The 57,671-nt window shown below is 55.1% G+C and carries 51 protein-coding genes and 1 riboswitch (1 of these 52 running past the window's edge); of the genes, 23 read left to right on the top strand and 28 right to left on the bottom strand.

Annotated elements, in window-relative coordinates:
• On the bottom strand, positions 1-352 hold the beginning of the coding sequence (locus C8R21_RS06035; protein WP_308811381.1) for an alginate export family protein. 1,244 nt of this gene lie to the left of the window's left edge; only the first 352 of its 1,596 coding nucleotides appear in the window; the start codon lies at positions 350-352; its stop codon lies off the left edge, out of view.
• Between the two features lie 344 nt (positions 353-696).
• Here C8R21_RS06035 and chrA point away from each other — a divergent pair, with 344 nt between their 5' ends.
• Positions 697-1,923, top strand: a complete 1,227-nt coding sequence (chrA, locus tag C8R21_RS06030; RefSeq protein ID WP_107761895.1) for a chromate efflux transporter — start codon at positions 697-699, stop codon at positions 1,921-1,923.
• A 98-nt stretch (positions 1,924-2,021) separates the two neighbouring features.
• Here the strand turns inward: chrA and rnk are convergent, their stop codons facing one another.
• Together rnk and C8R21_RS16395 are read right to left on the bottom strand one after the other, a co-directional pair.
• The gene (rnk, locus tag C8R21_RS06025) at positions 2,022-2,435 is read right to left on the bottom strand and encodes a nucleoside diphosphate kinase regulator (protein WP_107761894.1); all 414 of its coding nucleotides are present in this window, start codon (positions 2,433-2,435) and stop codon (positions 2,022-2,024) included.
• Positions 2,436-2,462: 27 nt separating this feature from the next.
• The gene (locus C8R21_RS16395) at positions 2,463-2,591 is read right to left on the bottom strand and encodes a hypothetical protein (protein WP_258192282.1); all 129 of its coding nucleotides are present in this window, start codon (positions 2,589-2,591) and stop codon (positions 2,463-2,465) included.
• 172 nt (positions 2,592-2,763) lie between these two features.
• Here C8R21_RS16395 and C8R21_RS06020 point away from each other — a divergent pair, with 172 nt between their 5' ends.
• The 6 genes from C8R21_RS06020 (at position 2,764) to atzF (ending at position 12,660) form a co-directional block, all read left to right on the top strand.
• Positions 2,764-3,444: an O-methyltransferase gene (locus C8R21_RS06020; protein ID WP_107761893.1), complete on the top strand. Its 681-nt coding sequence runs from the start codon at positions 2,764-2,766 to the stop codon at positions 3,442-3,444.
• A 182-nt stretch (positions 3,445-3,626) separates the two neighbouring features.
• Positions 3,627-3,731, top strand: a riboswitch (guanidine-I (ykkC/yxkD leader).
• Positions 3,732-4,128: 397 nt separating this feature from the next.
• Positions 4,129-5,622, top strand: a complete 1,494-nt coding sequence (locus C8R21_RS06015; RefSeq protein ID WP_107761892.1) for an APC family permease — start codon at positions 4,129-4,131, stop codon at positions 5,620-5,622.
• Between the two features lie 41 nt (positions 5,623-5,663).
• On the top strand, positions 5,664-6,395 hold the full coding sequence (locus C8R21_RS06010; RefSeq protein ID WP_107761891.1) for an urea amidolyase associated protein UAAP1: 732 nt from the start codon (positions 5,664-5,666) through the stop codon (positions 6,393-6,395).
• Positions 6,392-7,087, top strand: coding sequence for an urea amidolyase associated protein UAAP2 (locus tag C8R21_RS06005; RefSeq protein ID WP_107761890.1), 696 nt, complete (start codon positions 6,392-6,394; stop codon positions 7,085-7,087). The genes C8R21_RS06010 and C8R21_RS06005 overlap by 4 nt, the downstream gene beginning before the upstream one ends.
• 45 nt (positions 7,088-7,132) lie before the next feature.
• Positions 7,133-10,771 carry an urea carboxylase gene (gene uca / locus C8R21_RS06000; protein ID WP_107761889.1) on the top strand — a complete coding sequence of 1,213 codons (3,639 nt, stop codon included), beginning with the start codon at positions 7,133-7,135 and terminating at the stop codon, positions 10,769-10,771.
• A 2-nt stretch (positions 10,772-10,773) separates the two neighbouring features.
• A complete protein-coding gene (gene atzF, locus C8R21_RS05995; RefSeq protein ID WP_107761888.1) occupies positions 10,774-12,660 on the top strand; it encodes an allophanate hydrolase in 1,887 nt (628 codons plus the stop codon).
• Positions 12,661-12,721: 61 nt separating this feature from the next.
• On the opposite strand, the gene C8R21_RS05990 is transcribed toward atzF, so the two are convergent.
• Positions 12,722-13,351, bottom strand: a complete 630-nt coding sequence (locus C8R21_RS05990) for a hypothetical protein (RefSeq protein ID WP_107761887.1) — start codon at positions 13,349-13,351, stop codon at positions 12,722-12,724.
• A gap of 184 nt (positions 13,352-13,535) precedes the next feature.
• Positions 13,536-14,240 carry a glutathione S-transferase family protein gene (locus C8R21_RS05985; RefSeq protein WP_107761886.1) on the bottom strand — a complete coding sequence of 235 codons (705 nt, stop codon included), beginning with the start codon at positions 14,238-14,240 and terminating at the stop codon, positions 13,536-13,538.
• A gap of 168 nt (positions 14,241-14,408) precedes the next feature.
• Between C8R21_RS05985 and C8R21_RS05980 the strand changes: the two genes are divergently transcribed.
• From C8R21_RS05980 to C8R21_RS05945, 8 genes are all read left to right on the top strand, one after another.
• A complete protein-coding gene (locus tag C8R21_RS05980) occupies positions 14,409-14,831 on the top strand; it encodes a winged helix-turn-helix transcriptional regulator (RefSeq protein WP_107761946.1) in 423 nt (140 codons plus the stop codon).
• On the top strand, positions 14,832-17,339 hold the full coding sequence (locus tag C8R21_RS05975; RefSeq protein ID WP_107761885.1) for an ABC transporter permease: 2,508 nt from the start codon (positions 14,832-14,834) through the stop codon (positions 17,337-17,339). It abuts the gene before it with no gap.
• A 45-nt stretch (positions 17,340-17,384) separates the two neighbouring features.
• Positions 17,385-18,542 (top strand): DNA polymerase IV, encoded by a 1,158-nt coding sequence (gene dinB / locus C8R21_RS05970; RefSeq protein ID WP_181258864.1) that lies wholly within the window; start codon positions 17,385-17,387, stop codon positions 18,540-18,542.
• A 159-nt stretch (positions 18,543-18,701) separates the two neighbouring features.
• Complete coding sequence (locus C8R21_RS05965) at positions 18,702-19,856, top strand: efflux RND transporter periplasmic adaptor subunit (RefSeq protein ID WP_107761884.1); 1,155 nt, start codon at positions 18,702-18,704, stop codon at positions 19,854-19,856.
• A gap of 40 nt (positions 19,857-19,896) precedes the next feature.
• Positions 19,897-20,601: an ABC transporter ATP-binding protein gene (locus C8R21_RS05960; RefSeq protein WP_107761883.1), complete on the top strand. Its 705-nt coding sequence runs from the start codon at positions 19,897-19,899 to the stop codon at positions 20,599-20,601.
• Positions 20,602-20,784: 183 nt separating this feature from the next.
• Positions 20,785-21,258: a thermonuclease family protein gene (locus C8R21_RS05955; protein ID WP_107761882.1), complete on the top strand. Its 474-nt coding sequence runs from the start codon at positions 20,785-20,787 to the stop codon at positions 21,256-21,258.
• A gap of 9 nt (positions 21,259-21,267) precedes the next feature.
• The gene (locus tag C8R21_RS05950) at positions 21,268-22,476 is read left to right on the top strand and encodes an ABC transporter permease (RefSeq protein ID WP_107761881.1); all 1,209 of its coding nucleotides are present in this window, start codon (positions 21,268-21,270) and stop codon (positions 22,474-22,476) included.
• 55 nt (positions 22,477-22,531) lie between these two features.
• Positions 22,532-23,731: an ABC transporter permease gene (locus tag C8R21_RS05945; protein ID WP_107761880.1), complete on the top strand. Its 1,200-nt coding sequence runs from the start codon at positions 22,532-22,534 to the stop codon at positions 23,729-23,731.
• Between the two features lie 96 nt (positions 23,732-23,827).
• Here the strand turns inward: C8R21_RS05945 and C8R21_RS05940 are convergent, their stop codons facing one another.
• The 4 genes from C8R21_RS05940 to C8R21_RS05925 form a co-directional block, all read right to left on the bottom strand.
• Positions 23,828-24,139, bottom strand: coding sequence for a hypothetical protein (locus C8R21_RS05940; RefSeq protein WP_258192281.1), 312 nt, complete (start codon positions 24,137-24,139; stop codon positions 23,828-23,830).
• A 189-nt stretch (positions 24,140-24,328) separates the two neighbouring features.
• Positions 24,329-25,960 carry a hypothetical protein gene (locus tag C8R21_RS05935; RefSeq protein ID WP_107761878.1) on the bottom strand — a complete coding sequence of 544 codons (1,632 nt, stop codon included), beginning with the start codon at positions 25,958-25,960 and terminating at the stop codon, positions 24,329-24,331.
• Between the two features lie 177 nt (positions 25,961-26,137).
• Positions 26,138-27,193 (bottom strand): phytoene/squalene synthase family protein, encoded by a 1,056-nt coding sequence (locus C8R21_RS05930; RefSeq protein ID WP_258192280.1) that lies wholly within the window; start codon positions 27,191-27,193, stop codon positions 26,138-26,140.
• Between the two features lie 252 nt (positions 27,194-27,445).
• Positions 27,446-28,705 carry a PQQ-dependent sugar dehydrogenase gene (locus C8R21_RS05925; protein WP_107761876.1) on the bottom strand — a complete coding sequence of 420 codons (1,260 nt, stop codon included), beginning with the start codon at positions 28,703-28,705 and terminating at the stop codon, positions 27,446-27,448.
• 315 nt (positions 28,706-29,020) lie between these two features.
• Here C8R21_RS05925 and C8R21_RS05920 point away from each other — a divergent pair, with 315 nt between their 5' ends.
• A complete protein-coding gene (locus tag C8R21_RS05920) occupies positions 29,021-29,560 on the top strand; it encodes a macro domain-containing protein (protein WP_107761875.1) in 540 nt (179 codons plus the stop codon).
• 44 nt (positions 29,561-29,604) lie between these two features.
• On the opposite strand, the gene C8R21_RS05915 is transcribed toward C8R21_RS05920, so the two are convergent.
• The 6 genes from C8R21_RS05915 to C8R21_RS16380 form a co-directional block, all read right to left on the bottom strand.
• Positions 29,605-32,019, bottom strand: coding sequence for a penicillin acylase family protein (locus tag C8R21_RS05915; RefSeq protein ID WP_107761874.1), 2,415 nt, complete (start codon positions 32,017-32,019; stop codon positions 29,605-29,607).
• A gap of 63 nt (positions 32,020-32,082) precedes the next feature.
• A complete protein-coding gene (locus C8R21_RS15850; protein WP_181258863.1) occupies positions 32,083-32,226 on the bottom strand; it encodes a hypothetical protein in 144 nt (47 codons plus the stop codon).
• A 26-nt stretch (positions 32,227-32,252) separates the two neighbouring features.
• Complete coding sequence (locus tag C8R21_RS05910) at positions 32,253-32,558, bottom strand: c-type cytochrome (RefSeq protein WP_074973464.1); 306 nt, start codon at positions 32,556-32,558, stop codon at positions 32,253-32,255.
• A 143-nt stretch (positions 32,559-32,701) separates the two neighbouring features.
• The gene (locus tag C8R21_RS16390) at positions 32,702-32,956 is read right to left on the bottom strand and encodes an amidohydrolase family protein (RefSeq protein WP_258192279.1); all 255 of its coding nucleotides are present in this window, start codon (positions 32,954-32,956) and stop codon (positions 32,702-32,704) included.
• Entirely contained in the window at positions 32,953-34,539 is a 1,587-nt protein-coding gene (locus tag C8R21_RS16385; RefSeq protein ID WP_258192278.1) for a TonB-dependent receptor, read from the bottom strand. Before C8R21_RS16385 ends, C8R21_RS16390 begins: the two co-directional genes overlap by 4 nt.
• The gene (locus C8R21_RS16380) at positions 34,529-34,678 is read right to left on the bottom strand and encodes a hypothetical protein (protein WP_258192277.1); all 150 of its coding nucleotides are present in this window, start codon (positions 34,676-34,678) and stop codon (positions 34,529-34,531) included. The genes C8R21_RS16385 and C8R21_RS16380 overlap by 11 nt, the downstream gene beginning before the upstream one ends.
• A 536-nt stretch (positions 34,679-35,214) precedes the next feature.
• Between C8R21_RS16380 and C8R21_RS05895 the strand changes: the two genes are divergently transcribed.
• Positions 35,215-38,319 (top strand): transglycosylase domain-containing protein, encoded by a 3,105-nt coding sequence (locus C8R21_RS05895; protein WP_107761872.1) that lies wholly within the window; start codon positions 35,215-35,217, stop codon positions 38,317-38,319.
• A gap of 336 nt (positions 38,320-38,655) precedes the next feature.
• Here the strand turns inward: C8R21_RS05895 and C8R21_RS05890 are convergent, their stop codons facing one another.
• On the bottom strand, positions 38,656-38,859 hold the full coding sequence (locus tag C8R21_RS05890; protein ID WP_107761871.1) for a DUF2905 domain-containing protein: 204 nt from the start codon (positions 38,857-38,859) through the stop codon (positions 38,656-38,658).
• 389 nt (positions 38,860-39,248) lie between these two features.
• Here C8R21_RS05890 and C8R21_RS05885 point away from each other — a divergent pair, with 389 nt between their 5' ends.
• Positions 39,249-39,767: a beta/gamma crystallin domain-containing protein gene (locus C8R21_RS05885; RefSeq protein ID WP_107761870.1), complete on the top strand. Its 519-nt coding sequence runs from the start codon at positions 39,249-39,251 to the stop codon at positions 39,765-39,767.
• Positions 39,768-39,900: 133 nt separating this feature from the next.
• On the opposite strand, the gene C8R21_RS05880 is transcribed toward C8R21_RS05885, so the two are convergent.
• The 6 genes from C8R21_RS05880 to C8R21_RS05855 are packed head-to-tail and all read right to left on the bottom strand — an operon-like array spanning position 39,901 to position 44,882.
• On the bottom strand, positions 39,901-40,563 hold the full coding sequence (locus C8R21_RS05880) for an alpha/beta hydrolase (RefSeq protein WP_258192276.1): 663 nt from the start codon (positions 40,561-40,563) through the stop codon (positions 39,901-39,903).
• A 54-nt stretch (positions 40,564-40,617) separates the two neighbouring features.
• Positions 40,618-40,929 (bottom strand): (2Fe-2S) ferredoxin domain-containing protein, encoded by a 312-nt coding sequence (locus C8R21_RS05875; RefSeq protein WP_107761868.1) that lies wholly within the window; start codon positions 40,927-40,929, stop codon positions 40,618-40,620.
• Between the two features lie 39 nt (positions 40,930-40,968).
• Positions 40,969-42,069 carry an ABC transporter substrate-binding protein gene (locus tag C8R21_RS05870; RefSeq protein WP_107761867.1) on the bottom strand — a complete coding sequence of 367 codons (1,101 nt, stop codon included), beginning with the start codon at positions 42,067-42,069 and terminating at the stop codon, positions 40,969-40,971.
• 11 nt (positions 42,070-42,080) lie between these two features.
• The gene (locus C8R21_RS05865) at positions 42,081-42,881 is read right to left on the bottom strand and encodes an ABC transporter permease (RefSeq protein ID WP_074973438.1); all 801 of its coding nucleotides are present in this window, start codon (positions 42,879-42,881) and stop codon (positions 42,081-42,083) included.
• 1 nt (position 42,882) lies between these two features.
• The gene (locus C8R21_RS05860; protein WP_107761944.1) at positions 42,883-43,779 is read right to left on the bottom strand and encodes an ABC transporter permease; all 897 of its coding nucleotides are present in this window, start codon (positions 43,777-43,779) and stop codon (positions 42,883-42,885) included.
• Between the two features lie 11 nt (positions 43,780-43,790).
• A complete protein-coding gene (locus C8R21_RS05855; protein ID WP_107761866.1) occupies positions 43,791-44,882 on the bottom strand; it encodes an ABC transporter ATP-binding protein in 1,092 nt (363 codons plus the stop codon).
• Positions 44,883-45,097: 215 nt separating this feature from the next.
• Here C8R21_RS05855 and C8R21_RS05850 point away from each other — a divergent pair, with 215 nt between their 5' ends.
• The gene (locus C8R21_RS05850) at positions 45,098-45,415 is read left to right on the top strand and encodes a DMT family transporter (RefSeq protein WP_107761865.1); all 318 of its coding nucleotides are present in this window, start codon (positions 45,098-45,100) and stop codon (positions 45,413-45,415) included.
• A gap of 123 nt (positions 45,416-45,538) precedes the next feature.
• Here the strand turns inward: C8R21_RS05850 and C8R21_RS05845 are convergent, their stop codons facing one another.
• The 4 genes from C8R21_RS05845 to C8R21_RS05830 all read right to left on the bottom strand — a co-directional run bounded on the left by C8R21_RS05845 (position 45,539) and on the right by C8R21_RS05830 (position 50,144).
• Positions 45,539-46,360, bottom strand: coding sequence for a methane monooxygenase/ammonia monooxygenase subunit C (locus C8R21_RS05845; protein WP_107761864.1), 822 nt, complete (start codon positions 46,358-46,360; stop codon positions 45,539-45,541).
• 722 nt (positions 46,361-47,082) lie between these two features.
• The gene (ubiB, locus tag C8R21_RS05840; RefSeq protein ID WP_074973431.1) at positions 47,083-48,597 is read right to left on the bottom strand and encodes a ubiquinone biosynthesis regulatory protein kinase UbiB; all 1,515 of its coding nucleotides are present in this window, start codon (positions 48,595-48,597) and stop codon (positions 47,083-47,085) included.
• A gap of 68 nt (positions 48,598-48,665) precedes the next feature.
• A complete protein-coding gene (locus C8R21_RS05835) occupies positions 48,666-49,247 on the bottom strand; it encodes a ubiquinone biosynthesis accessory factor UbiJ (protein WP_107761863.1) in 582 nt (193 codons plus the stop codon).
• Positions 49,248-49,259: 12 nt separating this feature from the next.
• Complete coding sequence (locus C8R21_RS05830) at positions 49,260-50,144, bottom strand: Tim44 domain-containing protein (protein WP_107761862.1); 885 nt, start codon at positions 50,142-50,144, stop codon at positions 49,260-49,262.
• Positions 50,145-50,647: 503 nt separating this feature from the next.
• On the opposite strand from C8R21_RS05830, the gene C8R21_RS05825 reads away from it, so the two are divergent.
• The 4 genes from C8R21_RS05825 to C8R21_RS05810 all read left to right on the top strand — a co-directional run bounded on the left by C8R21_RS05825 (position 50,648) and on the right by C8R21_RS05810 (position 56,062).
• Complete coding sequence (locus C8R21_RS05825) at positions 50,648-51,529, top strand: universal stress protein (RefSeq protein WP_107761861.1); 882 nt, start codon at positions 50,648-50,650, stop codon at positions 51,527-51,529.
• 82 nt (positions 51,530-51,611) lie between these two features.
• Positions 51,612-52,718, top strand: a complete 1,107-nt coding sequence (locus tag C8R21_RS05820; protein ID WP_258192275.1) for an acetate/propionate family kinase — start codon at positions 51,612-51,614, stop codon at positions 52,716-52,718.
• A 58-nt stretch (positions 52,719-52,776) separates the two neighbouring features.
• A complete protein-coding gene (locus C8R21_RS05815; protein WP_107761859.1) occupies positions 52,777-55,200 on the top strand; it encodes a phosphoketolase family protein in 2,424 nt (807 codons plus the stop codon).
• A gap of 238 nt (positions 55,201-55,438) precedes the next feature.
• Entirely contained in the window at positions 55,439-56,062 is a 624-nt protein-coding gene (locus C8R21_RS05810) for a hypothetical protein (RefSeq protein ID WP_107761858.1), read from the top strand.
• Between the two features lie 164 nt (positions 56,063-56,226).
• On the opposite strand, the gene C8R21_RS05805 is transcribed toward C8R21_RS05810, so the two are convergent.
• Together C8R21_RS05805 and C8R21_RS05800 are read right to left on the bottom strand one after the other, a co-directional pair.
• Complete coding sequence (locus tag C8R21_RS05805) at positions 56,227-56,646, bottom strand: cupin domain-containing protein (RefSeq protein WP_258192274.1); 420 nt, start codon at positions 56,644-56,646, stop codon at positions 56,227-56,229.
• Positions 56,647-56,692: 46 nt separating this feature from the next.
• A complete protein-coding gene (locus C8R21_RS05800) occupies positions 56,693-57,145 on the bottom strand; it encodes a carboxymuconolactone decarboxylase family protein (RefSeq protein ID WP_107761856.1) in 453 nt (150 codons plus the stop codon).
• Positions 57,146-57,671 lie beyond the last annotated feature (526 nt).

The following is a 57,671-nucleotide window of genomic DNA, read 5'->3' as shown; positions in this document are numbered from 1 at the left end:
TCTCATGTTCGGGCTTTTCGAGATAGCGGAAATCGATATCGAAAGCCGGCGTGGTCATGAGGGCATAGGGAGCATAGGGAGAAACGGGCGGGTTCTCACGCTTGTTGCCGGTTATATGATCCCAAAGCGAGTAGTATCCCGGCCCGGAGGGAGCGATGGTGAACATGCCGGGGCGGGAAGGGGCGGTTACAGGAGGTACCTTCGACCAGTCGAACCGGTTGCTCCGGTCACTGCTTGTAGGTGTGGGCGCTTGCGATGTTGTCGGGGCTACGGTGGTGCTGCCGGCAGGAGCAGGGTCTGCCGCAGAAACCTGTAGCGTGAGGCTGAGCACGCCTGCCAGGCTGAATTTCACAAGCCATTCCAATATGCGGTGTGGAGAGGTTGAAAAGCAGTTGGGCTTTTTGGCAGACGGGAATAAAGCAGGCAGGCAATCAGGCAGACGCATAGCGGGATTTCAGGGACTTCGGATAAAAATGCCCGCAACTATAACAAAGTCAGCGTCTATTTTGAACTGATAGCAAAGCGATATGTAATCCGCCTATCAAAAGCTGCTATGTCATCGAGGGCTGCAACTATAATGAGCAGCTTCCAAAATAGGATATTGATACTCATCTTCCGGGACTGCTTCGGTTTTCATAATCTTAAGTCATCATCATATGCCGGGTTTTGTTGAATTGGGGTAAAAGGATTTCCAGCATGCAGGAAACTTTTGGCGGGCAGCCTCGCCCAAACCAGAATCGGGGCGAAGTTCTGCGCGCCTTTCTAAAGCTGGGTTTTACCTCTTTTGGTGGACCGATAGCCCACTTGGGATATTTTCGTGATGAATTGGTTATCCGTCGACAGTGGATGAGCGAGTCGGCGTATGCCGATCTCGTCGCGTTGTGTCAGTTTTTGCCAGGTCCCGCCAGCAGCCAGGTAGGTTTTGCGCTGGGATTGTCAAAGGGGGGATTCATGGGCGGCCTCATCGCCTGGAGCGCGTTTACGCTGCCTTCCGCGCTGTTCCTGCTGATCTTTGCCTATAGCGCCTTTGCCTTTGGCGCGTCGCTCGGTCAAGGCTTTATTCATGGCCTGAAGCTTGTTGCCGTGGCCGTTGTCGCGCAAGCGGTCTGGGGGATGGCGCGCAATCTTTGCCCTGATCGGGAACGCATCGGCATCGCCGTCGTCGCGGTACTGGTCGTGGTTTTCCTGCCTGGCACACCGGGGCAACTAAGTGCAATCCTCTCCGGCGCAATCGGCGGCCTTTGGCTTTGTAAAAACCTGCCGCCTGCCAATGATCGTCGAGATGACGGGCGTATAAGCATACAACTATCCAAGACGCTGTCATTGCTCGCATTGTTGGGTTTTTTCATCCTGCTTTTCGGCCTGCCACTAATTGTGATGATATCTTCCTCGCAGGGGGTGGCACTGTTCGAGGTGTTCTACCGCGCGGGCGCGCTGGTATTTGGGGGTGGGCATGTGGTTCTGCCATTGCTTGAAGCAAGCGTGGTCGAAACCGGCTGGGTCAGTGCAGACACTTTTCTTGCAGGGTATGGTGCAGCGCAGGCAGTGCCCGGGCCTTTGTTTACCTTCGCTGCATATCTGGGCGCTGTTGTTGCGCCCGAGCCCAACGGAATCTACGGGGCAGCCATATGTTTGATCGCAATATTTTTGCCCGGAATGTTGTTGCTGGTGGGTATTCTGCCGTTCTGGGATGACTTGCGCAAAAAAGATGAGGCGCGGGCGGTAATGGCGGGCACTAATGCAGCTGTGGTAGGCGTGCTTGCCTCCGCACTCTACCACCCCGTATGGACCAGTGCGGTGTTTACGCCGCCGGATTTTGCAGTGGCACTCGTGGCCTTCGTCCTGCTGACTGTCTGGAAAGTTGCACCATGGAAGGTCGTTGTGTTGACCGCGTTCGCCGGCGGGGGGCTGTCCCTGGCCTGAGGAAAGAGAATGCCAGATTTTTCCTCCAGGATTTTTTCCTGATGCCACATTCCCGTTGATCAGTCTGCGAACATCCGCGAGAAGCCGTGGGCCGAACTCTACCGATAGAATTTCCCCTCGCGCTCCGGCTGGTAGATGATTTCCTCTATCCGTACCTTGATGGTGCCTCCGCCCGGACGCGGCCACTCTATCTCGTCGCCGGTGGAAAGCCCCAGCAGGGCACTGCCAACCGGCGCAAGCACGGAAATTTTATCTCCGGACCCGTCGACATCTTTTGGATAGACCAGCGTCAGGCGGAAGTCCTGGCCTGAGGAATCGATGCTGAACCGTACTGTGGAGTTCATGGTTACCACCGTGGGCGGTATTTGCTCGGGCTCGACGATTTCGGCGCGTTCGAGCTCGGCTTGCAGTTCCGCATTGCCAGGAACCGCGTTAGCCGGAAGCGACTCGAGCAAGGCCTCCAGCCTGTCCAGGTCCTGGGATGTCAATATGATGTGCGGTCTGCTATTCATTTCATTTCAACCTCGTTTCAAGTTCTGTTATCGCCCTTTGCTACGCCGCCAGGCGCTTGCTGCTGCTGTCTTCCTGACCTCCAGTGCCGGTTTCTCGTCGGAAGTTTTGATCGGGCCGATCGGATAGGATGCACTGATTCTATCATCAAATGTCATGATATTACCGGAGCAGCAGAGGGAGTTCACATGCTGCTTTTATGGGTATCCTGCTTCACCAGAATTAACGAATCAAGTGCCGTTCGCCTTTGACCCATCATCGTATTGAGCGTAGAGTCGAAATAACGAGCGATATGACCCCTTTTCCGTAATTTTTTGAGGAGCGGTGGCTATGCAATCTCCAACTATTGTAAATCCCTCCCAATTAGACCCGGTCAATCCGGCAATCGAAAAGTATATGCGCAGCTTGGTGGGACGAACTGATCATCCCGTGCTGACCGAAATGGAAGCCGTGGCTGCCAAAAACAATTTCCCGATCGTTGGCCGCCTGGTCGGCATTTTTCTGGAAACACTGGCGAAAACGATCGATGCCAAACGTATTTTCGAGTTCGGCAGCGGCTACGGCTATTCGGCTTACTGGTTCGCAAAAGCAGCCGGGGTGGACGGAAAGGTGATCTGTACCGATGGCGATCCTCAGAACAAGGAAAAGGCCGAGCAGTATCTCAAGTCTGCCGATCTGCTGGAGAGGATCGATTTTCGCACCGGCATCGCACAGGAGATATTCGGGCAGACCGAAGGATTATTCGATATCTGCTACAACGATGCAGACAAGGGAGATTATCCGGAAATCTGGCGTATGGCAAAAGAAAGGATTCGCCCAGGCGGTCTGTATGTTGCGGACAATGTGCTTTGGCACGGGCGGGTGGCGGTGGAACGTTATGTTGATATTGTTCCGGGATGGACAGAGGCCATTCTCGAGCACAACCGGCTGATCTTCAACGATCCAGAATTTGACGCCTTCATAAATCCAACGCGGGATGGCGTTGTCGTGGCGCGGAGAAAGGCACCATGACAGCTATTTGTAATCCATCTCCAATGCCAAGGCCCTGAATCTCTGGAGAGAGCAGGGGTGCTGAAAAATATCGAAATAAAATATCGAAGGCTCAGATCCGGCGACTCAAATCGAAAGAAAATTTTTATAATTTTTTGTTGTATTCCTGAATGGGATGTGCAAAACTGTTTTCCAGTAAAGTTGTAGCGCGAAACTAGGGTTCCGGCTTCTTTTCTCGAAGTGTCTGGTCCGAGAGTTTCCGGCTTCGTCATGGCGAGGCTCCACGGAGGGATAAAAGCCCGGGAGATCATGTAGTTATTACATTGATTCCCGGAGTTTAACCGCCGAAAAAGGAGACCTGGTCGTGCATCTCCCTCCTGTATTTTTCCCCGCTTTTTCAGTTGTCAGCCCAGTTACGATAGAACTGGGTGGCAAGCAGTATATAAAGTATATAAGTCATGCCCACGGAAGCCAGTATCCAATGGCGTGCGAAGCACACCATTGTGGGTTCAGACTGGATTCCGGGTCGTGGCCTGGAATGACGAAGTTCGTAGTATTTTTTCGCCGCCTAAATAGCCGCGATACAAAAAGCTGCAACAGTCCACTACGTCCGGGTGTCTCCTTGCTCATTGCTTCCGGCAGCATGAAGAGACCGACAAATGGTCAGCCAGGTGGAATCATTCCGTGTGTCTCGAAAGGGATATCATGTCCATAGAAGAAACCCCGAATACATTTTCCCGTCCTGCCGCCACTCCGGTCACTGGCGACAAGCTTCACCGCAGCATGAGCGTATGGAACAGCTTTACGCTCGGATTCGCCGTTGTTTCCCCCGTGGTAGGGCTTTACGCCATCATCAGCGTCCAGACCACTGTGACAGGAGGCGGATGGTTCGGCGCGCTGGTCACCTGTCTCGTCATGCAGTTGCTCGTAGCCACGGTCTACGCCGAACTGTCTTCACAATTCCCGATTGCGGGCGGTGCATACAAATGGTCGCGTCAACTCGGGGGCGTGGTCACCGGGCAATTTGCCGGCGTCATCTACGTCAGTTCCACTATTGCCATGCTCACCACCACCGCCTATACGGGTGGCGTCTGGCTTGCTCTGTTTTTTGGAGCCGAGAGCGAAACGGGCTCTGCATTCGTGATCTGGGGCGCTGTATTCCTTCTCCTGTGCACCATTATCAACGTGGTCCACGTCAATATCTTCAAGCTGGTCATCACAATGGGAGTTTATGCGGAAGTTGTCGGCTCCCTTGGCGTGGCGCTGCTGCTGTTCCTGTTTTTCCGGCAGCATTCCTTTTCCGAACTGTTCCAGCATCTCGGCACAGGCACGGCGCCAGACCAGGCTTCCGCGTTTTTGGCAGCGCTGGCGATCGCCGGCTGGGCATTCATCGGTTTTGATGCCTGCTCCACTATCGCAGAGGAAACGCACGAACCCAAGCGGATGGTGCCGCGTGCCGTCTTCTTCTCTTTATGCATGGTGGGATCGGTGGTGCTCTTCAATTCCGCCGCCCTGACACTCGCGTTCGATCGCGAGGCATTGATTACTGCGAGCGCCACTTCCGATCCGATTACGCCTGTAATTACTGGCAGTTTTGGCGAGTGGGCGGAAAAGCCGTTTTTAGCGATCGTCATGGTCGCATTCCTGGCCTGCGGCGCCTCGGTGGTGAAATATACCTCGCGCATCGTGTATTCCATGGCGCGCGAAGGCAATATGCCGGCTGTTCTCAGCCGCTTGGCGCCAGACAAGACGCCACGCAATGCCGTTATCTGTACTGTATCCCTGGCAGGACTGGGATTGCTGTTCGGGTTGAACGACGGCGCGGTCGCAACCGTGATTGCCTTCGGCACGGGTGGGCTTTACGCCATGTTTTCCATGACGACCGGCGTGGGTTTATTCACCCGGCTCACCGGGCGCTGGAATCCGGCATTGGGTGAGTTGAAGCTTGGCGTCTGGGGGTTGCTGATCAACACGGTCGCTTTTATCTGGTCTGTATTCGAACTTGTCAATATTGCCTGGCCGCGCCCCTATGCCACGGCTCCCGACGCGCCGTGGTGGCAGCTTTGGGCGGTACCGCTGGTGCTGGGCAGCATTCTCGGCATTACGGCGCTATATATCCTGATAAATAAGCTGCGTAAAAAATCCACTTCGCCCAGCACGCAGAGGGATGCGAAAACACCGCATCGATCTACAAATTGAACTGGATACACCTGAAAAACTATCGTGATGAGGAGAAAGACATGAACCAACCGGATGCACATTTGTGGGAACAACATATTCCCGGCGGTTGCCACTGGTCCGGCATTCTGCGGCGCGGCACCACGCTGCGCATGACGGATATCAACGGCGGCGCCAATGCCTCGGTATTGTTCTTCAATCAGGAAGAAAAACTGGAGCGCTACAACATGGCCGATACGCTTAAATCCCAGCACACCTTCCGCCTGACCAGGGGACATGCCTGCCATTCGGACATGGGAAGGATATTCTGTTGCATTACCGGCGATAGCGTAGGTTGGCACGATACTGTCTGCGGCCTGAGCGACGCCGAACTGATACGCCGGAAATACGGTATCGCGCGGTATCAGGAGCACCGCAACCAGATGTTCCGCAATGGACTGGACGGCATGCTGATCGAGCTTGGCAAATGGGGCTTGGGCATGCGGGACGTAGTATCCAATATCAATTTCTTCAGCAAGGTAACCGCCAATTCAGCCGGCGAACTTACCTTCCAGCCCGGTAACAGCAAAGCTGGGGATCATGTGGATTTGAGCTTCGAAATGGATACGCTGGTCGTGTTATCCGCTGCGCCGCATCCTCTCGACCCCTCTACCACGTACCAGCCCGGTGCAGTCAATCTCACTGCTTTTGCAACTCCATCTTCGGTGATTGCCGAATGCGCGCACATTTCCGAAAACCAGCGTGCCCGGCAAAACACTGAATGTTTATATGCTTGTCATGGAGGTGCGGCATGAACGCGAATTCAAAGAGCAAGAATTTTGTTGAAAGCAGGCTGGATCCGGATGCGGCGGTAGTGGATGAAATCTGCCCGGCAGGCGAGCCGTGGGTCAAGATCGTCAGGGAAGGACAGATTTTCCGGATCGTGGACCTGGAAGGCAATCAGGCCGTCGATACCCTGTTTTACAACGCCTCACACGCGGTGGAGCGCTATAGCGCAACCGATACCGTACGCCGGCAGAAGAAGGTCTATCTGACTACCGGCAGCAAGCTGTACTCGAATTATGGCAACGTAATGCTCACCATCGTTGCGGATACATGCGGGCGGCATGACACCCTGGGAGGGGCATGCGCGGCGGAGAGCAATACCGTGCGGTATGCGCTGGAAAAATTCCCCATGCACAGTTGCCGCGATAACTTTCTGCACGCGCTGGCGCATGAGCCGGAGTGCCAGCAGCTCGGCATCAGCAAGCGCGATATTCCCAGCAATATCAATTTCTTCATGAACGTGCCGGTGACGGAAGAGGGTGGCCTGGAATTCGTGGATGGCGTCTCCGCGCCTGGCAAATACGTGGAAATGAAGGCCGAAATGGACGTGGTGGTGCTGATTTCGAACTGCCCGCAACTTAACAACCCATGCAACGCCTACAATCCTACGCCCATTCGATTGCTGGTCTGGGACGATCCCAGTGAGATGAGCTTTACATAATCCAGTTTCTATCCCGGCTGTTTTTCACTCAACCGAGAATAAATCATGTTTGAAAAAGTATTGATAGCCAACCGCGGGGCCATTGCCTGCCGGATTATCCGTACCTTGCGGCGCATGGGGGTGAAGAGCGTTGCAGTCTATACCGAGGCAGATGCGCTATCGCGGCATGTGATCGAAGCTGATGAAGCCTACTGCATAGGCAGCGGAGTCGCCGCGGAAAGTTATCTGCGCGCCGAAAAGATCCTGGAGGTCGCGACCCACGCGGGAGCAAATGCCATTCATCCAGGATATGGCTTCCTCAGTGAAAAAGCTGAATTTGCGGAGCAATGCGCTGACCATGGCATTTCCTTCATTGGCCCCACCCCCCACCAGATGCGTGCATTCGGCTTGAAGCACACGGCGCGCGAACTGGCGCAGCAGAACCAGGTACCGCTACTGCCGGGCACAGGATTGCTCGAAGACCTGGATGATGCCTTGCGCCAGGCCGCCCATATCGGCTACCCGGTCATGCTGAAAAGCACGGCAGGGGGTGGTGGCATCGGCATGCGTTTGTGCTGGAACAAGGAAGAGTTGAGTGGAAACTACGAATCGGTGAAATACCTGGCGCAGAACAATTTCAAGGACGCCGGCCTGTTTCTCGAAAAATATGTCGAGAAGGCACGCCATATCGAGGTGCAGATATTCGGCGACGGCAAGGGCGGGGTGATCGCACTGGGTGAGCGGGACTGCTCGATGCAGCGGCGCAACCAGAAGGTGATCGAAGAAACGCCAGCGGCTAATCTGCCGCCGCGCGTGCGCCAGGCGTTGCTGGAGGCGGCGGTCCGCTTGGGCCAGTCAGTCAACTACCAGTCTGCGGGTACAGTGGAGTACATTTTCGATGCCTCCACCGCGGAATTTTATTTCCTGGAGGTGAATACGCGGCTGCAGGTCGAGCATGGGATAACCGAGGAAGTGACCGGCATTGACCTTGTGGAATGGATGGTTCGGCAAGCCGCTGGAGACTTGCCACCTCTGGATTCATTCGATATCCAGCCGCATGGGGCCTCTATCCAGGTACGTGTGTACGCAGAGAATGCGGTCAAGGATTTTCAACCTTCCTGCGGTATCCTCACGGCGGCGGAGTTTCCGTCTCCGTCTGCTGCGCGCGTGGAAACCTGGGTGGAACGCGGGGTCGATGTCACGCCATTTTATGATCCCATGCTGGCAAAAGTCATCGTGCACGCGCCGGACCGGGAGCAGGCCATTGCGCGGCTGCTGGAAGCCCTGGACGTAATGGCATTGCACGGGGTGGAAACCAACGTTGGCTACCTGAGGCAGATCCTGCGCAGCGAGGCTTTTCGCAGCGGGCGACACACGACGAGCTTTCTGAACAGTTTTCGTTATACCGCCCATACGATCGATGTCCTCAGTCCGGGAGTGCAGACCACGGTGCAGGATTATCCCGGGCGGACAGGATACTGGAGCATCGGCGTGCCGCCATCGGGACCGATGGATGGTCTGGCGTTCCGTCTGGCCAATCGGCTCGTCAATAACAGCGAGGATAAGGCAGGGCTGGAGATTACGCTTTCCGGCCCGGCGTTGCGTTTCAACTGTGACAGCGTTATTGCTGTATGTGGCGCGCCGATGGAGGTGCGCCTGGATGGTGAACCGCTTGCCTATTGGCGGGCGCATCGCGTCAAGGCCGGTTCGTTGTTGCAGTTCGGCAAACTCGTAAATCATGGGTGCCGCGCTTATCTGGCAGTGCAGGGAGGAATCCGGGTCCCCGATTACCTGGACAGTAAATCTACCTTCACCCTCGGCCACTTCGGCGGGCATGCAGGCCGCACCCTCCTCACCGGCGACGTGCTGCATATCTTTGAAGCCAGAAAAGACAGTGATGGTGGATTTGAGCAGGGGCTGCCGGAGGAATTGGTACCGCCCTACACCGACAGCTGGGAAATAGGGGTGCTGTACGGGCCGCACGGTGCACCGGATTTTTTCACTGAGGAGGATATCGAAACCCTCTTCGCCACTGACTGGGAAGTGCATTACAATTCCAATCGCACGGGAGTGCGATTGATCGGCCCCAAGCCCCATTGGGCGCGCAGCGATGGCGGTGAAGCAGGGCTGCATCCCTCCAATATTCACGACAACGCCTATGCTGTAGGTACCGTGGATTTTACCGGAGACATGCCCGTGATACTCGGTCCCGATGGCCCCAGCCTTGGCGGCTTCGTCTGCCCGGTTACCATTATCCAGGCCGAATTGTGGAAGATGGGGCAGCTCAAGCCGGGCGATCGCGTGCGCTTCCACAGAATGTCGATGGAGCAGGCGCTGGCGCTGGAGTTGCAACAGGATGCAAGGATAAAAGACCTCCAGGTTCCACAATACGCTTCATCGGAGGCGGAGCAGGGCGCAACCACCGAACCCACCCCTGTGCTCCACTTCATCCCGCAAAGCGACGGCCAGGTGCAGGTCGTATATCGCCAGGCAGGCGACAAGAATCTGCTGGTCGAGTATGGTCCGCTCGAGCTCGATCTCAATTTGCGCTTCCGCGCGCACGCGCTGATGGATAGGGTGCAGACAGCGTGCAATGACGGGGAACTGGAAGGCATTCTGGATCTGACACCCGGCATCCGTTCGCTGCAAGTGCATTTCGATTCCCGCGTACTACCGCGCGATAAGCTGCTGGAGATGCTGGTCGGTGCGGAAAAGAAATTGCCCGATATCGATGATATGGAGGTCCCGGCACGCATCGTCCATCTTCCACTGTCGTGGGACGATGCTGCCACCCGGCTGGCGATAGAAAAGTATATGCAGTCAGTGCGCAGTGATGCGCCCTGGTGCCCGAGCAACATCGAGTTCATCCGCCGGATCAATGGTCTCGACAGTATCGAGGAAGTGCAGCACATCGTATTTTCCGCGAACTATCTTGTCATGGGGCTGGGTGATGTCTATCTGGGCGCGCCGGTTGCTACACCTGTGGACCCGCGTCATCGCCTGGTGACCACGAAGTACAACCCTGCGCGCACCTGGACGCCCGAGAATGCGGTTGGCATAGGCGGGGCCTATTTGTGCATATACGGGATGGAAGGTCCCGGAGGCTATCAGTTTGTGGGCCGCACGGTGCAGATGTGGAACCGTTACCGCCAGACAGCCGATTTCAAGGAAGGAAAACCCTGGCTGCTGCGTTTCTTTGACCAGATCCGTTTCTATCCGGTTAGCGAAAGCGAACTGCTTGAGCTGCGCAAGGATTTCATTACCGGACACTTCAAGCTGAAGATCGAGGAGACAACATTCAGTTTGAAACAGTACAACGCTTTCCTGAAAGAAAATGCCGCATCCATCGGCGCTTTCAAAGCAAAGCAGCAGGCTGCGTTTGAAGCCGAGCGTGAACGCTGGAAGGCCGAAGGCAAGGCTGAGTACGTGAGCGAGGTTACACTCGAGGAAGCGGATGCGCAGGGCGAACTGGATTTGCCCTCTGGTTCCCAGGTTGTCAGTGCGCATGTAACCGGCACGGTATGGAAACTGCTCGTCAAGGAAGGGCAGCGTGTCGAAATGGGAAGTCCAGTGGTAGTGGTGGAATCCATGAAAATGGAATTCTCCGTGGAGGCGCCGGTCAGCGGTACGGTGCGACAGCTATTCTGCAAGGAGGGGAGCCATATATCCGCTGGGCAGATGTTGCTTGTCGTTCAGGAGGAGTGAATATGACCAAGCTTGGCCCCCTGGGCGATATCCCCTCCCTGCTGCGACGCTATGCCACTGGCGAGCTGAATCCTACCGGGGTGATGGAGGCGGTGCATGCGCTGATCCAGGACGATTCCGACAATGTTTGGATACACAAGCTGCCGCTGGAATCACTGCGGCAATATGCCCGGAAGGTGGAAGAAAAAGGGATGGCTGCACTGCCTTTATACGGCATTCCCTTCGCTATCAAGGATAATATCGACCTTGCCGGTGTTCCAACTACAGCGGCTTGCCCGGCGTTTGCTTATACACCGCAACGCAGCGCAACCGTGGTACAGAGACTGATCGACGCGGGTGCGATTCCCATCGGCAAGGCCAATCTCGATCAGTTCGCCACCGGGTTGAACGGTACCCGCTCTCCCTATGGTGTCTGCCGCAACGCCTTCAATCCCGAATACATCTCCGGTGGATCAAGCTCGGGTTCAGCAGTGGCTCTAGCGAAGGGCTGGGTATGTTTCAGCCTGGGAACCGATACTGCGGGCTCCGGCAGGGTGCCCGCCGCCTTCAATAATCTCATCGGGTATAAACCCACCAGGGGCTGGCTTTCCACACGCGGTGTCGTACCCGCCTGCCGCTCGCTGGATTGCGTGTCCATCTTTGCCTTTACCGCTGCCGATGCGGAGCGAGTCCTCGAAGCAGCTGCCAGCTATGATGATGAAGACATTTATTCCCGCCGGAGAGGGAACAGGGATGATCTTGCCTCGCAAAACCTTCGACAGCGTTTCCGTTTTGGCATACCGCACCGGCAGCAACTGCAATTCTTCGGCAATTCGGAGAGTGCGAGGTTATTCGAGGAAGCGATAACGCAACTGCAAGCATTGAGCGGTGAGGTCATCGAGATCGATTTTTCGCCCTTTCTGGAAGTAGCGCACCTGCTTTATGGGGGGCCATGGGTAGCTGAGCGTTATGCCGCCATTCAGCAATTTTTTGATTTGCATAGCGATGAGGTGGTTTCCCCGGTACGGGAGATCATTGCCGGCGCACACCGATTCTCGGCGGCAGATGCCTACAACGGCTTGTATCGCTTGCATACGCTTAAGCGCCAGGCTGACCGTACCTGGTCTGAAGTGGGCTATCTGCTGACGCCCACCGCCGGGACCATTTATCGCATCGAGGAAATGCTGGCAGATCCAATTCGCCTGAACACGAATCTGGGCTACTACACCAACTACATGAACCTGCTCGACTATTCGGCAGTGGCGGTGCCTGCCGGATTTCAGAATGACGGATTGCCGTTTGGCGTAACCCTGGTGACTCCAGCCCATCAGGATGTCTCGTTGTTGCATCTTGCCGCACGTCTGCAACAGGCCTATTCGCTGCCCCTGGGGGCTACCGGTATTCCACTGCAAGAAGAAGTTTCGCCAGAAATGGCTTCTTTTCAGAGGCCAGCACAGCCGGAGCAACCAGTCCTCGTGCGTGTAGCGGTGTGCGGCGCGCATCTGTCCGGTCTGCCGTTGAATCCTCAATTGACCAGCCGCAACGGACGCCTGGTGGCAAATACCACAACTTCCCCCGACTACAAACTCTATGCGCTTCCGGGAACACCGCCGCTTCGTCCGGGATTGGTGCGAGTAGATAAGAACGAGCGAGGGTTTGCAATCGAAGTGGAGGTGTGGGAGCTGCCAGCAAGCGAATTTGGCAGTTTTGTGGCAGGCATACCTGCTCCCTTGGGGATCGGCACCATTACCCTTGCGGGCGGCGAATCCGTGCAGAGTTTCCTATGCGAGGGCTACGCGGTAGCGGATGCAAAGGATATCAGCCAGTTCGGGGGATGGCGCCGCTATATGCAATCAACGGCTGATCCCAGTGAACGCAAAGAGGACGTGCGCGGGACGGGTCCTGGATAAGGTCGCTCAATTTCCTTTGTTATTAGCGGACTAACGATCTTAAAAGCCGTTCTCCATGCTATCACCCAAATATCCTCTTCCAGTTTGAGAGAACAATCACGATAAAAAGGAACACCAGTGCCTGAGGCCAGTACCTGGCTGCATAATCTTTCCAGTCCGTCCCGACTTTGATCGGTATCTGTAGCTTGAACTCGGTACCAGTGGGACGTTTACCATCGAGATAGAGCGCGTACTGTCCAACCGAATCAAACTTGAATGCCTGAGTGAGAGTGCCGGATGCATACGCCTGCGGTGGTGTTGACAACAATTCCTGCTCCCCATTTTTGTCCGACAGTTTGACCAACCGAAGCGCCAGGGGAACATGACGGGCAGATTCAGGATAAAGCAGATCCAGCGTTACATTGAGTGTGCCCGGGCTTGGCACTTTGCCGCAGAGGACGGGAACGGCCTTGGCGCTGGTGGGGTCATCCGGTATTTCGTAGTCACTGGGGATGAAGTAGGCAGAATAGCCCACAAGCAGGGTCTCGGTTTCAATGGTGCAGGTCCCGCCGCGATAGCCTTTTGGATATGTTGAAGACTGGTCTCCCTGAGAGCTCACATGAAACTGTGCTCCCACCGCCACCATCAGTGCCACAAATCCTGTTACAACCAGAAGCCGCATCCCTGGCGGCAATCTACGCCAAAAATTCATGCCGTTCTTTCCTGTTCGATGCTGTGAATGTTCCGGTGCTGGTCCCGGTTGTTTAAGTCACACTGGAGTTAGGCGGCGTCTACTTTGAGCTAACCTGCATAGTATTCTGCTTTGATCCGGTTCAACAATAGGCAATTGACAGTTCCAACTGACTACAAGCGCCAAGGCCTCTCCCAGTTAGTGCCTACTGCAAGTCTGAATAATATTGCGTTTTGATGCGGTCAATATAGTTTCTGAGATTTTCCTTCAATAAGCCATATTCCTTCAGAGGGGATTCGATAGGACAACCAAAGGTATTGATCAGGAAACCGAAGGCGCTCGCATCCAGCGTGGTGGGCTTATCCCCCAGAAAATATTTCTTGTCGCCCAGGCATGCGGAAAGTGCGTCTATATCCTGCATCCCGAGTTCAAAAATCTCTTCGGGTTTATGCCGCCCCATGCCGTGCCCATGAATTTGACGCCGAATCCTGTAGCGGTAGATAACTGCTGCGACATCCCGGATTGCTGGGGGCAAGACGTCAAAAATGGCTTTCTTGTTGACCTGCCAGTTCGCATCCGTATACTGCCAGCGGGTATACATGGTCGCCCAGAAAAGATGCTCTTCGATCAAGCGTTGCATTGCCAGGGATAGCGCGGCTTCTGCGGAATTCAACCCTTCGTCGAGGTCTTTATAATTGTCTTTGAGATGCCGGATGATAAAGCGGGAATCCGCTAATTTGATGTTTCCATCTTTTATATAAGGCAATTTACCTTTTGGCGCAAACAGTGGAAGCGTTGTCCTGATTGCATATTCAATCCCTGCCATACGCAAATACGTTTCTGTTTTGCAACAGAAATGACTTAAATTCGGATTACCCCAGGTACGCTCAAACTGGTACAGTATCAACACCGCTGTTCTCCATCTTGTCAATCAGCTTTCCACTCGTCAGCTTGCGTGGCAAGGGACAGCAGCCTAGCCTACTATGTTGCGAATTGCAAGTGACTATATTAAAGTTCACCCGCAAATGTTATAACCCCCGCAAGTGTTATAAGTTATGGGTGGATGAAGGAGGAAGCTGTGACAGGTAGTGCGGAAGCGCGTGATGACGCAATATTCAATCGCTCCTCATGTCCCATTACCAATGGATTGAATATCTTTGGCGACAAATGGACGCTTCTGGTCATTCGCGACCTGGTGCTTGGTAAACGCCGTTATGCCGATTTTATCTCGTCGCCGGAAAATATCGCTTCGAACATCCTTTCCGATCGACTGAAAAGATTGGAAGCGGCAGGCCTTGTCTCACGGCGCGTATATCAACAGAAACCCGTTCGCTACGAATACGTTCTTACAGAGAAGGGCAACGACCTCAAGCCCATTCTGGAAGCAATAAGCAGATGGGGCAAGAAGCACTGTCCTGGTACCGACGTGTTTCGCCCTGTCGATCAGCCCGCATTACGAGTTTCAAAAACAGGAAGTACAAACAGCGATTTTAATAATTGAATGAACATTCTAAAGCTATCTCTTCGCATGCTTGGACGCGACTGGCGCGCGGGCGAGTTGCGCGTGCTGGTATTTGCGCTGGTCGTCGCAGTGGGTGGGATGACCACTGTCGGTTTTTTTGCCGACCGGGTGCAGGTGGCGCTTTCGCGCCAGGGCAACCAGTTGCTGGGAGCGGATCTGATCATTTTTTCGGATCATCCTTTGGCGCCGCATTATGCCGAGGAGGCAAAACGCCGGAACCTGTCGATTTCCTCTGCCGTCAAGTTCCCGAGCATGACCGCGAAAGGGGAGGAAAGCCTGCTGACGGAAATCAAGGCCGTGGCGGAAGACTATCCGCTGCGTGGCGAATTGCGCATCAGCGAGGATTTCGGCAACGGAGCACCGCCTGCTGAGCGTGTGACCCATATTGCCAACAGGATTCCTTCCCCGGGCACGGTCTGGGTGGACGAGAAGCTCATGATCGGCTTGTCTCTCAAACGGGGAGACAGGATCGAGGTGGGCGCATCCCGCTTTGCTGTGGATGCGCTGATCACGCAGGAACCGGATTATTCGATCGGTTTTCTCAACCTGAGGCCGCGCGTACTGATCAACGAAGTTGATCTGCCGGCAACCGGGCTGATCCAGCAGGGGAGCCGTATTGGCTACCGCCTGCTTGTTTCCGGCGATTCGGGTAATGTGGAGGAGTTCCGCAAATGGGCCGAACAACGCCTGATGCTGGGGGAGAAAATCGAGGGCATCCGTGACGCTCGGCCCGAAATCAGGTCGGCGCTGGAGCGGGCGGAAAAATTCCTGAGCCTGACCGCGCTGGCGAGCGTGGTGCTGGCGGCCGCCGCTGCGGCCCTGGCGGTACGCCGCTTCACTCAGCGCCACCTGGACGGCTGTGCAGTGATGCGCTGCCTCGGCGCAAGCCAGGGCGCCATGCTGCGCCTCTATCTGTATCATTTTCTCATTCTGGGTTTCGTTGCCAGCAGCCTGGGCTGTCTTCTCGGTTTTGTGGCTCAGCAGGTTCTAACCCATTGGCTTTCGGGATTGGTCGAAGCCGAATTGCCATGGCCCACGGTATGGCCGGGCGTGCATGGAGTGCTGACCGGAATGGTGCTGTTGCTTGGCTTCGCGCTACCTCCGCTGCTCAGCCTGCGCAGCGTATCGGCACTGCGTGTCATGCGCCGGGATATCGGCCTGCCGCCGCAGGGACTTGCCGGCTATGGACTGGGACTGGGCGTGCTGGCGCTGCTGTTCCTGTGGAAAGCGGGCGACATGCGGCTCGGCGCCTCCGTCATTGGTGGTTTCATCGTGGCAATAGCGGTTTTTGGCGTGCTCGGATTCCTGCTGATGAGAATGCTGGCCCACATCCGCAACCAGGCAGGTGGCGCGTGGCGCTATGGCCTGGCAAGCATCCGCCGTCGCGCCGCCGCGAGCGTGCTGCAGGCCGTGGCCCTCGGATTGGGATTGATGGCGCTATTGGCGCTGACGCTGATCCGGGACGATCTGCTGAGAAACTGGCGCACCAGCCTGCCTCCCGATGCCCCCAACCATTTTCTGGTAAATATCCAGGAGGACCAGCTGGAGCCGTTGGCGGTGTTTTTCAAAGAGCACGGGATACAGCCGCCGAGAGTTTTTCCCATGGTGCGGGGGCGTCTCACCGAGATCAACGGCAAGACGATCGCTTCCGAGGATTATGCCGATATTCGCGCAAAGCGGCTGGTGGAGCGGGAATTCAATCTCTCGTGGGCAAGCGAGATGCAAAGCGACAACCAGATCGTCAAAGGCCGCTGGTGGAAACCCGAGGATCGCGGAGAAGAGGAAATCTCGCTCGAAGAGGATATTGCCAAGACCATCGGGATCCACGTGGGCGACACACTGACTTATGATATAGCGGGCAGCGTGTTTTCCGCCAAGGTTACAAGTTTGCGGAAAGTGAACTGGGATTCATTCCGGGTAAACTTTTTCGTTGTGACGCCGCCCGGCGTGCTGGAGCAATATCCGGCAAGCTATGTGACGAGTTTTTATCTTCCGTCCATGCATGTGGAACTGACGAACCAGCTGGTCAAGGAATTTCCCAACCTGCTCGTGCTGGATGTGGCTGCCATCCTCACTCAGGTTCAAAAAATGATCGAACAGGTGACCAAGGCGGTCGAATTCGTGTTCCTGTTTACACTGCTGGCAGGGCTGGCGGTACTCTATGCCGCTATCGTTTCCACCCAGGATGAACGCATTCAGGAGGCGGCCATATTCCGCACGCTGGGCGCAAGGCGCAAGCAGCTGGCGCGCGCCTGGGCGGCTGAATTTGCCATATTGGGAGGCCTTGCCGGCTTTTTCGCGGCGGCGGGAGCAAGCGCGCTCGGTTATGTCGTTGCGGAATATGCGTTGAATCTCACTTATACCTTCAATTCGTGGATTTGGCTCATCGGCATAGGCGCGGGAGCCGCAGGCGTGACCCTGGCGGGGCTGCTCGGTACGCGCGCCGCGCTTTCAACGCCACCACTCATGACCTTGCGCAGGATCTGATCGAATGCTCCCGTCTTGCCGCTTTGCTTCGAACGGATAGGCGGGATGAGCCGCTGCGTTGCCCATCTCGATATGGATGCTTTTTACGCCTCTGTCGAGTTGAAGCGGTACCCGCAATTGCGGGGGTTACCAGTGGTCATCGGCGGAAGCGCGGAGCAGCAGCCAGAACTTTTCAACGGTAAGCCGCGTTTTTCAAAACTGAAAGGTTATGCGGGGCGGGGTGTGGTAACCACCGCCACTTATGAGGCTCGCGCTTTCGGCGTTTCCTCCGGCATGGGCTTGATGAAAGCGGCACAGTTGGCTCCGGAGGCTATCCTGCTGCCCGCCGACTTCAGCGCTTACCGCCGTTATTCGAATCTGTTCAAAGCAGCCGTTGCCTCGGTTGCGCCTCATATAGAGGATCGCGGTATCGATGAGATTTACATCGATCTCAGTGACTCGGCTGAGGACATCGTGACTCTTGCCCGGCGCACCAAGCAGGCTGTGCGGGAAAGCACCGGGTTGTCCTGTTCTATTGGTGTGGCGCCAAACAAGCTTCTGGCGAAAATCTGTTCAGACCTCGAAAAGCCGGATGGTCTCACTCTCCTGAGCATGGCGGATGTTCCAGCCAGAATCTGGCCTCTTCCCGTACGTAAAATCAATGGCATCGGTCCGAAAGCAAACCAGAAACTTGCAGCCTCAGGTATTTTCACCATCGGCGATCTGGCACAGGCTGACATCGCTTTCCTGCAGGCGCGGTTCGGGCGCAGCAACGGTTCCTGGCTGTACGAGGCTTCCCGCGGCATCGACGAGCGTCCCGTCGTGCCTCATGCCGAGCCCAGATCGATCAGCCGCGAGACGACGTTCGAGCGGGATCTGCATGCGCGTCGCGATCGTCCTGTCCTTTCGGAAATTTTCACCGGTCTATGCGCGGGTGTCGCCGAGGATCTCCAGCGCAAGGGCTATACCGCCCGTACCATTGGCATCAAATTGCGATATGAAGATTTTCGCACCGTAACCCGTGACATCACACTCCCAGTCCCCACGGCGGATGCCGCTGCCATTCGCAAGGCAGCACAGGAATGCCTGCGGCGGGTGCAGCTGGAGAAGAAATTGCGGCTGCTTGGCGTTCGGGCTAGCGGACTCTGCTCCGATACTGCATTGCAAAGCCCGGGCATGAGCCAGCAAGGGGAACTCCCCCTGGCTGCCCTGAATCTTCAATAAAGAAGTGCGCATACGGATTGCTCGTGGCGCAAGTGGCCCGGTCAAATATGGGCGATAATTCCTTCTTTTCTCTTCATGGAGCAGTATGGGCAGTGTCCTTAGCTGCTTGAAGCATCTATTTGCGTATCTACTTGCTTTTACCCGATTTATCCATTCGCCATGCCAACAAAAAAAACACTGGCTCGCTTCGCCATCATCATTGTAATTCTCACGGTAGCGGGTTATGCAATATGGTTTGCAACGCGTCCGGCGCCCATAGAGGTTGAACTTGCGACCATCAAGCGGAGTACAGTGGAAGCCACCGTGGTGAATACACGTGCCGGAACAGTGACCGCGTGCCGGCGTGCCAAGCTTGCGCCAGCGGCAGGGGGACAGATTGTCAAGTTACTGGTAAAGGAGGGTGACAGGGTCAAAAAAGGACAGGTATTGCTGGAATTATGGAATACGGACCTGACCGCTCAGCGCGATCTCGCCTGGCGCCAGCTCACCACCGCGGAAGAACGCCGCCGTGAAGCCTGCATCATCGCAGCCCATGCCAGCCGTGAGGCCGAGCGCGCGCGTCAGCTCGCCGAGAGAGGCTTCGTCAGCGCACAGAACCGGGAGAATGCCGATGCCGATGCACGCGCTCGCCAGGCAAGCTGCGATGCGACTACTGCCGATGTGAAGCGGGCGCGGGCACAGGTCGAAGTAACAGAGGCGGGGCTGGAGCGCACGGTTCTGGTTGCTCCATTTGATGGTGTCGTGGCGCTTGTCACCGGGGAGCTGGGTGAATATACCACCCCATCACCCCCGGGGATTCCTACTCCGCCGGCTATTGATCTGATCGACGATAGCTGCCTCTATGTTACCGCTCCAATGGATGAGGTCGATGCGCCCAAGCTGAGGATCGGGCAATTCGCCCGCATTACGATTGATGCCTTGCCGGGGCAGACCTTCCCCGGCAAGGTGCGGCGGGTGGCGCCCTATGTCACGGAGGTAGAGAAGCAGGCGCGCACAGTGGATATCGAAGTGGATTTCGAAGAGATACCGGAACGGCCGTTGCTGGTGGGATATAGCGCCGATGTCGAAGTGGTGATCGAGCGACATGAGAATGTGTTGGGCGTGCCCACCCAGGCGATCCGCCAGGGCGGCAAGGTGTTGCTGGTGAACGAGGAGAAAAGATTGGTTGAACATAAGCTGGAAACAGGACTTGCCAACTGGGCATTTACAGAAGTCACCGGTGGCCTGAAGGAAGGCGATCGCGTGTTGCTATCATCAGAGGCAAAGGAAATCAAAGCCGGCATGCAAGTCCGGGAGAAGGTTGCCGAGCAGTGAATCAATGGGGTGACCCATTGATTCACTTCGCCAGAATAGAATGATTCGTCTTACTGACATTTCACGCGTTTTCCATATGGGAGACCAGGAGGTGCGAGCGCTCGATGGAGTCGATCTTGAAATCGGTACCGGAGAGTATGTTTCAATCATGGGTCCCTCGGGGTCGGGCAAATCGACTCTGCTCAACGTCATTGGCTTGCTCGACCAGCCAGACGGCGGACGCTATGAACTCGACGGAAAGGATGTAACCGATCTGTCGGAGATCGAGAAGGCGCGTGTTCGCAGGGAAAAAATCGGCTTCGTGTTCCAGTCGTTTCATCTTGTGCCGCGATTGACTGCCGCGGAAAACATCGAGCTGCCGCTGATGCTGGAGGGAATTGCGCCGGCGGAACGAAAGTCGCGTGTGGATGAGGCGTTGCGGGGGTTCAATCTGCAGGATCGGGCGGCGCACCGGCCTCCCGAGCTGTCCGGCGGCCAGCGCCAGCGCGTCGCCATTGCGCGTGCTACCATCCTGCGGCCTACTGCCTTGCTGGCGGATGAGCCAACGGGTAATCTCGATCACCGTATTGGTGCGGAAGTCATGGTGCTGCTCGAAGGTTTGCACAGGGCGGGAACAACATTGATCGTGGTGACGCATGATCGCGAATTGGGGGCGAGAGCACAGCGCCATATCGCGATGCGTGATGGAGAAATTGTATCCGACGAGAGGCAGGATAAATTTCCAGGTGGGAACAACTTTGCATGATCTGCATCGACTTCCCATTTTTAGGATCTCATGGGTTTGCAATAAATCCTATGGTAACCATAAAACTGTTTATAATGAACTTGGCACATTTTGTACTATCACGGCTCCCTGTCTTGTCAGTTGCGCTGTCAGTTGCGCATTCACAGGTTCGGTTCTTTCGGGGAGATGGATCGAGGGCCTGCAATGCCGCATATTCTGGCTGCTCTGGCAATCGGGGTTTTCAGTTTTCTTCCTTGCCTGGCTTATGCTGACCTCACCGGTCAGGTAATTCATGTTGCGGATGGAGACACCCTTACCCTTGTAATAAACAAGGAATGGGTAAGGGCACGCCTTGCGGGCATCGATGCGCCTGAAGCGAATCAGCCTTTTGGCAAGCTTTCCAGGGAATCTCTCTCCGATCTCTGTTTCTGGCAGCAGGTTACGGTTATTCCGAAAGGAAAAGACCAGTATGGCCGCATGTTTGCCCAAGTCCTCTGTCGTGATGTCGATGCCGGGGCAGAGCAGGTACGGCGCGGCATGGCCTGGGTTTACGATCACGATGTAAAAGACAATGACCTCCAGCCCCTTCAGGCCGATGCGAAGGCTGCAAAGCGCGGATTGTGGGCTGATCCCTATTCAAAGCCGCCGTGGAAATGGCGCGAAGTGTGGCAGGAATGAAGATTTGACGTGAAGCTTCGCGATACGTTGAGTCTCTCCATCAGAACCGTTGCCAGCTACCGCACCCGTTCGTTGCTCATCATTCTGGCAATGTCATTGGGGGTGGCGGCAGTGGTGGTACTGACCGCCCTGGGGGATGGCGCCCGTGGCTACGTGGTTCGCCAGTTTTCATCCGTCGGAACCAATCTCATCATCGTCTTGCCCGGTCGAGCCGAAACTTCCGGCAGCTTCCCCGGTGCAGCGTTGGGACAGACCCCACGCGACCTGACGCTGGAAGATGCGCGATCGCTTGTCCACCTGCCGCAGATCAGGCGGTATGCGCCGCTCAACGTCGGTGTTGCCGAACTTGCCTCCGCCGGGCGCCTGCGTGAAGTGACGGTGCTGGGAAGCACAGCGGATATACTGCCGATAAGGCACATGAATCTCGCGCAAGGCAGTTTTCTTGCGCGGGAAAAAGGAAGTGAGCGCAGCGCGCAAATCGTTCTGGGTGCACAGCTCGCGCAGGAGTTCTTCCCCCAAAGCAGTGCTATCGGTCAGCGGGTAAGGCTGGGTGACAGGCGCTTCCTCGTTTCCGGCGTGCTTGCACCGCAAGGCGAAACGATGGGCTTCAATACCGATGAAATCGTCATCATTCCTATCGATTATGCCCAGGCCCTGTTCAACACATCGTCCCTTTTTCGTATTCTGGTCGAAACCAGAAGCCGCAGCGACCTTTTGCCCGCCAAAGAAGCAATTCGCGACATTTTAAAGCAGCGACACGATGGGGAAGAGGATGTCACGGTAATTACACACGATGCAGTACTTGCCACTTTTGATCGCATTCTGCGCGCGCTGACACTCGGTGTAGCTGGCATTGCCGCCATCAGCCTGGCGGTAGCCGGCATATTGGTAATGAATGTCATGCTGGTGTCGGTCAGTCAGCGCACCTCCGAAATCGGCTTGTTGAAAGCCCTTGGGGCGCCTTCCGCCGAAATCCATCGTTTGTTTCTTGCCGAGGCATTGTGGCTGTCACTGGGGGGCGGGATAGCGGGGTTCGCATTGGGACAACTTGGAAGCCTGCTGATCCGGCTGGCTTATCCGCAGCTTCCTGCGTGGCCACCCGTATGGGCTAATATTGCCGGGGTGGGAGTGGCTTTTGTAACAGGCCTGCTGGCCAGTCTTATACCGGCAGCCCGTGCCGCCAGGCTCGACCCCGTGCGCGCACTGAGTGGAAAATAAGCGGAAATGGGGGGCAAACAGAGAATGGGTATAAAAGGGGTATGAAAGGGGCGGCATGAGTGTTATCGATACGCTGCGTTTCGCCCTGCGCTCGCTCACCGCACATCGCCTGCGCACCTTGTTGTCCGCAACCGGAATCGGCATCGGGATTGCCGCGGTTATCCTCCTGACTTCCATTGGGGAAGGAATTCACCAGTTCGTGATTTCGGAGTTCACCCAGTTCGGCACCAATATCATTACGGTCACACCGGGAAAAATCAGGACTCACGGCAGATCGCTGGGCGCGATCGGAAGTGCGCGGCTCCTCACGATCGAGGATGCGCTGGCGTTGAGGGATTCCCGCTATGTTCAGCACGTCAACGCAGGCGTGATGGGCAATGCGGAAATACGGGCGAGCGGACGGAGCCGGCGGGTCACGGTCTATGGTGAAAGCCCGGATTTCGCGCATACATTCAACATGAATGTCGCAAGCGGGCGGTTTCTGCCGGAGGATGATCCTCGCAATCCTCGTGCCTATGCGGTGCTGGGTTCCAAAGTACGCACGGAATTGTTCGGCAGTGCGAATCCTCTGGGGGCTACGCTGCAAGTCGGCCTGTCGCGCTTCCGTGTGATAGGCGTCATGGAATCGAAGGGGCAGGTGCTGGGATTCGATCTGGACGATACGGTCTTCCTTCCCACTACCCGTGCGCTGGAAATTTTCAATCGCGAAGGTGTAATGGAAATCAACATTGCCTATCGGCCAAGCGCGCCCCTGGAAGCCGTGGTGGACGATATACGCCGCATTCTCGTTTCAAGGCATGGGCGGGAAGATTTCACCATCACGCCCCAACAGCAAATGCTGAATACGTTGAATACCGTTCTGGACGTATTGATTTTCGCGGTTGCCGCGCTGGGCAGTATTTCCCTGCTGGTGGGTGCTGTCGGCATGGTCACGCTCATGCATATTGCCGTGACTGAACGTGTTGCCGAAATCGGCTTGCTCACCGCCCTGGGGGCGACCCGTGCCCGCGTCCGCATTCTGTTTCTGACGGAATCCACGGTGCTTGCCACATTGGGCGGTTTGGGTGGCCTGGCTACAGGCGTGGGAATAGCATGGCTGCTGAAATCCCTGTCAATCGGCCTGCCCGTGCAGATTCCATGGAATTACACTGCTAGCGCACTCGGAATTTCTGTGCTGATCGGCCTCGCCGCCGGCGTTATTCCCGCCATGCGAGCGGCACGGTTGAATCCGATTGAAGCGCTTCGGGCGGAATAGGTTTTCCCGTTCGTCCTGAATCCTTCGTTGCCTCCCGCTTCCCTGTTCCTTCACCTTGCATCGCGAAAGAACAGCGGAATAAAAAATAAGGAGCTTTTAATCGCCAGAGACCTGTTTGTTCCTGCGCAGCCAGCGGAAAAAGAAAACATAAATAAAGGCCGGAACAAACGGGAGAATCCACGGGAACATCTGCGAAAACCAGGCTGCATAGAAGCTATTCATATAGCGCGCCTTGGCCGTGGAGCAGGCGCTGGCATCCGGAAGGCGGCAGGCGAGGTCGATTTCGTAAGAAACTTGGACATGGGCGCGCCAGAGCCAGTAAGCCATTGATGCGGCAAAGACGATCAGCATAAGGGCAAGCCAGTTTACCCGGCCTTCTTGTCGCATAGGACTCATTTTTTTCTCCACTCCATAGATAATGCTTCCGAGGAAAGCAAACACGCTTTGAAAAATGGCTGCTGGATAACCAGTCGGGTGGGCTTTGCCCGACGACCTAAATGCTGGCCGGGCAGAGCAGGTTTACCTGGAGAGTACCATTGCCTCTCCTTTGTCTCTCCTTCTCCTTTATGGCATCCACAGCCTTTTCACTCCAGCACCTCACGCATTGCGGAAGCGCGAATGCCTGAGCAGGAAGATAGCCAGTAGCGGCAATACGAGGCCAATTACGGTCACTGAAACCAGCAGCGGACCCAGTTCGCTGTAATCCGCCGGAACTGTAATCTTCCCGGTATCCGGGTCCGTTACTTCGCGCGTTACCATGAAAATCTGGTTCATGTATTTTGTTCCAAGCTGCGATGCGGACAGGGCAAGGTTGGTGAACGAGGCCATCACCGCAAAGAAGGTAGCTTTGAGCGTCTCCGGGGCGGAGTTGGCAATCCACGCCAGCATCGGGATCATTGCGATCTGCCCCAAGGGTGATTCCAGCGCCGTATCGATCACCGCGATAAAGCGCGCATCCACTACGCCGTTGGTCACAGAGGCCGTCCATTCATGCAAGCCGTAATACATGCCGATCGTAGGCAGGGACAAGAAGGTGCCGACAATCGTGAGCCAGCCGATAATGTAGGCAATCGAGCGTTCAGCCATGAATCGCCGAAAGATGAACATTCCCGCCAGGGTCAAGGTTGCACCGATCAGGGATAATGTCGCCAGAAACTGCTGATCAAAGCCGAGCTGGTCGATCATCCACCAGGTTGAACCAGCCCCTGGCCCAGGTATGGCACGGAACACGAATATCAGGATTGCCGTGCCCACCAGCACATTGCGCGCCTCGGGTTCCAGTTCGCCCGTCAGCCGCCACATCAGGAATAATACGATGACCATGGAAACCAGGAAGATGATTTCCTCTCCCCCTGGTATCTGGCTCAGGCCGACGCTCAGGGAGACTGCCGTGAAAGCCAAGCCGCCGCCGAGTATCCACCAGTTCACCGGAGGAGGATCGGGGTTAACCCCAAGCAGCGCTTCCGATTCCACCCGGCTATGACCTTGCGCTACAAGGCGCGCAATATCCCGCCGATGCAGCCATGAGGCGAACAGGACACCGGTAACGGAAACCAGCGGGATGATCAAGGCAAGCTCATAGACGAACAGGTACGCCGCAGCCTTGCCTGCTTCGGGTAACTCGCCCACGCCTTGCAAGACATAAACGTTCACCACCGAAACCAGAATTCCCCCGCTGATGATCGCGACCCGGCCCAGCGTCTGCATCGTGACATGCATGGATTTGCGGCTTTCGAGCGTTAACGGGTTTCCGTCCTTGTCGATTCGCGGCACGGCTTCAACCGTCATTGCATCCGCCACCACATCCTGAAGGACGTAACCAATGGGCGCGAGCAATGCCGCGGTAACATACCACGCCTCCACGGTAGCGATGGCGCGCATCTCCTCCAGATATCCGAGCAACCCGATCATGATGAGCAGGCTCAACGTGATCAAGCCGGCGCCCAGATATACCAGCAGGCTCTTCCACCGCCACACGAGGTCGACGAGGTGCCCGAGTGGCATCTTCAACGCCCATGGCAGCATCATCCAGAACCCGAGCGCCGCAAGAAATTCGGCTGAAAGCCCCAACCGCTCCTTGACGTAAAACGTGCCGACGATTGCCGTCAGCCCGGAAATACCCGCCGCCATGTAAACCATGAGCGGAGGCAGGTAGGATAGACGCATTTCGCGGCCCAGCGCGAAAATATTCTCGTCCAGCCAGCCGCCGACAGTGGCAAAGAAACCCATGGCTGGTCGCGCGGTTACAGCCATCGCGCTTTTTTCAGGAGACTGGTTCATTGCTGGGGAAGGAAAGAAAGATTGTGGGGAGTATCTGGCACAAAAACGTTTTCGATTTTTTTGACTTCAAGGATGAAGCGCGGCAGCGATAGTTAATATTTCATATTATGCCAGCCGGCTCTGCAGTTATTGCTCTACGGCTGAGACAACCTGCTCCCGGACTCGGTTCCAGTAACTGGTTGCAACAAAGCCGTTGGCGCAGGTCAGGGTTGTCAACGTCATTATCAGGTATACCTCGCTTCGAGGCGCCTTGACATTGACAGCGGGATCGAGCAGATCGGGTGCGGCTGCCACACGCCGCAGGGTTTCGCCAGCCAGCAGTATCGGCCAGATGCAGGCCAGCCGTTGACGAATCTCCGAGACGGGAATCGCCATGGTATAAACCCAGCCTTGATCCAGGTGCTCGATTGCCATCCTGATGAGCCGATCGAGAACCGGTTTGAATTTTGGAAGGCTGCTGTCATTCAACAAGTCTGCTGGTTTCAGGCCCACCTCATCGAGAAGCGATTCGGGAATATAACAACGACCATTGTGCAGGTCCCGGCCGATATCCTTCAGAATGTTGGTAAGTTGCAGCCCTTTCCCGAACCTTACCCCGATGGCTGCCATCTCCTCCACATCCCATCGCCCCATGGTCGGCCGGTGAGCACAAATCATCCTGGTCCAGAAATCCCCGACACAACCTGCGACATGGTAGGTGTACTGATCCAGGTCGTCCAGAGTGGATAGCGCCGCTAGATGGTCACTTGACTGGCCGGGAAAGCGGTTCAAGTCCATCTCCATCCCTTCAGTCAGCACCTTTATGACCCACTGAATGCGCTTCCGGTCATCGGGCGAACACTCCTCGTACAGCCTGAAACAATCCTCCAGCCGCTGCAGAAGAATGCTTTCTCCCGAATCTTTCTGATGGGGGACCAGCGCGGCCTGAATCCCCTGAACCGCTTCCCGATCAACCCCGGCCGTCGTGAATTGCTCACGGAACTGGTTAAGGTACTTGAGCCGCTCTGCCCGGTCGATCAGATCAGTATCAGCAATGGTATCGGCAGCACGCGCAAACAGATACGCCAGGCCCATCTGGTCACGCACTCCGACCGGCAGCACATTGAGCGTGAGATAAAACGAACGGGAAACCTGCTTGAGGATGTCGTGAAGCAGCTCGTGTCTGGTGGAGGGGGCAGTCAAGGATGGAAGTCCCAGAACGGCAATAGAAAGGGCTGAACATTACCTGCTCTAGTGGAGAAGGGCAAGATAATGTGACTCGACTTTCCTTTATTCGGGGCGGGAAAATACTAAACGTGGAGTTGCGCCTTGGTTTGATCTTGTCCCCGGTTCTAGCAAGAGCGATCTTGCACACTTCGTTTGCAAATGGTAGCAGCGTTAAGACATAATTTAGTTTGTTTTAGCGCTTTTGCGGCTGCATTGAAAATTCCTCGGCTAGGCGTCTGCGAATCGTCCCCTAGCTTTTCCCCTTCGCCTGACCCACACTCCAATCAAACCCATCCCACCCAGCATCATTGCGTAGCTTGCAGGTTCGGGTATAAGAGCGATTTGCCCGACCTGCCCATTGAGGCTTACCAGATAAAGGTTGCCGGAAGCGTCCTCACCGAATGAAGAGATACTCCCCGAAATGCCGGTTGGGGACAACAGTTCGGCAGTGCGATCGGTAAGGTCTGTAATGCCCGAGCCGGTGAAGCGGAAGGACATTACTTTGTCGTTCACGAAGTCAGCAAAGAAATAGGTGCCTGCCAGGCCGGGGATTTCTGAGCCGCGGTAGACATAGCCGCCAATGACTGAGGCGCCGTCTGCGGTATGGTTATATTCAAAGATAGGTGGCGTGTGGTTGGGAATCTGGGGATCGTTGGGAAAATTCACTAGCGTGCCCTCGAATCTGCGCCATCCATAATTCGCTCCGGCAGCGCCTATATCGATCTCCTCGCGGGCGTTCTGCCCGACATCACCGATGTAGAAAGTGCCGTTTTCCCGGTCGAAGCTGTCGCGAAACGGATTGCGCAATCCATACGCGTATATTTCCGGATTACCGCCGGTGACATTTCCATCCGGTATTGCATAACCATACTGCGTGGGATCATTGGGCAGGTGGTCAGATGAAACATCGACCCGCAAAATTTTGCCGAGATTGCTGGACAGGTTTTGTGCGCGATTCCCGGGATCATCATGGAAGCCGCCGTCTCCTGTGGCTATGTAAAGATTCCTTGATTCACCCGGCCTGAAGCCCAGCCAGCCCGCCTTGTGATTGTTGAATTCAGGTTGCTGCACAGTGAGCACTGTTTGCCGGCTTGCGACGTCGGCAACGTTTGGCTGCGTCGCGCTTACCTGGTACGTGGCGACTACGGTGTTGAGCGAAGTCTTGTCTATGTAATCGACATAAAATCGACGGTTGCTGGCAAAGTTTGGATCGAATGCCATGCCCAGCAGGCCGCGTTCGCCCTCGGTATTGACTGCGCCTGACAGATCAAGAAATGGTGTTGGCTGCACAGTCCCATTCTGGAGGATTTTGATCAACCCGCCCTGTTCGACAATGAACAGGCGTGAGTCTCCTGCGGGCGATGTTGCGAACAAAGGGTGATCAAGGCCGCTTGCAACGATTCGGGTTTGCAGTTGTGCAAAAGCCGCTGGCGCTCCAAGGCTAGTGGCGAAGGCCAAAGTGAGCAGGGCAGAAAAGGGTTTGATCATGTCAGATCCTCAGGATCGATTAGAGTGGGAGTCAATAGCGGAAATAATGCGAAGGCCAATTTATGTATAGAAAAGGCAAAGTTCGCTGTCAACCCGGCTTGAGATTTGAAGGTGAATTTGAATTTATCGCCGTGTTTTCCATTCTCGAAAACGGATTTGGTCAAAATCTGTTGGGGATGGAAATCAGGTAGAGGTAGAAATCGTTAGAAGTCCGGCGGAAATCATGGGGAGGCTAAAAAGAGACAACTTGCTATACTGAATCATGGGTTGTCTTATTTTGTCTTATTCATCGTCATCCATCGCGGAGGGAGGCGCATGATTCACGAAGTAAGGGGGGATATCCTGTTGAGCCATGCTCAGGTCATTGCTCATGCCGTTGCCCCTCATGATCATTTCAGCCAAGGACTGGCTTTGAGTTTGCGCCAGCAGTGGCCCGCCCTGGCCAAGGATTTCCACCACTTCTGCCATGCCATGCACCCCAAAGCCGGCGATGTATGGGTTTGGTCGGGCGCAATGAGCAAGCGGGTGATCAGCCTGCTGACGAATGAAGCGCCGCCCGGCACCGGGGGCAAGCCGCCCCCGGCCAGAAAGGAAGTTTTAGAACTGTCGTTGCGCGAACTTCGCAGTCTGCTGGAGAGCAAGAGGTTTACCCATATTGCGCTGCCGCGCCTTGCTACCGGCGCCGGTGGCCTGGATTGGAAGGTGGTGGAGCCCTTGATCGAGCGCCATCTCGGGGATCTGGACCTGCCTATTTACATTTATACTCAATATGAGGAAGGCGTTCAGGCCATAGAGCCGGGGTTGAGTCGCCCTGGCGGTGTCGACAGGAAACTGGACGCTTCCCACAAGCAATGAGCCTGACGCCTGACGATCCTGGATTCGATTCCAGGCCAGAGGGGTCAGGAGGGATTTTTGTGGGCGGGTAGCAGATGCAATGTCTGCTCGGGCGGTCCGGGAAGGAAGGGAGTGCGTCTGCCTGTCACCCAGCCTTCGTGCCCGCTGCCATAATAAGGTGACAGGGGATGTCCGCTCTGGCCGCCGGGCATCTCGAAATATCCATTCTCCTCATCGCCCGGGGCAACGGCGAGACGGTTCGACGCACCGAACGCCGGACCCTGCACGCGTGGCATTTTGCTGTCTCCGGCAAGTTCATCCTTGGGCATATCCAGCCACTTTCCGATAAATAATGGTAAAGCCTGGCTGAAAGGGTGCCGGATATTCGCTGTGTTGCGTTCACCCCAGGTTCTCGCCGCGATACCGCCAGGCTGGCGCCGGAAACGTTCTGCAACCCGGTGCGCGCACTTGCCGAGGAGATCGTCCCAGTCAGAATGGACAGGAAGTAAAAGGTGCAGGGGACGTTCTTCTATTAATTTCCATACCGCATGTTCCTCCTGGTTCAACGGTGGCAGCACGAATTCCGGATATTTCTCCCGCACGGCTGCTTCGAAGCCGCGAAGCACGCCGCTTACAACTTCCTGGCGAAAGGCGCGCACCACTCGGTAGGCCACGGATTTTGTGGATGCACGTTCATCCCAATCCTTGAGCGCTTGTTGCATTTCGGTGCGCCAGGGTGCCGCTTCGGTTCTTTCCAGGGTCTGTTCGAGAAGCTGTCGCCATCGTGCGAGGAACAGTGCCCGATCGTCCAGTTGAATGGCCAGCATGGTGGCGGGCGTGAAATGATCGTGCTGATAAAGGGTATCGCGGATCTGCTTTGCCCGTGCGCCGAGATCAAAGCCGCCATCCCCGAGCCTCTCCAGCATCAGGCCGTCCACGGTGCGCGCGTTCGCGGTCCAAAGACGCTGGTCGGTGGGATCGATGATGGTTGGATAGAGCGCGGGATCCAGCCATCCGTTCCAGCCGGTACCCGGTGCGCCCCAGTCTGCCGGGAGCCGCGGATCATACCCCTTGTCCCGTGCTGGAAGCCTTCCGGCAATGGTCCATGCGGTTCTGCCTGTCCGGTCACCGACGATAAAGTTCTGCGCGGGGATACCGGCGTTCCGTACTATGACGATCGCCTGATCCACGCTTTCCGCCTGTTCCAGATCGGTAAGCTTGATATCCATGGAACCGGGTTGGTGCGCAGTCCAGGCAAATGCGAGAGGTATTCCGTCATGATCGGTTGCCGCAATGGGTCCCCATTCTGTTTCCTGGACCTCCAGTGTTTCATCTGCCGATCCGCGTACACGCAGCACTTCGCGATGCACCTCGATGCGTTTCCATCCATCCGCAGTCCGGTAGCGCAGGGGATCATCCGGATCGCGCGTTATCCGCACCCAGTCAATCAGGTCGCCATAGCTGTTTGTAAAACCCCATGCAATGTGCCGGTTGGAACCGACCGTGATTGCCGGTGTACCCGGCAGGCTGGCGCCTGTGATGTCGCTTGTTTCCCCCGGTCGTTGCGGGTGGGGATAGATGAAGCGTGTGCGAAACCAGATATTGGGGACGCGCAGTTCCAGGTGCATGTCATTGGCAACCAGCGCCGCCCCCCCGGCCAGCGAGCCAGTCACGGCGAAGCTGTTGCTTCCAAGCACATCGTCGATGTATTCGTCGGGGCTATGCGTATCCACGGGAGGCATAAGGCCGGGATCGAGCTTGCGGAGATCGAGTTCGTTTGCAGACGGGATATCCGGCCAGGCAAGGGAAGGGCCCAGCAACGGGGCATCCCATTTGCCACCCTTGGCGCTAAGAAACCGGAAGGCAGCCGGGGGAAGCGCATCCCGCAGGGTAGAGAAGGCAAGCTCACGCACGTCACTTGCCTCTTTCAACGTGAAATACATCGCCCCGATGACCAGCAGGCTGTCTTCGCTGCGCCATGCCAGAGGCTGCAAACCCAGCAGAAGATAGGGGAAGGAGTTTGTCGTCAGCGCATCAAGACCTTCATTTACCCCATCTCGATACGCGTCGAGCAGTTCGCGCTGTTCAACCGGCAACTCTTTCAGCATCGAGGACGCGCGTGCCCGCATCCGATGCTTGCGTGCTTCCCGATCGGCGGGCAGGACGCGTGATCCGAACAACTCAGCCAGTTCGCCTGCAGGCTGCCGACGCAGCAGGTCCATTTCAAAGAAGCGTTCCTGCGCGTGAACATAACCCAGTGCCCAAACCAGGTCATGCCTGTTTTGCGCATGCAACGTGGTGGTACCGAGGGTATCGCGTTCGACAGCCACAGGTGCAGACAGGGCGTCCGTTTGCACTGTTCCTTCGTATTGCGGCAGACTTCCACGCAATACCAGCCAGAGAATGCCAACGGACAGCAACGCCAGGATAACAAGGGCGCAGGCAAGACGGGCCAGACGATAAGGCGCCCGAGGAGTCATGCAAGCGGATTCGCTACGGCGAAACCGCCACTGATAGCGTGCGGAACGACTATCGGGTGCGGATTATGCCAACAGGAGGGGATATGCAAGGCGTTTCCAGGAGTTCAAAAGCTTTTCCCGGATGGATTCCGCCGTCATTTTCCCCCATCCAGCCGGATGCAGGCGATAGGCGGCTGTGGCGGCTGCGGCCTCATATCCTGACGTCATTTCCCGTCAGAACCCTGGCGCGGCCGCTATTTCGTCTTGCTGTTCGCCAGAACGTATTCTGCAAGACGCTGGGCCGGTTCGCCCTGAATATTGGGGAAAGCGGTCATACCCATGCTTCCCTTCTGGACCTTCTGAATGATGGCATCCTTATTGGCCATCTTCTCGCTCAATATCATTGCCGCGCCGGCTTCGGGTTTGTGGCATTTTGTGCAGTTTGTGCTGAATATATCTTCTCCCGTGGCATCCGAGGGCGGAGTGTAAGGATCTGTTTTCGAACAGCCCATCAAGCCGGCCAGTGCGGCAAACGTCAATATCAAAGTTGTCTTCTTCATTTTTGCTCCTGATTAAAGAGGAATCGTTTTTATACCCGGGGTGGGGATTATAGCGCGCTATTCAGTGCAAGTTACATTGCACTTTGAGGCTTCATTCAACAATTCCTGAGCATCGAGCGGAGCTGGCCCTGTTACCTGTTCTGTTACCTGTCACCTGCTGCTGCCCTTGGCTGGGAAATGGCTGGAAAATTATTCAAAATAATTTCTCCACCCGAAATAACCAGATCCGGGTATTCCAGGTTTTTCAGGTTATGGGTGGGGTCGTCCCTGACAGCGACCAGGTCGGCAGGCGCGCCGGGTTGGAGGGTGCCGAGAAGAGGTAAGCCGAGGTGCTCTCCCGCTTTCGACGTGGCGGCGCGGAGGACCTCCAGCGTTTCCATGTTTCCCATCTGCATCATGAACATAAGCTCCTGGGCGTCGATTCCCCTGGGAACATCCGGGTGTGCGATTTCAGCGCCATACAGCAGTTCGCCACCCTGCTCCCGCCAGACGCGGGCGTTGTGCGAAACACCGGGGCATAAGGCAGGCTGTCGATGGTGGGGTCGAGCAAGGTCAGCCCGCCGAATACCGTCCAGTGACGTACGATATTCTGTCTGATCGCAATCTCGGCACCGCGGATCGAATAGGTACCGAGATTCAGGAATTGAGGCGGTGGTGGAACATTCGGCGGAAAGCCGAAGATGAACCGGTTCTTTACCTGATCGATAAAGAGGCTGATATCGATTTGCGTCGCGTCGACAGGAGTCAGTTTCACTCCGATCTCCGCATGGTTGAGTTCTTCTGCGGACAGCTGTTTCCATGTCTGCCCCAATGGTGGAATCAGGGAGGGGCCCGCGTGGGGCGAGGTTCTCGTGTGGAACATGCTGTGATCGTAAACACGTATCCCGACTGACGGTACCAGCGACCAGTTTTCATTGAGATCGATCTTCTGGCTTAATGCCACATAGGGCGATGTAACACGAAAAGTCGGCGTATCGAAACTGTCTCGGGGAGCTGGCGGCAGCCGGTTGAATCGTACGTCGCCCGAAACCCAGTCGCTGTCGAGACCGGCAACGATCGCGCCTCCCTTCCATAGGGAGAATTCTTCTTTCCAGCGCATGCCGATCATTTCAAAATTGGTGATGGTATCGCCATCCAGTCCTGCCTGATGAAGCCAGTTGCCTTCCCCCTTGTTGTAATAAAAACGCAGGTCGCCACGCCACGCATCATGCCGATGCGATACGAAGGCAGTCACCATTCCTGCCTGGGTGTTGTACCGAGGCGCTACAGCGGGAAGCGGGTGACGGTTGTCCCCGGGATCGCGTGCCTGATTGTCCACAAAGAGGAAGCTCGTGTCCATTGACCAATTGGCGTTCAGGCGCATCCCGATGCGTCCCATTACATTGTTCAGCTCGCCGTTCGCATTAGGCCGATGTCCATTCGATTGGGCATGGCCTTGCGCCAGCATGAAATCCACGTTTCCATAGCGGCCCACCAGATCCGCCTGCTCTATGAAGGTGCTGAAGTAGCCTCCGGATATTCTGCCGCTGGCATGCAGGCCGTCTTCAATGGCGCGCCTGGTTTCCAGATTGATGGAGGCAAAGTTGTTCCCGTTGATTTGTGGTTGCGGGCTTTTATATACTGCGATCGACTGCATGCCGTTGACCGGCAGAAGATCAAGCAAGGGATGGTTCCAGACCCCCATGTAAAATGGAACGCCATTGATGTAGGTTTTGATTTCGCTGCCGGGCCGGCTGACGCCCATCCCGCGGATATAAACCGCGCCGCCCTGATCCCCGCCAAAGGCGCCCACAGGGTTGTAGCGCGATATCTGGACGCCAGGCGTGCGCCGCAACGCGGTAGCTAGATCGAATGCATTCTGATCGTGCAACTGGCTTTCGGTGACGACTGCCGATGTGCTGGAAAAACCATCGATACGAACACGATCTATAATCGGATTGGCGGTTACCACAATCGGAGTGAGTTCAGTTTCATGTGCCATGGCAAAACCGGGGCAGATTATTGTCAAGACCGCAGATAGTGCGGATACCGTGTTTTTTCTTCTTATCATTTTTCTTGTTTTCATCGAATTCCTGTGAATTGCTGCAAGCAGGCTTAAGCAACAGGGCCAAAGCAATCATCAATGCTGAAAATGACAGGAGCATTTGCTAGAAGTCGGAATGCATATCGAAATAAAGCCCGAAGTGAAGCCTTGTACCGGGAAAAACCGGGAAGGGCTTGTCACTCGCGGTCAGGAGAATGTCGGCAAACCCTGTATCGCTGCTGAGGTGGAATGTAAAGCAAATCGTGGGGATTAGGAATGTGGCATATTGCCGCATGTGACAAATTGTCGCATGTCATATTGCGGCGCTCGCGCCAGATTTGACAGAGAAGGTTTCATCGTCTCGACAGACTATATTTCCGGTATATATCCGGCATTGTGGAATCAGCCTTGCTGTTGATTGTCTTAAACATTGCAGTTCGATATCCGCTTATTTATCATGTCCAGAATGCCCGAGGCAGTCTGCCCCCGGAAACGAAATAAGCAGCGGAAAAATTTAACGGCCCTTTTGGTCAGAGATTCGACACGAATTCAAAAAAGCGAATAAGTCGAGGAAAATGCTGCATTTCATGGTTTGGTTGATACCCATAAAACAGTAATGTTGTATTTTTACCCTTGCTGATTCCTACTGTGCAGCGTGCGCTCAGGTTTTTCACTCCCCGCGTATTGATCCTGCTTTTTGCTGCGCTTTCAGTCGCAGTCCTTCTTGCCTACCGGGAAATAGAAACATCCTGGTATCAGGCATGGCGGCTGTCGAAACTGGCCGGTGACCTGAAGTGGGAGATGAGAAGCGGTCCGGATGAAGACTTCGCGCAGCTTGCTTTTTCCCAGGCTGGACCGTATGACATTCGTCTGGGCTACAGCCGCTTGCCCCGGTTGCTTCAGAATCTGGAAAAACATGGTTTCGAGGTGCAGGCGCAGGCGCATGCTTCCGGGCAGATGAAGGATCTGGTCCGGCGGGGCGTGTTCGTGCCGTATCGCGAAAAATCCCAGGCGGGCCTCGAAATAACCGGAAGCAACGGGAAATCGCTATATCGCGTATCGTTTCCGGGACGGGTGTATGACAAATTCGAATCCGTTCCGTCGGTGATCACGAGCAGTCTTCTGTTCATCGAAAACCGAGAATTGCTGGATGAGACCCAGCCGAAAAAAAATCCCGCCATAGACTGGACCCGGCTCGGCAGGGCGATCCTGGACAAGGGAATCCAGGTTTTCAACTCCGATCATGACGTCCCCGGCGGCAGTACGCTTGCAACGCAGATCGAGAAGTACCGTCATTCTCCCAACGGGCTGACGCTTACCAGCGGCGACAAGTTCCAGCAGATTGCTTCCGCCTCCGTGCGTGCGTACCTGCAAGGGGACGGCACGCTGGCGTTCCGCAAACAAATCGTGGTGGATTACCTTAATACCGTTCCGCTGGCGGGCGCTCTCGGATTCGGAGAAACGAATGGAATCGGTGACGCTCTCTGGGCCTGGTATGGACTCGATTTCGACGAAACCAACCACATCCTGAACTGGCAATACCGGAACGAAGCCGAATTTATCGAAGCCGCAGGGCGCTACAAGCACGTACTGAGCCTCATGATCGCGCAGCGGAGGCCTTCCTATTATCTGCTGGTCGGTCGCCAGGAGCTGGGCGAACTCACCAATGCCTATCTGCGCGTGCTCACCCAGGTGAAAGTGATTCCACCCAGGCTCAGGGATGCCGCACTTAGGCAACCTCTGCGGTTTCGGGATGCCTTCAAGCCGGAGGAGATCAAGGATTTTTCCGCCCAGAAGGCGGTCAACTCGGCTCGAGTACGCCTTGCGTCACAGCTCGGGTTACAGGGGCTGTATGACCTGGATCGGCTGGATCTGTCCGTGCAGAGCACGCTCGACATTGATCTGCAGAAAAAAACCACCGAAATGCTGCGCCAGTTGAGGGATCCGATAAATGCGGTAGCGGCGGGGCTGTATGGCCATCGCCTGTTGGGGAAAGAAGATCCATCCAAAATCATCTATAGCTTCACGCTTTCGGAATTGACTCCTGACGGGGCCAAATTCCGCATTCTCGCTGACAATTTCGACCAGCCTCTCGATATCAACAAGGGGACCAAGCTGGATCTGGGTTCCACGGCCAAGTTGAGAACACTCGTGAGTTATCTCGAAATTGTCGAGGTGTTGCATGGAAAATATGCAACTTGGGAACCGAAAGTGTTACGCGCGGAAGAGGCCGATCCGAGCGACGCGCTCAGCCGCTGGGCAATCGACTACCTTTTGCATAGCAGGGACAAGAGCCTGAAATCCATGCTGAACGCGGCCATGGAGCGCAAGTATTCCGCCAGTCCCTATGAGCGCTTCTTTACCGGCGGAGGCCAGCATGTCTTCCATAATTTCAAGCCCGAAGACAATTACAGGATCATGAGCGTACGGGAGGCCACGACCAACTCGGTCAATCTCGTTTATATCCGGTTGATGCGGGATATCGTGCGCTACTACATGTTCCAGGTGGGAGGATCGTCTGCCAAAATACTCAGGGATGCGAGTAATTCCGATCGGGAGGAATATCTTCGGCGCTTTGCCGACAAGGAAGGCAGGCAGTTCATCAACCGCTTTTACTTGAAGTACAAAGACAAGGGCGCTGATCCGGGCGAGGTGAACGATACATTCTTTTCGAGTTTCCGGCACACACCCCGGCGTCTCGCGGCAGCTTATCGCTATATTTATCCAGCCTCCAGTCTCGTCGAATTCGTGGCCTTCATGACGCCGCATTTGCCCAGATTCAAAAACCTGGATACCTATAGACTCGAGGATCTGTATGAGACTTACGCCCCGGGAAAATATTCACTGGCGGATCAGGGCCACATCGTCACGGTTCATCCTCTGGAATTATGGCTGGCGCGTTACCTCATCCTGCATCCCGGAGCCGGGTACAAGGATGTGATTGACGCGAGCGCCAACGAGCGCGTTGCCGTTTATCACTGGCTGTTCAATACCATCCATAAAAACTCCCAGGATGTGCGTATCCGCGGTCTTCTGGAGGTCGAGGCATTTCTCGAAATCCACCGCAGCTGGAAACGCCTCGGCTATCCTTTCGACTCCCTCGTGCCATCGCTCGCCACGGCTATAGGAAGCTCTGCAGATCATCCCGCAGCCCTTGCCGAGCTTATGGGCGTCATCCTCAATGATGGTGTGCGGGTGCCCGCACTGCTGATTGAACGCCTTCGCTTTGCAGCCGATACACCTTTCGAGACAATCGTCGAGAAGAAACCTGTCAAGGGCGAAAGAGTATTTTCACCCGAACTGGCGGCAACAGTGCGCAGTGTCCTGACCAAGGTCGTGGCGGCAGGTACGGCTTCGCGGCTGGCGCATGCAATTGTGGAAGAGGATGGCTCGGAAATCCTGATTGGCGGGAAAACGGGAACCGGTGATCATCGTCATATCACGTTTTCTTCACCCGGAGTCATCAAGGAATCGCGTGTGGTGAATCGTTCCGCAACTTTTGTCTTCTTTATCGGCGATCGTTTTTTCGGAACCATGACTGCATTCGTGCCGGGGGTGGATGCAGCAAACTATACGTTTACCTCGGCTCTTTCCACACAGGTGATGAAGAAGCTGGTACCGGTCCTCAAACCCCTCATTGACAGGCCTCCATCCTGGCCGGAATCCACTCTGGCGGAGGATGCGATCAGGAAAGCTTTGCCGGAAGAAAAGGAAAAGCTGGAACCGGCTTCCAGCTAATAATACTTGAAATGCAACTATTAATTCGGCGAGCAAACAGTACAAACGTCATGCCGGCGAAAGCCGGTATCCAGTAATGTTCAAAGCACGCCATTATTGATTTGGGCTGGATTCCGGTTTGCTGGATTGCGGGTCAGGCCCGGAGTGACGAGATTCATAGTATTTTCTGGCTGGATCAATAGTACCTGGCAGCGCCCGGATTCAGTCCTCCGTGTTGATCCACCACAGGAAAACGACTATTCCCAGCACAAGGGCGAGGCCGAGAATAGCCTTGGCAAATTCCTTCACAAACCAGAACACCATCGATTCATATAAATTCACATTTCCTCTCCTGATTTATTTTCGGGTCCACCACCATAGCAGAAACGACAGAACCAGCGACATCAGCAGCCCCGTGGTGAGCGGAAAGTAGAGCCTGAAATTTTCGCGTTCAATGATAATATCTCCGGGAAGACGGCCAAAAGGCAGTTTCGACAACCAGGGCCACAATAATCCCGCCAATAACAGGAGTATGCCGGATAGGATGAGCAGACGCTGCATAGAATTCCCGTCTCGTCATTTTCTGCGAACATGTTCCAGCCAGTGTAAACCTGTTTTTCCGGAAAGATCAATTCGCTCTTCCCGGCTATCCCAAGCAAACCATGTCCTCCGGCAACATCAAAGGAGCCTGAATTTTCTACTTGATCGTTGCTGATTTAGGGGCGGGTCACAGCCGGTTTCTCCTGCTGTTCGTCCCCTTCGGTCGGTATAGGATCGGTTATGTACGAAAGCGAACGGAACGCGTGGAGGTCTGTCACTAAAATTAATAGATGACCTGCACCGTTCCTTTCATGGAGAGGAGAGGGCTTCCGGGTCGGCTGGTTTATCTTCTATCTTCGTTAATCGAATCTGATTGCAGTCCTGAGATTTCTGTTTTCAAGGAGGATAACATGAATATTCTGGTAAAGAAGAACTCCTGTAGTTTACTGACCATAGTTGCCTTGGTGTTCGGTATGTCTGTTTCAGTCGGTCTCAGCGCGCAGGAGTATCCTGGGAAGCCGGCAATGAATAAGAAGCCTGCACCGCTCGAGAGCAAACACCCCGGGGCCAGGGGTGGCAAGATGACTATCGAGGTTCCCGTATTGACGTTCGTTCCAGTCCAGGTTTCAACAGAACTCGAAAACAGAGGGTGCTGGGTGAAATTTTTTGACAAGAAGAATTTTCAAGGCGACAGCCTGTTTTTAAGCGGCCCCGTCACTTTACCTCGACTGATAGGTCCGTTTGGCTACGATTGGGAGAACAAGGTTCGCAGCGTCAAAGTCGGTCCCAAGGCCAATCTCACCATTTTTGACAATCACAATTATCGGGACGAGGATAAGTTTCTCGATGCTGGTGCGGATGTCGCTAATCTGTCGAAGGAAATGGGTTTTTTTGACAACTTCCGTTCAATGGTACTGAACTGTATTTGATTTGCTGTCCGCTTCGTTGATCTGATCGATTCAAGGGGTGTAATGCAGCAGTTCGTAGGGCAGGTTCTATCTGCCGTCGCAACAGGATGGCGGATAGAACCTGCCCTACGGCTATCGGCTCATCAAGGACTTTCTAGGGGCGGCAGGAATCGAGGACGATGCGTTTGAGGATATGCAGACGGCGATGAAAGAAATGCTCTGCGCCAGGGACAACGACAATGGGTAATTCCTGCGGCGCGGCCCAATCCAGAACGGTTTTAAGCGGAACGACGTCATCCTGATCGCCCTGAATGATCAGCACGCGGGGCGCAGATTGGACATCCTGCGCATCCTGCGGAAAGGAGAGGGAAGGGGCGCTCAAGCGTTCCACCGCTGGGGCGACCAGGACGACCTGTTGCGGCTTGAGCCGTTGCGCGGCGAAAACCTGGATTGCACCGCCAAATGAAAATCCCGCCAGGCACAACGGCGGAGAAGAGTTGAAACGGGAGGCATATTCCGCTGTTACAGCTTCCGCCACCGCCACCACATCCTCGACTTCTCCCATGCCGTCATCGTTGCCTGAATAGAGAGAACCTTCGCTCTGCTCCACACCCCGGAAATTGAATTTGGCCGTGATAAATTCGAGTTCCAGAAAGGATTTGAACAGGGTATGCACTACCTTGTTATTCATGGTTCCGCCATAGAGCGGATGAGGGTGTGCGATAATGGCAATACCTCGGGGGGAAGGCGAAGCCGGCTCCGCCAGAACCGCTTCCAGCTTTCCCGCCGGGCCGTCAATGAACAGGTTCCGGGACAATTTTTGGGAATTATGCGAAGTCAATGGATGTACGTAAAATCGCGAGTACTGAGATCAGATCCGTAATCGCTCGACCACACGGCCGTTTTTCAGGTGTTCTTCGATGATTTCATCGATATCCTCCTTGTCCACGTAGGTATACCAGACATCTTCGGGATATACGACGATGACAGGACCTTCATTGCAACGGTCCAGGCAACCTGCATTATTAATCCTTATCCTCTTGTTTTTAGTGTCCAGCTTGAGTGCCTTTACACGGTCTTTGGCGTAGTCGCGCATCGCCTGGGCGCCAAAGTTATTGCAGCACAAGGTTCCGGGTTCACGCTGGTTCACGCAGAAAAATACATGCCGATGGTAGTAGCTCATAAGTTTTTTTCTCGTATGGATGAGCAGGAATTATAACGATTATCGCAGTTTAATTTCTGTCCACAAGCGGCTCAGCAGCCGCCGCTGCTTGCGGTCCAGATCTTGCAGCATTTCAAGCCGGGCAATCAGTTCCGGATCGGGAAAAATGGCCTTGTTGCTTGCAATCTCGGGCTGTATATACTGCAAAGCGTCGAGATTAGGATTGCCCGAACCGATGAGATTGGTAAGTTCAGCGGAATTCTTTCCATCCAGCATGAAATTGATGAATTGGTGAGCAAGATCGGGGCGTTTCCCGCTTTTGTGCAGAACCATGCTGTCCACTGCCAGCACCGCTCCCTCTTTGGGCGTCGAATAGCTGATCGTGAATTTTCGTCCGGTTTTCTGGGCATCGAGCGCCGCCTGGAACATGTCATTGGAATAACCGTGCGCCACCCACAGATTTCCCACCGCCAGTTCCTTGATGTAGCTGGTATTGCTGAAGGCCGCCCAATAGGGTTTGGCGCGCACGATCAGATCGGCAGCCTCCTGCCAATGCCTCTCATCCGTGTCGTTCACCGAATAGCCCAGATACTTGAGCGCGGCAGCCATCAGCTCGCGCTGGCTGTCGAGCACGGTCACCCGTCCCCTGATTTTTTCCAGATATCTTGGCTCGAAAATAATTGCCCAGGTATCAGTCGGCAGGCCAAGCTGCTCGATCTTCTCCTTGTTGAAACCGAGCAGAGAGAGCGTGTAGGCGTAGGGGACCGAGTATATATTGCCGAGGTCGAAGGCCGTATCGAGATAGGCGGGGTTGATATTCCTGAAATTAGGCAGCAGCGATTTGTCCAGCGGACTCAGTACTCCCTGACGGATGAGGGTGTCGAGCGCATTACCCGTGGGAACGATAACATCATAACCAGTCGCGCCGGCCGCGAGCTTCGCCAGCATTTCCTCGTTATCGGCATAATAATCCTGCGACAGGTCGCACTTGCAGGATTCCTCGAAGCGCGCAACGGTTTCCGGCGCGATATAGTTATTCCAGTTGAAAAGGTGCAGGACATTTTTGCCGCTGTTGGCCACATCCGGATTCTGCGGAGTGCACCCCGCAGTGAACGTTAGCAGCGACACCAGCAGGAAAAAGGGGAGTCGTGAAGAGTTCATCATTTCGCCGCTTATTTTGCCGTGTGAGGTTTCGCGCTCCCTTCCGAGGAGCCGTTTGATTCAAGCCGGGCGGCAATGATGATCATGACCAATGTCAGCAGCATCAATAATGTGGAGATGGCGTTCACTTCAGGCGTCACCGCCACTTTTATCATCGTATAAATCTGGATCGGCAGAATCGGTTCGCCTACACCCTTGGTAAAGAATGTGATGACAAAATCATCGATGGACAGGGTGAACGACATCAGGGCCCCTGCGACCACAGCCGGCATGATGAGCGGCAAGGTGACGAGCCGGAAAGTTTGCCACGGCGATGCGCCCAGATCGCGCGCCGCTTCGAAGATGCTTTCATCCATTCCTTGCAGCCGCGCCCGTACGATGATGGCAACAAAACCAATGCAGAAGGTAGTGTGCGCAATGATGATGGACACCATTCCGAGCGTGAAATTCAGGACTTGCAAAAAGAATAGCAGGATCGATACCCCAAGCAGGATTTCGGGCATTGCCACTGGAGTGAATACCAGTACCGGCAATACCTTGAGCTTGTACCGGTGTATCGCCAGGCCGGACATCGTGCCCAGCAAGGTTGCGCAGAAGCTGGCGCACAGCGCGATGATGAGCGAGTTGCGTGCCGCCAGCAGCATCTCGGTATTGTTGAACAGCGCCTTGTACCAGAACAAGGTAAAGCCGACCCATTCAGCATTCAGCCTGGAATCGTTGAACGAGTACAGCACTACGATGATCAGCGGGATATAAAGGAAGGCGTAAACCAGCACGGCCGCGGACCACAACCAGGGATTGCCGCGCTTCATACTATAGCGCCCGTTGGCCGGTTGCGGAACGGGCGAACCATGTCGTCAAGCCTGCTACGGACAGTACCGCCAGTGTCAGCATGATCGATAACGCAGAACCGAAAGGCCAGTCGCGCGTGCCCAGGAACTGATCCTTGATCAGGTTTCCAATGAGGATATCGCCTGTGCCGCCGAGTATGTCCGGCACGGCGAACATGCCCAGCACCGGAATGAATACCAGCGCGGACCCTGAAAATACGCCCGGCAGGGATAGCGGCCAGGTAACCCGCCAGAAGCGTTGCCAGGCATTCGCACCCAGATCCTGGGCCGCATCCAGAAGCGAGGGGTCGTGCTTCTCCAGGTTGGTATAGAGAGGCAGCACCATGAACGGCAGATGTACATACACCATGCCAACCAATACCGCAAAAGGCGAGAATAATAATGTGACCGGGGCGATTCCGAATGCGCCGAGAACAGTATTGACAAAGTGGCTGAGCGCGGATTCCGGGCCGAGAATGATCATCCAGGCGTAGATGCGGATGAGGAAATTGCTTGCGAATGGAAGTATTACCAACAGCACCATCAGGTTGCGCAAGTGTTTTCTGCTGCGGGCAATCAGTACTGCCAATGGATAAGCCAGGATGAGACAGATCAAGGTGGTGCCGAACGCAACCGCGAACGATTTAAGAAAGATCTCCGTGTAGATAAAGTCACTGAAAAAGAAATGATAAGCGTCCGAGGTGAATCCATATTCGGCAATCGCTTTGTCTGGCAGCGTAATGGGTGCCAGACCGCCGAATTCACCCGGAAAGCGAAACGAGGTGAGAATCATGATCAGGCTGGGTGCAACAAAGAACACTATCAGAAACAATAGGGGCGGCCCGCTCACCAGCAGCCGGGCAAGCCGCTTTTCTTTCATTTCGCCCTTAATCATTGGGAATCATTGAGAAAAATGCCCGCATCGTGGCGCCAGGAGATCGTTACCTCGTCATCCACCTCGAAAAACTTGGCCCGGCCAGGAGCGGAATTCGGCAGTAAAGCTTCAATATAGGCACCGTTGACGAGTTCCACAATATAAGTGGTTACGTCGCCGACATACAGGAAGTCGTGCACTTTGCCGCGGAAATGGTTTTTTAGCTGCGATTCATGGGATGGGTGAGAAATTCGCACCTGCTCCGGGCGGATGGCCAGCACACCCTTGTCGCCCACCTCCACACCTTCCCTGGCCGGCGCCGTTACCTCCCCCAGTCCTTCTATCGCGAGTTTCAGATGCGACGGAACAGCTTCCATAACCGCTGCATTCATCACACTGATTTTGCCGATAAAATCTGCAACGAAATAATTTCTCGGAGCACTGTAGATTTTAGAGGGTTCGTCTATCTGCTCGACATTCCCCCGGTTCATCACCGCGATGCGATGCGATAGCGCCAGCGCTTCATCTTGTGCATGAGTGACAAAAATAAAGGTAATACCGATTTCTTTCTGGAGATTGATGAGCTCGATCTGCATCTCTTCGCGCAACTTTGCGTCGAGTGCCCCCAATGGTTCATCGAGCAGGAGCAGCCGCGGTCGATTCACCAATCCTCTGGCGAAAGCCACGCGCTGTTTCTGGCCGCCAGAGAGTTCGTGTGGAAAGCGATTGCCGAAGTTCGGCAGATGAACCCGCTCCAGCAGTTCATTCACTCTTTTTTTTATTTCCTGTGGCGCTTTCCCTGCCATCTTGAGGGGAAAGGCGATATTGTCCGCCACCGTCATGTGCGGAAATAAGGCATAGGTCTGGAACACGGTATGGACAGGGCGTTTTTCCGGCGGGATGCCTACCATATCCTTGCCATCCAGCAGGATTTGACCGGAGTCCGGCAGATCGAACCCGGCTATCATCCGCAGCAGCGTTGTCTTGCCGCAACCGGAAGGACCCAGCAGCGTGAAGAACTCGCCGGCTTCTACATCGATGCTGACGTTGTCGACCGCAGTGTAACTGCCGAAACGCCGCGTAACATTACGGATTTCCAGGAGCGCCATAGTCAGGGCAAATCAAGGTAAAACTCGACATTTTACCAAAATTTATGAAGCAACTGCTGCTCCCGCCATTCTCTTAAGGGACTTCGAACGCTATGATAAAGCGAGGGCCTGCAGGCAGTCAGGGCCATGCTAAAAAACAGGAAATTTCCGGTGCTGCAGTGCGAGGCTGCTGACCTCGCCGCAGCTTTCACATTCGATTTCCAAGGAGAGTCATCATGAGTTGGACCTATCTTGTCCTGGCAGGGTTGTTTGAAATCGGATGGCCTGTCGGGCTGAAGATGGCACAAGAGCCGTCGTCCCGTGTAACCGGTGTCGCTGTAGCTGTCGTCTTTATGGCCACTAGTGGCATCCTGCTGTGGCTCGCCCAGCGTCAAATCCCTATTGGTACCGCTTATGCGGTCTGGACCGGTATCGGAGCTGCCGGCACGTTTCTTGTCGGCGTCTTCTTCTACGATGATCCGGCGTCCATTGCTCGATACCTCGGGGTTGCGCTCATCGTCTCCGGTGTTGTCATACTGCAGCTGGCACATTGAGGTTCCCAGGCAACGCCGTTTCATGTAACCCGTCCGACGGCAGCCCGTTAACCCGCTTACAAAAAACCCCATCCCTGTGAAAGCGGATGGGGTGTGCTGCAGCAGTTACAACTGGATTAAAACTTAACCAACGTTATCCAGGATCACCCGGCTTTGCTTGTTCCATTGCACGTCCATGAGGTTGGAGAACCGTGCAATGATCTGGACGGCGAGGCCCCCTTGGAACAGCCCGGCCCAGGCCAGTACCACGAAACCCCAGTGCAGCGGTGCGCTGAAGAGTTCCTCCATGAACCAGAAGGCATGGCCCCATTCGTTCAGGCCGACGTTCGGGAGACTCATGATCGGACCGGCAATGACCATCACCAGCGGAAACGAGGTCGTCTTGTTGTAGAGTGGCAGTCGCGTACTGGCATAGATGTACATCGACACGCCCATGATGATGTACATCGGGAACGAGCCATAGAACAAAGGAATATGGCTGGGAGTGAAGCTCGTGTCACGAATGATCACCTGGTGCCATGAAGCGTCCTGCTCGGTGAAGAAGCTCGATCCCCAGTAGACGCCGAACAGGTATACCCCCAGCCACATCAGGAAATAGAAGTACCGCTTGATTTCCTGCTTGATCGTCAGGCTGGCCAATTCCTCCTTGGTGCTGCGGGTCTTCCACAGCCACCCCCAGTATAAGGCGGCCATGGTGGGCCAGAGTATCATCTGGAAACGCCACAGCCCCATCCAGACTTGCTCGAACTCCGGTTCCATGGAGTCCATCCCGTGGGAATAGGCGTAGGTGCGTTGGAACCAGACCCAGAAAACTGCCATCCCCAGTATCGGCAGCAGACCCAGCTTGTAGAACCTGGAGTCATACCATTCCGACATATCGTAGGCAGGAGTGCTTGCCTTCGCCGCCTTATCTACTACTACTCTATTTTCAACTGCAGTAGCCATCACCAGCTCCTTTTGCAAATAATCCAGAATCCTCGAGGGAATCTGGAAATCAAGAACAAAGATTCAGGGGAAGTGCAGGAGGAGTACTTCCCCTGGCGTCTCCACGGATCAAAAGAGTGCTGCCGCAACATCCAGGGGGTTGAGGGAAGGTCCCCTTGGCAGCCTCAATCGATCAGAAGAGCGTTACCGCCAACAGTGCTACCGTCATGCCCGTAAAATATGAAAGGGCAAGGAGTTTTCCTACTTTCATCATCCTTCTCCTTATCAAAGCCTCGCCTTTACCGATACTGCGATTTGTTAAGAAGTTGTGATCTTTTTGTGAAGTTTTTGTTATCTTACTGTGAAGATGCTCCCTGGTCAACCAAATTCCCCTTCAAGGATTTCTCATGAAGGATGGACGGGAAAGGTCTCGGACGACGGGCTAGACGGATCAACCCAGGGGCTCAATCCAGCGAATCAACTCAGGACGTGAGTTCCCTTTGCAGGGCGCTGGGGTGTTGCAGGGAGTGCGTGGGGAGCACTGGACGTGCCGGACAAAGGGAATTCAAAGGGGAACTCAAAGGCGCCGCCGCAAGCAGCGCTTGCGGATCACGGGCGATGACAGGTCATGACAGGCCATGACAGGTGAAGCGCCGCCTCAAGTAATGGGCGGCTTGCGTGGCCTTTGACTTAGCGGAAAACGAGGATAGGAAAGATCTTTGCGTGCGAAAAAATCTCCGCCCTTATTTCCCCAGATGCCACAGTATCACTATGATCAGCAATACGATGAAGATGGTGAGTCGCCGGCTCTCACGTTTTTTCTCCAGGATAAACCGGTCCATCTTTTCTTCCAGGGCACTGGTGCGTATCTCCGTCAGGGCATGATGCATCAGGCGGGGAAACTGGGGCATGATTACCGCCCAGCTCGTGGCTTCCTTGCGCAGGCGGTGACTGAATCCCCTCCAGCCCAACTGCTCCGCCATCCAGTTTTCCAGGTATGGCTTGGCCGTCGTCCACAGGTCGAGATTGGGGTCGAGGTCCCGTCCCAGTCCCTCGATATTGAGCAGCGTTTTTTGCAGCATCACCAGTTGCGGCTGGATTTCGACATTGAACTGGCGCGATGTTTGAAACAGCCGCAGCAATACCCGCCCAAATGAAATCTCACTCAAGGGCTTGTCGAAAATGGGTTCGCACACTGCCCGGATAGCGGTTTCGAAATCATTGACGCGCGTGTTTTTCGGCGCCCATCCCGCTTCCACGTGCGCTTCCGCCACACGCTTGTAGTCACGGCGGAAGAAAGCCAGGAAATTTTGCGCGAGATAGTTCTTGTCCTCGTCGGTAAGGGTTCCCATTATGCCGAAGTCGACTGCGATATATCGGCCGTCACTGCCGACAAAGATGTTTCCTGGATGCATATCGGCATGGAAATAGCCGTCGCGGAACACCTGGGTGAAAAAGATTTCCACCCCGACGCGGGCAAGCCGCGGAATATCCACTCCCTGCTCACGCAAGGCTGTGACATGACTGATGGGCGTGCCTTTGACGCGCTGCATCACCATGACGCTCGAATAGCAGTAATCCCAGTAGACTTCCGGTACGAGAAGCAGGGGAGAATCCAGGAAATTGCGCCGCAACTGGCTGCAATTGGACGCTTCGCGCATCAGATCCAGTTCATCGTCGAGATGACGGGCGAATTCGCTCACGACTTCCCGTACCTTGAGCCGCTTGGCATCCGGCCAGACTTTTTCGAGCAGAAGGGCACCTGTGTCCATCAGTGCGATATCATGTGCGATTACAGGCGCGATGCCGGGACGCAGTACCTTGACTGCGACTTCCGTACCATCATGCAGCACCGCCAGATGAACCTGGGCAATGGACGCGCTTGCTACCGGTTCCGCATCGAACAGCAGAAAAACTTCATTGACGGGTTTTCCATAAACCTCTTCCAGTGTCTTGAGGGCAATGCTGGAGGGAAATGGTGGCACCTGGTCCTGCAGTTTCGCCAGTTCGTCGGCGATATCGGGCGGCAGAAGATCCCGCCGGGTGGAGAGCATCTGGCCGAACTTGACGAAGATGGGGCCCAGAGCCTCCAGGGCGAGGCGGAGACGTTCGCCACGCGCACGGTCCAGTTTACGCCAGAACGTTGCCGCTCTGACGACAGGTCGCAGCAGACGCAGCCGCTCGTGGCTCAGGAAGAATTCGTCGAGGCCGAAGCGGAATGAGACGGCGAGTATTTTGAGAAGACGAAAGAAACGCATTTATCCTATTCTGCTACCCCGGTTCACCCAGGGACTTGCTCAGATGTTCCTTGATCTTCTCAGTTCACTTATAAAGACTTGTTTATGAGGCTTTCCACACGCAGTTCCAGTTCTAACACATGATCCTGCAATCCGCCCACTTCATCGGCAAATGTGCGCATGTCGGTCGGCTTGGCAAGTACCGGCTGTTCTTCGGTGAGGTACTCCATCAACGCCTGAGATAAATTATGAAGGGTTTCGTTATGCCAGTGGATCAGGTTTTCCCCCGCGCGGACCACCCGGTGAGCGAGGATGTCCCCCATCACATCGCTTAAATCCTGCTCCACGTCCCAGCGCAGATTCTGCCCGATCTCGAGGATTTCCTGGCCGAATATGTTATCCCCGGAAATTCTGACTTCACGGTATGCGGCTTCATCGCGGACAAGCAGGCGCGGCAGCAACGCTGGCATGATAGTCAGGATGGCGTCGTTGCCAGCAGCGGTGGATGCCGCCGCCACCTCGCCGGTAGGCTGGATGACGACGGCAAGATCAAAAAAAGGTGGGACGCGAAAACGGGCAGTCTTCCCGGCGCACGGCTGTAGTCGTTTGCGCGCCCAGCTTTCTCCACGCAGCATATGGTTGAGCGGGGCTATCGCCACCGATGCCAGCATGGAATCCGGTCTCTAGGAGACTTGTTGAATTCCAGCGAGCAGCCAGACAGCATCAGGATCTTTGAGATCCTTTTGCACGTGCCAGATTTCATCGAACCCTTCCGGCGCTGACTGGGGCGACTCGCGCAACTGACCGTTGAAGCGGACACTGGCAATTGCCATGTCTTTTTCCGTGATCACTTCAAGCAGCTGCGCATTGATTGCCAGCACGTCGGTCCGCTGGGGCTCGTTACCGCGCTCGTTGATCTGCATGCTGATCTCCGCATACATCTCGGGGGTAGTATATTCCCGGATATCGTTCAGGTCGCGCGCATCATTTGCTGCCTGCAAGCGTATGAAAGAAGTCTTCGCGTTACGCAGGAAAGGTTCCACCTGAAAATCAGCGGGAATATTGGCTGTGCCGGAAACCGGCGCCACCGCGCTTGCTCTCGGGGTTGTCTCCGGTCCGGAGCCTGTTGCGGCTGTTGCTCCGGGTGTGACGCCGTGATCGGTTGAGGTTCCCTGCATGCCCGAATACTGCATCGGGCGAGCCGAGTGTTCCTGCTTTGGTTTGCGCAGCATGCGCATGACAAAAAAGACCCCGCCGATCAACGCTGCCAGCATCAGCACGTCCATCATGTTGATTCCTTCGAATGCGCCGCCCATGAAAAGCGCAGCCAGCAATCCTCCCGCCGCTAAACCGGCCAGTGGTCCCAGCCACTTATTGCCGCCTGGGCGTGCGGCTGCTCCGGGCGCGGCGCTGGGTGTTTGTCCGGGCTGGGGTGCTGCCTGCTGGCTCATGGATTCCCGTTGCTTGCCCATACTTTGACCGCCACCGAAGCGTTTCGCCTCGGCATCGAAGGCCGCCAATCCGAAGCTGAAAACGGCCAGGGTCAACAGAGTCAATATTTTCTTCATGAAGGTCTCCCGGGGGATACGGTTAAAGTAAAGAGTATAGCACCATCAATTCAAGGAAATGTCGCCTAAAATCAGAATCGCTCACGTCTTCGAGGAATCCTTTCAGGGATGAACGATTGATGGAGGAAAAACGGATAAGTTCAGGGAGGGGGAGGAATTGCCCCGGCAGTCCGGCAGCAAGGGATGGCAAAACATCTGTCATATGAGGGTTGACGTACAGACGCAACCGAAGATCGTGTTTCTAATCGTAAGTTCGGCTGCCTGGAGACTACAGGATCGAGATTTTCTGCAGCGCTGAGCCGCTAGGAGTGTGAGGAATCGGTGTAAAGGGTGCTGGCTTTACAAGACCGAAGGGCTGAAGGATCGCAGGGGGCCGGAAAAATCATTCGGTTTATCCTGTTCCAGCTATCGCAGCATCTTTCGACCGGATATCTTCAATCTTCAGCCAGATTTCAAGTGACCGTGTTCGACAGGTGCGACAGGTGCTATTGCGAGGAACATAGGTGGAGATTCAACGCATACTCATCGCCACCGATTTCTCCCCACGCGGCGAAAGAGCGGTGCAGCGCGCCGCGCAACTTGCGTCGGAGCATGCAGCCGAGCTGTATCTGTTGCATGTCCTTCCCGCATTGCCCCTCGAAGTATTCAAGCGCCTGATAGCCGAAACGCCGCTGGAAACAGAACAGAGACTCTACAACCGGGCAAAGGCGGCACTGCAGAACAGGGCGGAAATAGTGGCATCGAAAGGCATACGGGTAAAGCATCACGTTGCCATCGGCAGGGCGCACCTCGAGATTAACCGCTATGCCCAGTCCCATCATGCGGATCTCATCGTGATCGGGGATCAGGGGGAAAGCTTCGCGCGCGAATTCTTTTTGGGGACGACCGCATCGAAAACGCTCCATACCGGTCATCATCCCTTGCTGATCGTCAGGCAGGAGCCCAGGGATAAGTACAAACACGTGCTGGTACCTGTCGATTTTTCGAAAAACTCCCTGAATGCGCTGGAGATGGCATTGAAAGCTGTGATGGATGCATCCATTCACGTATTGCATGCGGTGGAAATGCCGCTCGGGCAGAAAATGAAGCAGGCGGGGTTCGATGCAGAGCAGGTTGAACACTTTCGCAGCCAAATATTGATCCATGCCCGCGAAGGCATGGAGAAGATAGTGAGCGATTACGCGCATGGGGACAGGCGTGTTGCATCCCTTATCGAATACGGCCATGCACCGGATATGATCCGCGAGAAAGCGCAGGCACTCGATATTGATCTCATCGTGATAGGCAAGCGTGGTCAGACAGAACTGGATGAAGCGCTATTCGGGTCAGTCACAAAGCATGTCCTTTATGAAACCCCTTGCGATGTGCTCGTAGTCAACCCGTAATATGATTGTCTTAATATGATGTTGTAATTCTCAGATGCTGGCGGAGCGCTGAATCCTTATGTGTTCCGATCAAGTCCTTGCCATGAAAATTTTGACGGTCAACACAGGCAGCTCATCGGTACGCCTGGCGGCATTCGTTCACCATGAGGAAAAACTGACGGAGCTTGCGAGTGTCAGGGAAGATTCCGGCGGTGAATCGGAGAGCATCCTCCAGGAATTCGTGCAGACCCACAAACTTGCCAAGATAAACATCGTGGTGCATCGCGTTGTGCATGGAGGCATGCGTCTTACTTCCCCTTGCCTGATCGATCGGGATGTGGAAAGGGAAATCGAACGTCTCGCGCCGCTGGCGCCCTTGCACAATCCTGTGGCATTGAAATGGATACGTGCGGCGAGTGGAGTATTCGGCGCTCGTACAACGCAAGTTGCGGTATTCGACACCGCGTTTTTTACCCATCTCCCGACAGTTGCGCAAACTTACGCCATCCCGCACGAGCTGACCGAAAAATACAGATTGCGCCGGTACGGCTTTCACGGACTGGCGCATCAGGCCATGTGGCAGGCTTGGCGCGACCAACATCCGGACCTTCTGCAAAATGGAAAAATCATCTCGATGCAGCTCGGCGCCGGTTGCTCGATCACGGCGACAGATAAGGGATTGCCTCGCGACACCTCCATGGGATTCTCGCCTCTGGAAGGGCTCATGATGGCGACACGCTCGGGTGACCTGGACCCGGGTCTGATGACGTTTTTGCAGCGGCAGGAGAGCTTGACGCCGGAGGAGATGGATCGGCTGCTGAATGAGCAGTCCGGTTTATCGGGAGTATCAGGAATCAGCGCAGATATACGAAAGCTGTTGAAATCGGAGGATGAGCGCGAGCGCCTCGCGATCGATTTGTACTGCTACCGTGCGCGTAAATATCTGGGTGCCTATCTTGCTGTGCTGGGCGGGACAAATGCAGTGGTTTTTGGCGGAGGTGTAGGGGAGAACGTTCCAGTCGTGCGGGAAAAGATTCTGGCAGGAATGGAATGGTGCGGAATCCATCTCGATGCGAAAAAGAACAGCGATGCGAGCGGGATGTCATGCATCAGCAGCGAAACAAGTAAGGTCGAGGTGTGGGTAGTTCCCGTGAATGAGGCGGCAATCCTCGCACAGGAAGCAGAGGCAGTCATTTCCAGCCGCCGCTAGCCTTGCGTCAGTGCCGGGATTGGCAGCAACCAGTGCCTGGAAAAAAGGAGGATTCAATATGAACCGTGCTTCGCCTGCAGTACAAACCCAAAGCAATCCGCTCTCGCCGAACGAACTGCGCAAGATCGATGCGTATTGGCGCGCCGCCAACTATCTCTCGGTGGGGCAAATCTATCTGCTGGACAATCCGTTGCTCCGGGAACCTCTCACGCTTGCACACGTCAAGCCGCGGCTGCTGGGGCATTGGGGCACATGCCCCGGCCTCAGTTTTATTTACACGCATCTGAACCGGGTGATAAAGAAATTCGATCTGGATATGTTCTACATATGCGGGCCAGGCCATGGTGGACCGGCAATGGTGGCGAATACATGGCTGGAGGGCAGCTACAGCGAATTCTATCCCCGCATTTCAAGGGATGAGGCGGGAATGAAGAGGCTGTTTCGGCAGTTTTCCTTTCCCGGAGGGATTCCGAGTCATGTTGCCCCGGAAACGCCGGGCTCGATAAACGAAGGCGGGGAACTGGGTTACTCGCTTTCGCATGCTTTTGGAGCGGCCTTTGACAATCCCGAGCTCATCGTGGCGTGCGTGGTGGGTGATGGAGAAGCTGAAACCGGACCGCTTGCAGCCTCCTGGCACTCGAACAAATTTCTCAATCCGGTCCATGATGGAGCGGTGCTGCCTATTCTGCATCTCAATGGCTACAAGATCGCAAATCCGACGATACTCGCGCGCATTAGCCGAGAAGAACTGGAAGACCTGTTCACGGGTTACGGGTACGAGCCCTATTTCGTGGAAGGGTCCGACCCCGAGCTCATGCATCAGGCAATGGCTGTCGTACTGGACGCTGCAATCGAGAATATCCGGAGAATACAGCGGGAGGCGCGCAGCCGCGGACCAAATCCGGGGAAGAGCCGGGAAGCTATCACCTATTCCCGCTGGCCGCTGATTATCCTGCGTAGCCCCAAGGGCTGGACCGGACCGGAAGAAGTGGATGGGAAAAAGCTGGAAGACTACTGGCGCTCACACCAGGTACCCCTTGCGGAACTCGGCTCAAAGCCGGATCACCTGAAGCAGCTGGAAGACTGGATGAAGAGCTACAAGCCCGAAGAGTTATTCGATGAGAACGGTTGTCTCATGCCGGAGCTGGCGACGCTTGCCCCCGAAGGCAATCGGCGCATGGGCGCGAATCCCCATGCCAATGGCGGTCTGCTACTGAAAGAGCTGGAAATGCCCGATTTTCGCAGCTATGCCGTTGACGTACCTGTGCCGGGAACGGAAGTGCGTGAAGCAACACGGGAAATGGGCAAGTTTCTTCGCGACGTCATGAAACTCAATCTGGATAGCTGCAACTTTCGGGTAATGGGACCGGATGAGACCAGTTCGAACCGACTTGACGCCCTGTTCGATGTAACAGCACGAACCTGGGTTGCCCAGCGGCTGCCCGAGGATGAGCGCCTCTCTCCCGACGGTCGGGTGATGGAAATATTGTCCGAACACATATGCCAGGGCTGGCTGGAAGGCTATCTGCTTACCGGACGCCACGGACTTTTTTCCTGCTATGAGGCTTTCATCCACATCGTTGATTCCATGTTCAACCAGCATGCCAAATGGCTCAAGGTCAGCAAGGAAATCCCTTGGCGGCGGCCCATCGCCTCCCTCAATTACCTGTTGACATCGCATGTGTGGCGCCAGGACCATAACGGCTTTTCCCATCAGGATCCCGGTTTTATCGACCATGTCGCCAACAAGAAGGCAAGTATCATTCGTGTTTATCTTCCGCCGGATGCGAATACCCTTCTTTATATTACCGACAAGTGCCTTCGTTCCCGAAATTTCATCAACGTCATCGTCGCGGGAAAACAGCCCGCGCTCCAGTGGCTGGATATGGATGCGGCCATCAAGCACAGCAGCGCAGGTATCGGTATCTGGGGGTGGGCGAGCAATGATCAGGGGGGCGAGCCGGATGTGGTCCTGGCTTGCGCCGGCGACATTCCTACCCTGGAGACGCTGGCTGCCGTAGATCTGCTGCGGCGTCATGCACCCGAGCTCAAGATAAGAGTAGTCAATGTCGTCGACCTGATGACCCTGCAACCCCAATCGGAACATCCGGACGGTCTTTCAGACTGGGACTTCGATACGCTGTTCACAACCGACAAGCCCATCATTTTCGCCTATCACGGCTATCCCTGGCTGATCCATCGCCTGACTTACCGTCGCACCAATCATCCCAACCTGCATGTGCGCGGTTACAAGGAGGAAGGCACCACGACTACGCCGTTCGATATGACAGTGCTAAACGATCTGGACAGGTTTCATCTGGTAATGGATGTGGTTGACCGTGTACCCAAGCTGAGCTCCAAAGGCGCCTACCTCAAGCAACTGATGCGCGACAAGCTGATCGATCATAAACGCTATATCAGGCAATACGGCGAGGACATGCCGGAGATACGGGATTGGCATTGGCCTTCACACGGTTCGTAGCCACTGCCTGTCCAGGAAAACCGGGATTAAAAATGTTTTTATCATCGTGCATGCTATATTGAAATGTAACTCCAGTAACTCCAGTGTCTTCATGGAAGCGGCCGTTCAAAGGGACTGTACATTCACCTAAGAAGCTTCTTTCCGGACCGCTCTGAATCTTACGAAATTCATATCGATATTGATTGGAATCGTATATCGTTCATTATTCAAAATATCCAGCTATCGGATCGGAGCATGGATGATACTGATCATCAATTTCATTGCGCTGTATGCCTCGTTTTCACTCAATCACATGCTCGCCATTTACTGGGGTGCCGTGCTGCCGGTGCTATATGCCCTTGTTATTGCACCGCACGCCTTGATCGGCAGATCGGATATCCCTCGATTGACGATAACGAAAGTTCTCGCGGTGAAGTGGAACAATGCGGAGGAGCTGACCACTTACATTGTGAAATACTGGATGGCTTTGGCATATCCGGTCACTTCTTGGAAAAAGCAGCGCAACAGCCTCGTTTTGTCCCTGACATCATTCTTCCTGGGCGTGGTCTACATTCTCAAGGAGTTGCTCGCCGCGGGGGTGGTGATGTTCGTAGTCGGGTATGTCCTGTATCAGATGAGCGCTCGGGTGGACAGACCGCGAGCGGTGCTTGGTAATCCTGACTTCAGGGACGGTACTGACAATGAATTTGCCAGGAAAGAGTGGGAGCTGGCTGCAATGTCCATCATCGCGTTTTCGGAGCTATATCCAGATGACAAGGCATTCAAGAAGGCAGCTGATGAGGTGCTGGAAGATAACGATGTGAAATCGATGCTGACGAAATACCGCTATGATTACGGTGCAAGCTGGCTGAACGTTGCATAATTTTCTCCGGAGGCATCCTGAAGCGAGGCTACGTGCGGGAATGAGGCCAAGCCGTGCGGCCACCCAGCCAGATCATGGGGCGGGTTCTACACCCGTCTCAACAGGATAGCGGGTAGAACCGCCCTACGGCTGCTCTATCGAATACCCACCTTTTTTTCATCTCACTATTTGTCGTACGTGACGAGGTTTTTTTCGTTGGCATCGACGACAAAGACAGCCAGCAGGCGTGCGGGCTGAGTCTTGCTGTTATTTGCACTGACGGCATGATGATCGCCCGGCAGTTCAGCGAAGTTCTCGCCGGCGCGATAAACCTTTTCCGGACCATTATTGACTTTGCTACGAATTTCTCCCTCCAGGACCGTTGCATAGATGAAAGCCGACTTTGGATGAGTATGGGCGGGCGATGAACCTCCTGGCTCGTATTCGACAAGCACGCCTTTCATGCTTTTGCCAGGCACGTTCGGAAGGGCATGATCAAAGGCCAGCGTTACCTTGGAATTATCAGCAGGCAGGTTATCGGCTGAAGCTACGCTTATGGAGAGAGCTGCGAAGGCAATCCCGCAGAGAAGTCTGGTAAACATCATGCCTCCTTTCGTTGATAGAAATTAGTGGAGAATTTGTTAGTCATGCTCATGGCTTCACAGGATAACGGCTGGAAATGGCAATGCGATTCCAGGCATTGATGACTACCGAAAGCCACTCGACAGCCGATATTTCATCTTTTGACAGATTGGTTGCTGCTTGTTCATAGATGGCATCCGGCACTTGCCCCTCAGAGATCAGTGTAATTGCTTCTACCAGCGCCAATGATGAACGTTCCTTTTCGGTAAAATACCCGGTCTCCCGCCAGGCTGGCAGGACACTTATGCGATCGCTTGACTCGCCACTGGATAGAGCGTCGTGAGTATGCATCCTGATACAGAATGCGCACTGGTTGAGTTGGGATGCACGAAGGCGCAACAGATATGCAAAGCCATCCGGGATGCTTGCGGAAGCAGCAGCCTCCGCTGCCAGCTTCTCAAGGCCCATGATTGCCTGGTAAAGGGCTGGAGCGGATTTGCCAAGATTGATTCTTTCTGACATGAAATCTCCTCCCCTGTATGTACCGGCCCACGAATAAGCTCTCGGCCGGACGGGTACGCAGTGATGGGTTCGGCGTGGCGAACCTTTAAGATCGACAAACGTCGAACTCGTCCTTGTCAAGCTCGTCCTCGTGAAGCGAGACAAATTCCCGACGCTCATCGCTGCCTGCCGGCACCCGCTCCATATCCTCCGCCTGATTATCTCCAGTAAAAGTTTGGTAGTGGATCGTCTAATGACACGGCATTTCGCATTTCATTTCAATTTATAGATGAAGATAAAGAAAAGGCAAATTAGTACTGGACGAGCATTTGGAACGTGGAACGGACACGGTAATTCGATCCAATTCAACACACCATGAAGCGATATACGATGAGCCAGGCCCTCCGTTGATGTTCCTTTCAAGGTTCACGGTTTTTTGCCGATAAAGACTTTAGGGTGTGTTAACACTAACAGTTAAATTTCTGATATGCTTGGGGCATAAAAACTACCGACGCCCGTATGGAAATCACCGAAACCCAATATCAGC

This window comes from Nitrosospira multiformis (genome assembly GCF_003050865.1).
Lineage (GTDB): Bacteria > Pseudomonadota > Gammaproteobacteria > Burkholderiales > Nitrosomonadaceae > Nitrosospira > Nitrosospira multiformis_E.
This window is presented reverse-complemented; position numbering and strand designations above follow the sequence as displayed.

What these genes read in the sequence shown, in the direction of transcription:
- chrA (WP_107761895.1), top strand. Translation starts at nt 697, where the DNA reads ATGCAGGAAACTTTTGGCGGGCAGCCTCGCCCAAACCAGAATCGGGGC.
- rnk (WP_107761894.1), bottom strand. Translation starts at nt 2,435, where the DNA reads ATGAATAGCAGACCGCACATCATATTGACATCCCAGGACCTGGACAGG.
- C8R21_RS16395 (WP_258192282.1), bottom strand. Translation starts at nt 2,591, where the DNA reads ATGACATTTGATGATAGAATCAGTGCATCCTATCCGATCGGCCCGATC.
- C8R21_RS06020 (WP_107761893.1), top strand. Translation starts at nt 2,764, where the DNA reads ATGCAATCTCCAACTATTGTAAATCCCTCCCAATTAGACCCGGTCAAT.
- C8R21_RS06015 (WP_107761892.1), top strand. Translation starts at nt 4,129, where the DNA reads ATGTCCATAGAAGAAACCCCGAATACATTTTCCCGTCCTGCCGCCACT.
- C8R21_RS06010 (WP_107761891.1), top strand. Translation starts at nt 5,664, where the DNA reads ATGAACCAACCGGATGCACATTTGTGGGAACAACATATTCCCGGCGGT.
- C8R21_RS06005 (WP_107761890.1), top strand. Translation starts at nt 6,392, where the DNA reads ATGAACGCGAATTCAAAGAGCAAGAATTTTGTTGAAAGCAGGCTGGAT.
- uca (WP_107761889.1), top strand. Translation starts at nt 7,133, where the DNA reads ATGTTTGAAAAAGTATTGATAGCCAACCGCGGGGCCATTGCCTGCCGG.
- atzF (WP_107761888.1), top strand. Translation starts at nt 10,774, where the DNA reads ATGACCAAGCTTGGCCCCCTGGGCGATATCCCCTCCCTGCTGCGACGC.
- C8R21_RS05990 (WP_107761887.1), bottom strand. Translation starts at nt 13,351, where the DNA reads ATGAATTTTTGGCGTAGATTGCCGCCAGGGATGCGGCTTCTGGTTGTA.
- C8R21_RS05975 (WP_107761885.1), top strand. Translation starts at nt 14,832, where the DNA reads ATGAACATTCTAAAGCTATCTCTTCGCATGCTTGGACGCGACTGGCGC.
- dinB (WP_181258864.1), top strand. Translation starts at nt 17,385, where the DNA reads ATGAGCCGCTGCGTTGCCCATCTCGATATGGATGCTTTTTACGCCTCT.
- C8R21_RS05965 (WP_107761884.1), top strand. Translation starts at nt 18,702, where the DNA reads ATGCCAACAAAAAAAACACTGGCTCGCTTCGCCATCATCATTGTAATT.
- C8R21_RS05960 (WP_107761883.1), top strand. Translation starts at nt 19,897, where the DNA reads ATGATTCGTCTTACTGACATTTCACGCGTTTTCCATATGGGAGACCAG.
- C8R21_RS05955 (WP_107761882.1), top strand. Translation starts at nt 20,785, where the DNA reads ATGCCGCATATTCTGGCTGCTCTGGCAATCGGGGTTTTCAGTTTTCTT.
- C8R21_RS05945 (WP_107761880.1), top strand. Translation starts at nt 22,532, where the DNA reads ATGAGTGTTATCGATACGCTGCGTTTCGCCCTGCGCTCGCTCACCGCA.
- C8R21_RS05935 (WP_107761878.1), bottom strand. Translation starts at nt 25,960, where the DNA reads ATGGGTTTCTTTGCCACTGTCGGCGGCTGGCTGGACGAGAATATTTTC.
- C8R21_RS05925 (WP_107761876.1), bottom strand. Translation starts at nt 28,705, where the DNA reads ATGATCAAACCCTTTTCTGCCCTGCTCACTTTGGCCTTCGCCACTAGC.
- C8R21_RS05920 (WP_107761875.1), top strand. Translation starts at nt 29,021, where the DNA reads ATGATTCACGAAGTAAGGGGGGATATCCTGTTGAGCCATGCTCAGGTC.
- C8R21_RS05915 (WP_107761874.1), bottom strand. Translation starts at nt 32,019, where the DNA reads ATGACTCCTCGGGCGCCTTATCGTCTGGCCCGTCTTGCCTGCGCCCTT.
- C8R21_RS15850 (WP_181258863.1), bottom strand. Translation starts at nt 32,226, where the DNA reads ATGACGTCAGGATATGAGGCCGCAGCCGCCACAGCCGCCTATCGCCTG.
- C8R21_RS05910 (WP_074973464.1), bottom strand. Translation starts at nt 32,558, where the DNA reads ATGAAGAAGACAACTTTGATATTGACGTTTGCCGCACTGGCCGGCTTG.
- C8R21_RS16390 (WP_258192279.1), bottom strand. Translation starts at nt 32,956, where the DNA reads ATGATGCAGATGGGAAACATGGAAACGCTGGAGGTCCTCCGCGCCGCC.
- C8R21_RS16385 (WP_258192278.1), bottom strand. Translation starts at nt 34,539, where the DNA reads ATGGCACATGAAACTGAACTCACTCCGATTGTGGTAACCGCCAATCCG.
- C8R21_RS16380 (WP_258192277.1), bottom strand. Translation starts at nt 34,678, where the DNA reads ATGATTGCTTTGGCCCTGTTGCTTAAGCCTGCTTGCAGCAATTCACAG.
- C8R21_RS05890 (WP_107761871.1), bottom strand. Translation starts at nt 38,859, where the DNA reads ATGCAGCGTCTGCTCATCCTATCCGGCATACTCCTGTTATTGGCGGGA.
- C8R21_RS05885 (WP_107761870.1), top strand. Translation starts at nt 39,249, where the DNA reads ATGAATATTCTGGTAAAGAAGAACTCCTGTAGTTTACTGACCATAGTT.
- C8R21_RS05875 (WP_107761868.1), bottom strand. Translation starts at nt 40,929, where the DNA reads ATGAGCTACTACCATCGGCATGTATTTTTCTGCGTGAACCAGCGTGAA.
- C8R21_RS05870 (WP_107761867.1), bottom strand. Translation starts at nt 42,069, where the DNA reads ATGAACTCTTCACGACTCCCCTTTTTCCTGCTGGTGTCGCTGCTAACG.
- C8R21_RS05865 (WP_074973438.1), bottom strand. Translation starts at nt 42,881, where the DNA reads ATGAAGCGCGGCAATCCCTGGTTGTGGTCCGCGGCCGTGCTGGTTTAC.
- C8R21_RS05860 (WP_107761944.1), bottom strand. Translation starts at nt 43,779, where the DNA reads ATGAAAGAAAAGCGGCTTGCCCGGCTGCTGGTGAGCGGGCCGCCCCTA.
- C8R21_RS05855 (WP_107761866.1), bottom strand. Translation starts at nt 44,882, where the DNA reads ATGGCGCTCCTGGAAATCCGTAATGTTACGCGGCGTTTCGGCAGTTAC.
- C8R21_RS05850 (WP_107761865.1), top strand. Translation starts at nt 45,098, where the DNA reads ATGAGTTGGACCTATCTTGTCCTGGCAGGGTTGTTTGAAATCGGATGG.
- C8R21_RS05845 (WP_107761864.1), bottom strand. Translation starts at nt 46,360, where the DNA reads ATGGCTACTGCAGTTGAAAATAGAGTAGTAGTAGATAAGGCGGCGAAG.
- ubiB (WP_074973431.1), bottom strand. Translation starts at nt 48,597, where the DNA reads ATGCGTTTCTTTCGTCTTCTCAAAATACTCGCCGTCTCATTCCGCTTC.
- C8R21_RS05835 (WP_107761863.1), bottom strand. Translation starts at nt 49,247, where the DNA reads ATGCTGGCATCGGTGGCGATAGCCCCGCTCAACCATATGCTGCGTGGA.
- C8R21_RS05830 (WP_107761862.1), bottom strand. Translation starts at nt 50,144, where the DNA reads ATGAAGAAAATATTGACTCTGTTGACCCTGGCCGTTTTCAGCTTCGGA.
- C8R21_RS05820 (WP_258192275.1), top strand. Translation starts at nt 51,612, where the DNA reads ATGAAAATTTTGACGGTCAACACAGGCAGCTCATCGGTACGCCTGGCG.
- C8R21_RS05815 (WP_107761859.1), top strand. Translation starts at nt 52,777, where the DNA reads ATGAACCGTGCTTCGCCTGCAGTACAAACCCAAAGCAATCCGCTCTCG.
- C8R21_RS05810 (WP_107761858.1), top strand. Translation starts at nt 55,439, where the DNA reads ATGATACTGATCATCAATTTCATTGCGCTGTATGCCTCGTTTTCACTC.
- C8R21_RS05805 (WP_258192274.1), bottom strand. Translation starts at nt 56,646, where the DNA reads ATGATGTTTACCAGACTTCTCTGCGGGATTGCCTTCGCAGCTCTCTCC.
- C8R21_RS05800 (WP_107761856.1), bottom strand. Translation starts at nt 57,145, where the DNA reads ATGTCAGAAAGAATCAATCTTGGCAAATCCGCTCCAGCCCTTTACCAG.